Here is a 51,011-nt window from a genome sequence, read left to right as displayed (position 1 = left end):
CCGATCTCCCTTAGTCTTTTGGGGGAGAGTGACATTCCTGAATTGCTCATGGGTGACATTTTAGCTTTGCGGCTACACGCCGCGACGCTCATAATTGGAGTTATGTTAAATCTTGAATGATCGGTCCCTTCGAAACCATCCCCAGGGTCGACAGTCATGCATGATTTCACGGGTCAACGCCCATCGCTGAAGGATCTAGACGTTACCTAGGTTTTTCCAGCTTGAACGGACCGGCGCCGCCATGGATCAAATCCTTTGCGATCCGGTGGCCGGAGTGGACCGCCGCCTGGATGATCCCGGGAACGAGGCTGTCGCCGGCCAGGATGCCTTTGGCTGCTGACTGAGATTGCGTGAAGCTGTCAAAAAGCGTCTTGTTTGGACGCCGGGCCCCGACAAAGACCAGTGCGGCGGCGTCGAAGTGCCGTTCGCTGTCAACGGCATAGGCGTCTTCGACCGTCACAACGCCGTTGCGATAGCCGCTGAGCGTGCTGTTGACATGAATGGGAATGCCCAGCGACTTGAACCGCCCGACGATGCTGCGCTGCTCCAATGTATGGGCGGTCCAGGATGCAACGCTGGCCAGCGGCGTTACATAGCGCACCTCGCACCCTTTGGCGCGCAAAAGTTCCGCGAGGACGCTGGCCATATAATTATGCTCGTCGTCGTAAATGACGGCGGGGCCATCCGGCACCCTGCCCGCGATAATATCATCAGGCGTCAGCACAGTCGTGCCCTCGGCCCAGGTGACCGGATCAAAATTCGACCGCCCCACGCCATCGCCACGCCAGGACGCGCCGGTGGCAAAGACGATGTTGTCCGCGCCGAAATCTTGCAAGTCATCGGTGTCGAGCGGGCTGGAGGTGAAGATGTCGACATTGCCCATTTGTTGAAGGTTCCACAGGCGGTAATCAATCACCCGTCGATAGGCATGCATCCCCGGCAACCCACCTTCGAGCCGGGCACGGCCGCCAACCTCTTCGGCGGCATCGGCCAGCGTCACCTGATGCCCGGCCTTCGCGAGGGTCAGCGCACATTCCAACCCGGCCGGACCGGCCCCGATGATCAGGCTGTTTTCCTGTTTCTCGGCCTTGCCGACGATTTCGGGATGCCAATTGCGTTGCCATTCCTCGCCGATGGTGGGGTTCTGGGTGCAACGCAGCGGAACACCATAGGAATCCATGCTGACGCACACATTGCACCCGACGCATTCGCGAATTTCCTCGATCCGGTTTTCCTTGATCTTGTTCGGCAGAAACGGATCCGCGATCGAGGGCCGGGCACCGCCAATAAGATCAAGCTTCCCGGATTTGATCACCGACATCATCGTGTCCGGTGACGTGAACCTGCCGACACCGACAACCGGCTTGTCGGTAATGGTTTTGACGAACGAGGTAAATTCAAGCTGATAGCCCTGTTCGGTGAACCGCGATGTCGCCGAATCCGCGGACCAGCCCGAAATGTTCACGTCCCACAGATCGGGGAGGTTGGCGAGCATTTCGATCACCTCCCGGCCTTCTCCGTCAAAGGTCAGGGCATGTTTCGCGCCGGGTTCATGGACGCCGAACCGCAGGGCAACGGCCCGTTCCCCAGCCGCAACTTCAAGCGTGTCTTCAAGAACTTCGCGCAGCAGCCGCACCCGGTTTTCCAATGACCCGCCGTATTCGTCGCTGCGGAAATTGGTGCGGCGTGACAGGAAATTCGACAGCAGGGAAATATCGTGCGCAGCATAGACATAGAGGATGTCATAGCCGACATCCTTGGCATTCTGCGCGGCCATTTTGTGGGTGCGGCGAAATTCGCGGATGTCGGATTTGTCCATCGCACGGGCCTGCACCGGCAATTCGGCGCGCAGGATCGGCAGGTCGGATGGGCCGATCACCGGAACCCCGGTGACAAAGTTTCGCGCCCGCATGCCCCCATGTGCCAGTTCGATCGCCGCGAGGGCGCCATGTTGCTTGATGGCCTCAACCTGCTTTGCATGCTGATCCAGATAGACATCATCCCAGATCCGTTCGATCGGATGGTTTGCCATGTCGGAATCCTGGCTGACCTCGGTGATCTGGACCGCCACGGTGCCCCATCCGCCCTCTGCCTTCATCGCCCGAAGCGCGGTCGACCCTGCGGGGAGCGCGAAACCATGGCCCGTTGCATGCGGCGCGGCGAAGAAACGGTTCGGGGCTGTGACCGGCCCAATCTGGACGGGTTCGAACAAAAGATCGTAGTTCATGATTGGGCGCTTTCCGTTCTAGATGGATCAATATTATCACCGATGGGTATTATATTGGCTATCTTTCTGAGTTTTGTCAATCGACGCCCATGCATTTTCCCGCGCACTACCGTGATGGGGTCTGACCTGAGCGGCCTTTACGTCATGTTTGACCAACCGTATTTCGACCGCCTGAGCGGCGCGCGCAGGCCAAAACTGCACACCGTCAATATCGACGGGAGCAGCGCGAAAGACATAAAACCTTCAGAGACTTAAACCCAATCGACCGTCAGTCGCGCCGCCCGCATGAACGCCAAAACCGGCCACAACCCAAACGGCCATGGCGCACAGTGGAACTGGTCATGCTCGGTCAACTTTGGCCGGGATAAGGCCCATTCCGGGATCGGGGCGCAGATATATGCGCATCCGCACGGCGGGGCGTTACGCATGTCGCAGCCGGTGACAATGTCAGAAGCTGAAATCGCCAGAAAGCGTTGGAAACCTCAAGCCCGCCTTAAAGCCCGGTCAAAGCGGTCTCAAGGCGAGAGACCGCATCCTTCAGCAGCGGCAGCAGCTCGTTGCGGCGCGCGTCGGTCAGGTCATTTTTCGGGAGCGCGAGCGAGATCGACCCCGCCGGGTCCGTCGAATCCTGAAAGAACGGCATCGCAATGCTGGACACATCGTTTTCAAACGTGTTCCGAGTATGGGAATAGCCCTGCGCCTTGAATGTCGCGATCAGCTTTCGCAACTCGGTCTTTGAGGTCACTGTCGCCTCGGTCATCTTCTCGCGGGACAATGAAAGGACGGTATTGACGGTCTCCTCCCTTGCAAAGGCGAGGAATGCCAAGCCAGAGGCCGTCGCATGGAAATACAGGGTCTGAGAGGGGACGATATTCACAACGTGACCACGGTTCGGAAGCCGATGCGCAATTGTTGTCATCCCGAGCGAACCCGGAATGCTGATATGCGCGGTTTCATTGGTCATTTCGACCAGCCAATCGGCCACTTCCTGGGCGGCGCGGGCAATCGGAACTGTCGCTTCACGAATGCGGGCAAGCCGCAGAAAACCGTGCCCCAGACGATACTTGCGCGTTTCAGCCGCCTGTTCGATAAAGCCGTGCTTCGCCATTGCCACAAGCAAACGGCGCGTCGCGGCCTTGTCCAGCCCGGCCATTCTGGACAATTCGCTCAGGCCGATTTCCGTGTTCTCCATAGAGAACTGATCCAGAACCGAGAGAGCCTTGTCGACTGTTTTCATGTCATCCGTCCTGACGCTTGCGTGCAGGGCAGATTAGCATGAACACCTTTGTTGTCTATAGTGTACCACGCCATTGAACCGCCATACCGGCGGCGAAAACAATGTTTTGGTTTGGCGCGTCTCGTGACCCGATCATCTGTGCTCTATGACCCTGAATCAGCCGACGTTTCCGATTTTACGGCAAGGCGCGCGGCGAGGCACGCGATAAGTTCGCCAAACCGCCGCCGCACAGGCACGCGGCGGCCAACCGCATCGACCGCTGCGTGCCAGATCAGGATCGGGCGTGGGGGGCGCGCGGCTCAGACCTCAGCGGCCAGGGTGATCGCCTGTTCCAGCACGTCCGGGTCGCCGACATGATTGGCCAGGATCAGGACAAGCCGGGCGTTCAGCGCGTCACTCTCTGCCTTGGATTTGCCGTCATGGGCGGCCAGAAGCCGGGCATAGAAATCGTCCGGACGCGCGATATTGGGCGCTTTGTTCAGCGTGCTCATCGGTGTTTTCTCCTCAGGTCCGTGCGATTGCGGTCTTCAGTGCCGCCGTCACCTCTGCCGCGTCATAGCTGTCCCATCTGGCGGCCACATGCTGGTCGGGACGCATCAGATAGACGGCAGAACCGGCATCGCCCAGATAGCGATCAGCCAATTCCGGGTTGCCGGTCGCGGTCAGCGCAAGGCGGCGCAGCTCGATACCGTCAACGGTCAGCACCTCTGGCGCCTCCGCGTCGATGCACAGCAGTTGGAACCCGCTGCCAAGCATGTCGAGCAACCAGCCATCGCCAACCGGCGCATCGACCATCGGCGCGCCAACGCGGGTACGGTCGGGACCGCCCGCCAGCCTGTCAGCACCGTTCAGAGACAGCCCGTCATAGACACAAGGCACCGACAGCCGACCAGAGTTCACCAGCGGCCGTGCGAAGGCTGCCTTGCCCGCGAGGCCCAGCACCGCATCGCGGAAGATCTTGCTGATCTCGGACTTTGGGGTGATGAAATCGGTGGCGCGGGTGGAATTCAGGATGTTTTCGTCGGCACCATGGACCCGCTCCTCGGAATAGCTGTCAAGCAGCGCCTCGGGGGCCTTGCCCTGCACCACAAGCCCCAGTTTCCAGCCGAGGTTGTCGGCGTCCTGCATGCCGGAATTTGCCCCGCGCGCCCCGAAGGGCGAGACCTGATGCGCGGCATCGCCAGCAAAGAACACGCGATCATGGCGGAACCGCGCCATCCGCTTGCACTGAAAGGTATAGATCGAAGACCAGACAATTTCGTAGTCAACGGGGCCGAGGAAAGCGTCGAGCCGGCGGCGGATGTTTTCCTCTTTCATCTCTTCCTTGCGATCAATGTCCCAACCGATCTGGAAATCGACGCGCCAGACATCGTCAGGCTGTTTGTGCAGCAGCGTCGAGGCACCCTCGCCGTGGCTTGGTTCGAACCAGAACCAGCGTTCGGTCGGAAACTGGGTGTCGCCGGTCATGCGGATGTCGGCAATCAGGAAACTGTCCTGAAACACCTTGCCGGTGAAATCATGCCCCAGACGGGTGCGCAGCGGCGAATTGGCACCATCGCAGGCGACCAGCCAATCGGCCTCGATCTTGTAGGGTCCGTCTGGCGTCATCACCTCGAGCACGACATGATCCTCCTGCACCTCGATCCCGTCTACCCGGTTCTTGCCACGCAGTTGGATTGGCGCGCCTTCGGCCTGCAAATCGCGCAAGCGGTCGACCATGAACCGCTCGAAATATGGCTGTTGAAGGTTGATGAAGGCCGGATATTTATGGCCTTGTTCGGGCAACAGATTGAATTCAAACACCTTGTCGTCGCGGTGAAACACCTTGCCGAGGTTCCAAACGATCCCCTTTTCAACCATCGGAGCCGCACATCCATAGCGGTTGGCGATTTCCAGACTGCGCTTGGCGAAACAAATGGCGCGGCTGCCTTGGCCGATGCCTTCGTGGTCGTCAAGCACCAGCACAGGCACGCCCTGCTGGCCGAGGTCAAGCGCCGTTGCGATGCCGACCGGACCGCCGCCGACAATCACGACGGGGTGGCGCACGGCCTCTGATTTGTCCTGATCGGGCGACTTTTCATAGGGATAGATCTTGTGGGCCAGTGAATATCTGTCGTCGAACATATCTCTCGTCTCCTCCGTGAGAGGTGTGTTGCAGCGCCGCCGACCGGCTGTCAGCTCATGACAACCGGCGGGTCTTTTTGGGGGGTCAGCTTTGCAGCGCTTCCCACATCGCCACGTCGCGCTCTGCGGTCCAGATCCGGGGCGTGTCGATGCCGCGGGCCTCGTCATAGGCGCGGGCAACGTTGAACGGCAGGCAATGTTCGTAGATCGCGTAATCCTTGAACTTCGGATCACAGGCCTCGCGCACCGCGTCCCAGGCATCTTTGAGGCTGCCGCCCTTCGCCGCAACCTGTTTGGCCGGGAGATAGGTGGAATTGACGAAATCGCGGGTCGAGGCGATGGCGGAATCCACCGCGTCGCGACCGATCAGCGCGGCGCCACGTCCCGGTGCGATGCTTTGCGGGTCATAGGATTTGACCGCGTCCAGCGTGCCGCCCCAATCCTCAAAATGGCCATCACCGCAATAACAGGCCGAGTGATCCTCGACGATGTCACCGGTGAACATGGTCTGGGCATCGGGCACCCAGATCACGCTGTCACCGGCGGTATGGGCGCGACCGATCTGCTTGATCTCGACCTTGCGGTTGCCAAGATAGACGGTCATCTGATCGTTGAATGTGGTGGTGGGCCAGGTCAGGCCGGGGATGCTTTCGTGGCCTTCGAACAGGCGCGGAAAGCGTTGGAATTCGCTGTCCCAGTCTTCTTGCCCGCGTTCGACCACCATGGCGCGCGCCTTGTCGGACATGATGACCTGCTGCGCATCAAAGGCCGAAGCCCCCAGCACGCGAACGGCGTGATAATGGGTCAGCACCACATGGCTGATCGGTTTGTCGGTGACGGAGCGCACGCAATCAATCACCTTGTTTGCAAGGCGCGGCGTGGCCTGGGCCTCGACGATCATCACGCTGTCGTCGCCGATGATGACGCCGGAATTCGGATCGCCCTCAGCGGTAAAGGCATAGAGCCCTTCGCCAATCTCGGTAAAGGAAATTTCCTTTTCGGTCATGTCCCCTTGGGATGCGAACGCCTTGGCCATGTCAGTCTCCTTGGTCAACTGGTCGGTGGATGGGCCCGGGGCATGGCCCGGAGAATCGTTGCTGTCGAAACAGCTTTTTTATCGTTGCATTCGCAATGAATGTCAATATCGTTTCACTTGCAACGATTGTGCTTCTGGACTCTGGCCCGACTTGTGCAAGTGCTCTCTGACGCAGGGCCGGCAACGTTGCGCGGCCTGTATCAACCGGGCGCAGGATCAACGCCCGCCGGTCTTGATGGTTCCATCCGCAATCCAACGGTCAAAGATCTGCAAAACCGCATCGACAAAGGCCTGGTCGTTGATGTGACAGTCGAGTTCCGTGAACTGGATCGGATCGGTCATCTGCTGGCGCATCTCGTCGCAGAATTCGCCAAAGGCCTCGGGGTCATGTGCCTCCTGACCTTCGCGGTCCCATTCCTCGATCCCGCCATTGGTCAGGATGACATGGGCGGGCGTTTCAGACGCCTTGAGCCGCTTTGCGATCTCGCGCGCGGTTTCCCGGCGTTCTTCGGCATTGAGGGCGGAACATTTGATCAGGCGGTTGTGGGCGTGAAATGGACGGTCCCGGTATTGTTCAGGGATCTCTTGCCATCCGGCAAAGTCGATCAGATCCAGACAGCCGGGCGCCACGATCTGGGGAATGCCCGCCCTGCCGGCATTCATCATCCGGTCGTCGCCGCCATTGATCACCGATCCCGCCAGCAGATTGCCCAGTTCCGGCAGGGCGAAATCCATGACGCAGGCAAAACCACCGTCACGCGCAACGCTTTCATATGCCATCCCGCCCATGCCGGTTGCGTGAAAGATTGCGACCTCGAAACCGCGTTTCTCAAGCTCTGGCTTCAGCTTTTTCATGTATTTCAGACAGGACGAGCCGAGCGACGTCATCCCCACCATCGGGCGATCCTGTGTCGGCGGTTCAACCGCCCGCGCCGCGCCAAACACCGCGCCCGCCGCCTGGCTGAGCGACGATTTACAGACCGAGTTCAACCCATAGAGCCCGCCGGCCCAGAGGATCATCTGGATGTCTGCCGACAACCGTTGCGGTTCGATCAGCGGCGAAAACGACACGGTCGAGACCACATATTTCGGCACGCCAAGCGGCAGCCCCTGGCAGATATCCAGCGCAACATCGGTGCCCATCGTCCCCCCAAGCACCACGACGCCGTCAAACCTGCCTTCGGCGTGCAATTTGCGCGCCAGAAGACGCGCGCCTTTTGCCATGATCTGCATGGCGGTGTTTTCGTCGCCGCTGTCGATGGCCGCCTGGATCGAACTTCCGCCCGCTTCGGCCACATCATGTTTGGACAGGTCGGTCGGGTTTTCAGGATCCCCCAGAACCGAGATATCCATGCTGAGGGTGCCGCCGCCCATGGCGCGGACCCGTTCAACCATATATTCCAATTCGTCGTTCTTGGTGTCGTAGGTGCCCACCACCAGTATCGTTTTGTCAGACATGTGTTTCCTCCCTGTCGTGCCTGTCGCGCGGCATCAGCCGCGCATGATTTTGCCCCCGGGGTCGCCGCACGGCGCAAGCCGCGCATTGGTTGGGTACTGTTTTCCTGGGATCTGGACCTCGCTCCCGCCTTCTTCGATCCGGACCGTTGATGCCCCGTCGTGCCACGTCATCCCGACGGTGCCGCCGCAGATGATGACGGCGGCGGCCTGCTTCGGGATGGGCGTATGTATTCGACGCCCGTTTTCACGCCGCGGCCAAACCAAGATCGAGCGCCGCAAGAATCTGGTCGGCATCTTCTGCCGTCAGCACCAATGGCGGCGACAGGATCAGGTTGGGCCCGGACACCCGCACCATGACGCCGTTTGCATGGGTTGTGTCGAACACCCGTTTGATCCGGCCCGGTTCCAGCGGCTTTTTGGTGTCGCGGTCAGAGACCAGTTCGAGCGCATTCATCAGGCCCGCGCCGCCCCGCACATCGCCGACGATCCCGTGCTTGTCCTTCAGCCCCTGCAATCCCGCCATCACCTGCGCCCCGCGCGCGGCGGCATTGTCGTTGACCTTCAACCGCTGGGTTTCCTTGAGACAGGCAATCGCGGCGGCGGCCCCGACCGGATGACCGGAATAGGTATAGCCGCTGGCGATATTGGCTTTGCCGGTCTCGTCACCTTCGAAAGTTTCTGCGATGTGATCGGCGATCATGACCGCGCCAAAGGGGAAATAGCCGTTGGTGATCGCCTTGGCGGTCACGGAAAAGTCCGGCTTCACCCCCCAATGACGGCACCCCGACCATGACCCGGTGCGCCCAAAGGCGGTGATGACCTCATCCGCGATCAACAGGATGCCATTGCGGTCACAGATCTCGCGCACGCCGGGCATGAAGCTGGCATGCGGCGGGATGACCCCGCCCGCGCCCAGCACCGGCTCCATTATAAAGGCGGCAATCGTACCGGCGCCCTGAAACGCAATCTCGTCTTCCAGTGCCGAAAGGCAGAGTTGCGCCAGCCGCTCTGGATCGGTTTCGTTGAACGGGTTGCGATAGGTATAAGGCGCCGGAATGTGGAAACAGCCCGGCATCAGGGGTTCATATTGGGTGCGGAAGTTGGAATTCCCGTTGACCGAAGCCCCGCCCATATGCGTGCCATGATAGCCCTTTTTAAGGCTGAGGAACTTGGTGCGCCCCGCCTCGCCCCGGACCTTGTGATATTGGCGCGCCAGCCGCAGCGCGATTTCGACGCCGTCCGACCCACCAGAGGTAAAGAACGCGCGGCTCAGCCCATCGGGCGCAAAGAAGTCGCGCAGCATGTAGCTGAGTTCGATCGCAGCATCGTTCGAAGTGCCGCGAAAGGTCGAATAATAGGGCAGCTGCTCCAGCTGGGCGGCAATCGCCTCTTTCACCGGCGCGCAGGAATACCCGAGGTTCACGTTCCAAAGACCGCCCACCGCATCAATCGTCTCGTTGCCATCAATATCGACAATGCGAACGCCCTTGCCGCCGGTGATGATCTTGGGCGGGTTTTTCAGGCTGTCCGCCGGATGCGACATCGGGTGCCACATGTGCCGGGCATTGTTCTCTTTCAGAAAGTTTTCGTCCTTCATCGCTTAATCCTTTCATACAACCCAAGAAGGCGTTCCGCCTCGGCAAAACTCTTCGCCGGGTTCATTACGTCAAAATGCACAGTGGCCATGCCGACGGCCTTTGCGCCGTCGATGTTGCGGCGTTGATCATCCACAAACACACAGTCCTCGGCAGGCAAACCAAGGTCGGCGATCAAAGCACGATAGGCCGCGCCAGCCGGTTTCAGGGTCTTGGTATAAGTCGCGTCGTGGATGACATCGATGTCCGGCAGGAAGGACAGCTTTCCCCGGAACGCCGCGCCGTAGAACAGGTCAAGCTCGTTGGACAAGATGGCCGTCGGACATGCCGCCGATTTTACACGCGCCAGCGTTTGCAGAAATTCCGGGCGGATCACCTCATCCGGGACGTCGCCACGGGCCGCGATCAGAAGATCTGACATCTTTGTCCAGCTTTGGCCGATCAAGGCCCCGGTTTCCCGGGACCGCGTCAGCCAATAATCACGCTCTGAAATCTCGTCGGCCTGCATCGCAACCCAAAGAGGGTCTGTTTCCGGCGCAAACGGGCCCTGCCAGGTCAATTGACCGGGCATAAGACCAAGTGCGCGTTCGGTGTTGGCATGGGTTTCGAACAGGGTCTTGGAAATGACCCCGCCAAAGTCGAGAACGAGCGCCTTGGTCTTTTTTTCTTGCTGCATGGTCATCCTCTCTTTGACGCGGCGCAGACGCCCGCGCCGTGAATTGTGCCGGAAGTGATTCGAAGCGATCCCCCCGGCATCGGCGGGCGATTTGCACACACAGGATGCCCTTTCCCTATGGTCACGCGTCCCGACCCGCCAATGTACGAGGATTCAAATTCAGCAATTCCAATGGCTTGCATGTTTTCCCGTCGCCCCCTCCAAGCATGATCGTTTGTCATCATCGCCTCCCAAGGCCCGATCGACTGTTGCTCCTTGTTGACAGATGTTCATTTCTAGATCAACATATTTCACACCAATGGTGCGAATAACGCACCGATCACAGGGAGAGAGTGATGAAGAAGACCTTGATTGCAGGTGCTGCTGTGCTTGCGGCCATGCTGCCGGGAATCGCGGCGGCCGAGTATCCGGAGAAGCCTGTTGAATTCGTTGTCCCCTGGCCGCCGGGCGATGCCGAAGATGTTCTGACGCGCATGATCGCAGAGGATTTCCAGAACGCTTATGGTGTCCCCGCAGCGGTGGTGAACAAGCCCGGCGGCGGCGGCGGCCCCTTCCCCGGTGCGGTCGAGGTCGCAAAAGCGCCGGCGGATGGCTATACCGTGGGCTCTTTCATCCTGGCGGTGCCGGTCATCGGTCCCAACATCGGCATTCCCGAGCTGAACCCCAACCCGTTCGAGCCGCTTGGCGCCTTCATGACCTATCCCTTTGTGATCGTCGCGGGCAAGAATGCACCCTATTCAACAATCGACGAACTGGCCGCCCATGCCAAAGACAACGACGTGGTGCTCGGCCATTTCGGCGCGCCTCTGATCCCGACAAAGGTCACCTTTGCACTGGCAAAGCAAAAGGGCTTTTCCTTCGCCGCCGATGCCGCCTTTGACATCCTCGATTGCAATTCACTGGCCTCTGGTGATGTCGATGTGATGAACACCACACTGCAACTTGTGCTGCCCTGCCTTGATAACATCAACGTGCTGGCCTCGATCGGCGGCAAGCGGATCGGCCTGACCCCCGACACACCCACCGTGGGCGAGCTTGACCCCAGCCTGACGCTGGCGCTGTGGAATGGTCTGTTCGTGCACAAGGACACACCGGCGGACGTGCGCGAAAAGATTGTCGCGGTGGCCAAGGACACCATGGCATCGGACCGCGCCCAGGACTTCATGGCCAAGACCGGGGCGCTGGTCTACTGGCAGAACGCCGAAGAAACAGCCGCACAGATCGAAGCGGACACCGCGGCGCTCGCGAATATCAACGCAATGCTTGAGTGATCCTGTCACACACTGACAGGTTGGGGCGGGCTGTTACGGCCCGCCGGTCGAATTCGATCAGAGTTGCGGGAGAGGCAAATGATCAAGGCGCAGACATTACAGGATCTGTTCAAGCGGTACCGCCGACCGGGAGATTTGTTTTACAGTATAATATGTGTCGTGTTCAGCCTGTTTCTGGCGTTCAATCTGCGGGCCGAAACGACCTGGGTGGACAATACCAAACTGTTCGCGCAACCCGCATTCTGGCCCTATGTCGCCGTGGGCGCGATGACGGTTTTTTCTGCGCTGCACCTGGTGTCCAGTCTCGTTTCGCCAAAACTCGATGGCCGCTGGCAGGAGGTCGGGTTCTGGCTTCGCTCGGTCGAATACGCGGGCTGGTTAATGATCTACGTGATCACGGTGCCGCAACTTGGCTATCTGCCAACCACGGTGATTTTCGCCGTCGCCCTGTGCCTCAGGCTCGGCTACCGCAACGCGCGGTATCTCGCCTCTGCTGCGCTTTTCGCGGTCGTGGTGGTCGTGATCTTCAAATCACTGTTGCAGGTGAAGGTGCCGGGCGGGGCCATCTATGAGCTTCTGCCAACAGCGCTTCGTTCATTTTTTCTGACATATTTCTAGGGCTTGCTTATGGAAACCTTCTTTGCAGGCGTCGAACTCCTGATGCGTTGGGATGTTGCTTTGGCGCTTTTTATCGGCTCGGTCGGTGGCGTGATCATCGGCGCCATTCCGGGTGTCGGGGCCGCCGTGGCCATCGCCATTCTGCTGCCAGCCACCTTTTCGCTTGATCCTATCGTCGGCCTTACGATGCTTTTGGGGATCTATGGATCCTCGATGTATGGCGGCGCCCTGCCCGCCATTCTGATCAACACCCCCGGCACCGCGGTCAATGCCCTGACCACCTATGACGGCTATCCGATGACCAAACGCGGAGAGGCCCGCCGCGCGCTGGCGCTGGCCTATTCGGCCTCGTTCTGGGGCGGCATATTCGGCATTCTCTGCCTGATCTTCCTGTCGCCTGTGCTGGCGCTGGTGGCGCCGCATTTCGGCAGCCGGGAAATCTTTCTCGCTGCGCTTCTTGGCATCATACTTGTGGTGCTGGCTCATCGCGGTCAGGTCTTTGCCGCGGGTGGTTTGGCGGGGATTGGCATCCTGCTGCACACAGTTGGTCTCGACACCAAATACAACCAGCGCATGACATTCGAACAGACCTGGCTGACCGGCGGCTTTGATCTGATTGTTGTGGTGCTGGGTCTCTTTGCGCTGTCGCAGGCCTTTCTTTTGCTGACCGAAAAGGACAGCGCGCCGGATCCGCAGCCGGTCGATGGCTCCATGTTCGGCGCGATGAAGGAAATGTGGCTCTACAAGCGCGTGGCAACCGTCGCCAGCGGCTTTGGTGTTCTGATGGGCATGATCCCCGGCGTGGGCGAGTTCACTGCCCAGTTCATGTCCTACACCTATGCCCGCCGCACATCGAAGACACCTGATGATTTCGGCGATGGCGCGCCCGAAGGCCTGATCGCGTCAGAGGCCGCCAACAACGCCGTCCCCGCCGCCGCAATGATCCCGCTGCTTGCACTCGGCATCCCGGGCGAGGCGCTGACCGCAATGATGCTTTCGGTCTTTTATGTGCATAACGTCATCCCGGGCCCTCAGCTGTTCCAGACCCAGCTCGATTTCGTTTATGCGCTTTATATTGCGATGATCCTGCTGAATGTGATCGTGATCATCTTTTTGATCTTCTCGACCAACATGCTGACGAAAATCATCCAGGTGCCGACCCGTTTTCTGGGAATGGTCATCCTCATCCTCAGCTTCGTTGGCGTCTATTCGCTGCGCAACTCGGTTATCGACTGTGCGATTGCCTCGGGCTTTGGTGTGCTTGGTCTGGTGCTGAAACGTCTGAACCTGCCGATCGTGCCCATCGTGCTTGGCATGGTTCTGGGCGGGATCATGGAGGTCAAACTCCGCTCTGCAATGATCCGGGTGAAACAGCCACTGGACTTTGTTGACCGGCCCATCGCCGCGATCCTTGCCGTGATGATCGTGCTGGTGATCCTGATGCACATCCGCACCCTGCACAAAGAGCACAAGGCGCGGCTTTCCGAGGCCGAGATTGATCACGACCTCCATGACTCTCAGACAAGGTAACCTGACGTGACCGAACAAGCCCACATTGACGCGCTGCGCACCAAGGCCATCGCGCCCCGGAAACTGCTGATCGACGGCCAACTCTGCGATAGCGAAACCGGCCAAACCGACAACGTGATCTCGCCGCTCGACGGCTCTGTGCTGACCACCACCGCCGCTGGCACCAAGGGCGACACCGAACGCGCGATTGCCGCCGCGCGCCGGGCTTTCGACGACAAGCGTTGGCGCGGGATGCCGCCCGCGGCGCGCAAGAAAATCATGCTCCGCTGGGCCGATCTGATCGAGGCCGAGATGCTGGACCTTGCGGTGCTGGGCGTGCGCAACAATGGCACCGAAATCGGCATGGCGTTGAAGGCAGAGCCGGGATCGGCCATCGCCACCCTGCGGTTCTATGCCGAGGCCATCGACAAGGTCTATGGCGAGATCGCGCCAACCTCGCAGGATGTCCTTGGCCTGATCCACCGCGAACCGATTGGCGTGGTGGCCGCGATTATCCCGTGGAATTTCCCGCTGATGATTGGCGCATGGAAGTTGGGCCCGGCCCTTGCGGCGGGCAATTCGGTGGTGCTCAAACCCTCTGAAACCGCCGCTCTTTCGCTTTTGCGAATGGCGGAACTGGCGCTAGAGGCCGGGGTGCCGCCCGGTGTGCTTAACGTCGTGACCGGCGAGGGCAAGGTCGTGGGCGAGGCGCTGTCGCATTCCATGGATGTGGATGTGGTCGTTTTCACGGGATCGGGCGCGACCGGTCGCAGGCTTTTGCAGGCCTCAGCGGCGTCAAACATGAAGCGCTGCTATCTGGAACTGGGCGGCAAATCCGCCAATGTCGTGTTCGCCGATGCCAGGAACCTGACCGAGGCTGCCGCCGTCAGCGCCGCCGGGATCTTTCGCAATTCCGGTCAGGTTTGCGTGGCTGGTTCCCGGCTTCTGGTCGAGCGCTCGGTGCATGATGATTTCGTCGCGGAACTGGCACAGGCCGCCAAATCCATGCGCGTGGGCGACCCGCTTGATCTGGCAACACAGGCCGGGGCGATCAACAACGCGGCGCAGCTGTCCCAGAACCTATCCTTCGTCGAAACCGCCCAGACCGAAGGCGGAACGCTGTATCAAGGTGGCCAGCGCATCCACGCGGACACCGGCGGCTATTTCATGGAGCCGACAATCATCACCGACGTGGCCGCAGATCACAGCATCGCCCAGAAAGAGGTGTTTGGCCCGGTTCTGGCCGTCACTGCATTTGACGATGAGGACGAGGCCATTCGTCTGGCCAACAGCACCGATTATGGCCTTGCCGGTGGTGTGTGGACCTCGGATCTTTCGCGTGCACATCGCATGGTGCGCGAAATGCACACGGGCGTCGTGCATGTAAATACCTATGGCGGGCCGGACGTCACCGTGCCGATGGGCGGCGTAAAGCAATCCGGCAACGGGCATGACAAGTCGCTGCATGCGCTCGACAAATTCACCGATCTCAAGACCGCCTGGATAAAGCTCTAGCGCGCGTTAGCCCCGGCATTCAAAAGGTCGGCAGACAAAGGTTCTGCTGCCCGTCGAACGGGTCATCGCGCCAAAGAAGGCCGATCAAGCCAGGGGCCACTTGCCGTCAACGGCAAGTGCGAACCCCGTGGCCCGATGGCATATCACCCGGCACGGGTCAGGTTCTGGTCAGGCTCTGGCGTCGGACACCGGCGGCCTCAAGCTGCCAATCTTCGATGGTGACGGGCTGGGCGGTGTAGTTGAACCAGAACCGCTCATCCCCGCAATCGCGCCGACGCACGCCATCCGGCAGAACCATGGTTTCGACCCCCGCCGCCGTGCAGGCCTTGGCAAGCAGTCGTTGCAGGGCGCTCTCATCCAGCCAGGCGCCAAGATAGGTCACCTGCCCCTCTGTCATTGCCGCGACGGTGCCATCCACCGCACGTTCCGCAACCGCCGCACTGCCTTGCAACGCTTCGCGGTAAAGCTGCACATGCCCGCCGTCCGCCAGCGCAATCGGCATATCCGGGCGGAGGCTTTCGACATGCGCCACCGTCACATCCAGACCGGGAATATCCGGGGGCAAGGGCAGCGGAATCGCCATATCTTCATCGCGCGCGCCGCTGCGCGGGCCGATCAAAACCTGTGCATCCGCCGCAACCAGCGCCGATTTCAGCCCGTCCGACATATGCATCAGCCCCGGCGCTGCAATCACCTTGTAGCCTGCAAAATCCGTCGTGCCCGGTGGCAGGATGTCAACCGACAGGCCAAGCCCCCGCATGGCACGATAGGTATCGAACACCAGCCCGAAATAGCTGAGGCCGAGGCCATGTGGCTGGGTCGCCCATGCGAAATCCGCGTCATAATCAAAGATCAGCGCAACAGCGGCCTGCCCCTCTGGCACCTCTGGCGCGTCCTTCAGCTCGGCAAAGACCTGCCGCGCCTCATCCAGCCCCGGGGCCTCTACGTTGTCGGGGCGCAACAGGCCAGAGTGCATCTGCTCTTGGGCAAAAGGGGCCTGACGCCAGCGGAAATAACAGACCGCCTCGGCCCCATGGGCAAAGGCCTCCCACGACCAAAGCCGCACCATTCCCGGCAACGGCGCGGGGTTATAGGGCGCCCAATTGACCGGACCGGGCTGTTGCTCCATCACCCACCAGCGGGCCGGTTTGCCCGATGCGCTCGATACCCCCGGGGCACAACCGGCCACCGCACGATACAGATCGTGGTGAAACGCCTGAAAATCCGGGTCGCCCTGGCGGGCATAGGCACGCTGGCGCGCGGGGTCCGCACCAACCCGGTCTTCGAGAAAGCCCAGCGGATAACTGTCCCAGGTGGCAATATCGAGGTCCGCACCAACCTTGAAATGATCAAAGTCGGTGATCCGCCCCATGTAATTATGCGACAGCGGCGCAGAGGAATGCGCGCGAAGAATGTCGGTCTGAACCCGGTTGAAGGCCACGACCTGATCCGAACTGAACCGGCGAAAGGCCAGCACATGCGCCGGGTTTGGCTCGGTCACTGTCAGGTTGGGCAGGTCGATCTGGTCAAATCCGTCATATTCCATCGACCAGAACACATTGCCCCAGGCCGCGTTCAGCGCGCCGATGTCACCATCATTGCCGGGGCCGGGATATTGGCCACGCAACCAGGTGCGAAAGGCCGCGCGGGCAGCACCGCTGTAGGAAATTATGGTGTCGTGACAGCCATATTCATTGTCGGTCTGCCAGGCGGCGACATGTGGATTTTTGCCATAACGCTCGGCCAGTTTGGTGACAATCCGCGCGCATTCGGCTTTGTATTCTGCGTGGCTGAAGCAATAATGCCTGCGCGACCCGAATTTGCGCGGGCGTCCCTCGGCATCAACGGCCAGCATATCGGGATAGCGGTCAACCAACCAACGCGGCGGCGTGGCCGTGGGCGTGCCAAGCACAACCTTCAATCCCGCCGCGCCAAGGACGGTGATGGCATCATCGAGCCAGTCAAAATCATATTGACCCGGCTGCGGTTCCAGACGCGACCAGGCGAATTCGCCGATCCGCACCCAGGTCAGGCCGGCCTCGGCCATGCGGCGCGCGTCTTCTTCCCAGATGTCGCGCGTCCATTGTTCGGGGTAGTAACAGGTGCCAAGGGTCCGTTGCATCAGATATTCACGCGGTGTTCGGGCCGACCATTGCAGGCAAGCGAGGTTGAAAAAGTCTGGCCCTCCGCCGCAGACGGCGGAGTTTGGCCTTCGGTGGCAGAGGTGGCAATCAGGTTGTCATGGTCACAACCACCAAAGGCCGGGCAGGTCACCTGCTGTCGAGGCAAAACGATATGCATAGGCGCAGGCCCCTCAGGATCACACCGCGTCACTCGCGACGCCGCCGGCCAGGAAAACGCTCTGCCCGGCGAAGTCGTGAAATGTTGCGGTCCGGTTCATCAGTGGCTCTCTCGGGTCACCGGGCGGGTGTCTTTGCCAACCAGAAAATCAAGATCCGCCCCCTGATCCGCCTGCAAGACATGATCGACATACATCTTGGCATAACCACGGGTGTAATGCGGCTCTGGTGCAACCCATTCGGCCCGGCGCGCCGCCAGTTCTGTCTCTGAAATCAGCAGTTCCAGAACACCTGTGCTGGCAGAAATGCGGATGCGGTCGCCGGTCTGGACCAACGCCAATGGCCCCCCCGCCGTCGCCTCGGGCGAGACATGCAGGATGACGGTGCCAAAGGCCGTGCCCGACATCCGCGCGTCTGACACACGCACAATATCGCGCACGCCCTTTTTCACCAGCTTGGCCGGCACCGGCATGTCGCCCACTTCGGGCATTCCGGGATAACCCTTGGGACCACAATGTTTCAGCACCAGAATGGTGTTCTCATCCACCGGCAGATCGTCACGGTCGATATTGGCCTTCAGCTCTTCGATGGTCTCGAACACATAGGCCTCGGCCTCATGCTCCAGAAGGTGATCCGACGCCGCCGAGGGTTTGACGATCGCACCATTTGGCGCAAGGTTCCCGCGCAGCACGCGAAGCCCGGCGGCGGGTTTCAACGGCGTGTCATAGGCATAGATGACATCGCGGTTATAACACTCGGCCTCGTCATAATAGACCGAAATATCCTTGGACATCACGGTGTTGGCCGGGCGCAATTTCTGCTCCAGCTCTTTCAGCACCACGGGTACGCCACCCGCATAACAGAAATCTTCCATCAAATATTTGCCCGACGGCATACAATTGACAAGGAGCGGGATCTCACCGCCGATTTCGAAATCTTCCATTGTCAGGTCGATGCCGACCCGGCCCGCCAGCGCCAGAAGATGCACCACCGCATTGGTCGACCCCCCAAGCGCGGCATTGGCCAGAATGGCGTTTTCAAAGCTGGCTTTGGTCAGCACGTCCGACAGTTTCAGGTCTTCTTCGACCATTTCGACGATGCGTTTGCCGGTAAGATGCGCCAGCGCCATGCGCCGCGCATCAACCGCCGGCAACGAGCCATTCATCGGCAACGACAGGCCCATCGCCTCGGTCAATGACGACATGGTGGATGCGGTGCCCATGGTCATGCAGACGCCCTTGGAGCGGCTCATGCCGGATTCGGTTTCCATGAAATCCTTGAGCGTCATGTCACCGGCTTTGACGTCCATCGCGAACTTGCGCACATCGGTGCCAGAGCCCAGATCGCGGCCTTTCCATTTGCCGTTCAGCATCGGGCCGGAACTGACCACAATGGTCGGCAGATCGACCGATGCGGCGCCCATCAACTGGCCCGGCGTGGTCTTGTCGCAGCCGCCCAGAAGGACAACACCGTCCATGCCATAGGCGCGGATCGACTCCTCGACATCCATCGCCAGCAGGTTGCGAAACAGCATGGCGGTCGGCTTCATCTGGGTTTCGCCGAGGCTCATCACCGGGAATTCCACCGGAAATCCGCCCGCCTCCCAGACGCCACGTTTCACGCCCTCGGCCAATTCCCGCAGGCCAGAGTTGCACGGCGTCAGTTCAGACCAGGTGTTGCAAATGCCAATGACCGGACGGCCATCGAAAGCATGGTCTGGAAAGCCCTGATTTTTCATCCACGACCGACGGATAAATCCATCCTTGTCGAGCATTCCGTACCAGCCACGATTGCGTCGTTCCTTGGTCATATCAACGTTCCTTCAATCACCCACATGGAGTCCGGGAAAGACCAGGGCAAAGTCAGTCCGTGATTCATCAGATATCCGCCGCTCAGCACCAGAGGTTCCGATTTCAATGTTTGATCACCGCGCGACAGCGGCCCGGCATCGCCACGATTGAGCAACTCGATGCGGTATTTCGCATCCGGTGTCAGCCGGCTGAGCGTCAGCGGGCGCGGCGCGATCTGGCTCGACGTGGCGGCCTTGCCCGCGAACACCACAAATTTTGCACCACCTTCGGCCAGCTGCTGTTCGGCAATGACCGCCGGATCGGGGCTGTCGAGCCGCAGGATGTCGGCGCGGTACATCCAATCGCGGTTGGCCTTCCACCAGCCGGTGACCTCGCTCAGGACGCCAACCTCTTCTTCGGTAAGTTCGCGGGGGTCCATTTCGAACCCCATGTGCCGCTGCGCCGCGACCCAGGACCGAAACCGGATGTCCAGCGTGCGGCCCGACGTATGGCAGGTGCGCGGGCCAACGTGGCTGCCGGTGACGGCCATCGGCAGGAAAATCGCCGCATTGTGCTGCATCCGAAGCCGTTCCTGCGCGTCGTTGCTATCACTCAGCCAGACGCGATGCGTGCGCGACAGAATGCCAAAGTCGATCCGCGCCCCGCCAGAGGCGCAGCTTTCGATCTCGACATCGGGAAAAGCCGCGCGCAACCGATCAATCAGCATATACGACCCACGGGTCTGGGCGGCATCGGGTGTCGGCAGAACGCGGTTGTGGTCCCATTTGATGTATTCGATGGCATTGTCGCGCAGAACCTTGCTCATCCGATCGAACAGGAAATCCCGCACCTCTTCGAGCCCCATGTTCAGCGCCATCTGTTGACGGCCCATGATCTGGTCCTCGCCGCCCAACGCCCAATGCGGATTGGCGCGGAACACGTTGGAATCCGGGTTGATCATTTCCGGTTCAAACCAGATGCCAAAGGTCATGCCCAAGCCGTGGATATGTTCAATCAGCGGCGTCAGCCCATCGGGATATTTGCGCGGGTCCACTTCCCAATCGGAAAGCGCCCGTGTGTCGTCATCCCGATTTCCGAACCAACCGTCGTCCAGCACAAACCGTTCCGCCCCCAGTGCGGCGGCACGGCTGGCAATATCTTTGAGCGCGGGGAGGTTGTGATCAAAATAGATCGCCTCCCAGCAATTGTAATGCACCGGCCGCGGGCGGTCCGGTTGCGGCCATTGCACGATTTCATCGCGCAGGTGGCGCTGAAAGGCGACAGCGCAGCCATTGATACCGTCATCCGAGAACACGGCATAAAGCGGCGCGGTCTCGAATTTGGTTTTCGGATCACCCTCCATCCGGGCGGCCTGGCCGAACTGAATCTGGCGGCGGCCATCCGGCAATTCTTCGGCCACCATCCGGTGCCCGCCGGACCAACCGTAGTGAAAGGCATAGGCAAGGCCACGGGCATTGGTTGCCCCACGGCAGGGCACGATCAGGCCCGGAAAATGTTCATGTCCCGTGCGCCCGGTGCGATTTTCCCGATAGCGCATGCCCGGCGCCCAGGGCGTGCGGTTCAACTGAAACTCGCCACACCAGCGCCCGGAAACATCGATCATCTCATCCGATTGCTGCGGGCCGGGAAAGACCGGCGCGCTCAGCCAGTGCAGATGCACCGGGGCCTCGGATTCCAGCGTCGCCTGCGCCACGATCATATGGGTCCGGGGATTGATCGCAAAGCGCGCGGTATAGGTCAGCGCGTTGGAGACATCGGTGTATTTCAAGCTCAGGCTGTCAGCTGCAACCTCGGCATCGGCAAAGCAGAATTTCGGCAGCAGCGGCGTGCCATTTTCGGCCCGCACGATCAGCCCGGGTTGTCCGGGAAAGGTGCGCGTCGCCTCGGGACACAGCGACAGTTCCGGGTTGGCATCCAGCATGCCGCCAGTCACATCAATCGCATGTGCTTGATAAAGTGTAGTCAGGTCTTCGTCATCCGGCAGCCGCGACCCCCAGTAGACCACCTCGGCGAGGTGGTCTCTGTTGGATCCAAGCACCAGAGTTTGACGGCCGTCATCCAGTCGCCAGCATCGGATCATTTTACGGCACCCAAAGTCAGACCTGCGATAAAGTGTTTTTGCATCATGAAGAACATCGCCACCGGCGGCAGAGCCGCAACAACCGCACCGGCGCTCATCAGATGATAGGCCGCCCGGTATTGTGCGTTGAACGAAGTGATGCCAGCGGTCACAGGCTGGGATTCAGCCCCCTGCGTCAACACCACAGCCCAGAAATAATCGTTCCAGATGAAGGTGAAGATCAGCACCAGAAGGGCGGCAATCGCCGGTTTCATCAGCGGCAGCACGACATAGACAAAGATCTTCCACTCGGCCACGCCTTCGACTCGTGCGGCCTCGATCAGGGGGAATGGCAGACCCTTGATGAAGTTGCGCATGAACAGCGTACAGAACCCGGTTTGGAATGCGATGTGGAACAGCACCAATCCGGTCTTGGTATTGTACAGCCCAAGGTCCAGCGTCAGATCACGCACCGGCACCATCAGGATCTGGAACGGCACAAAGTTGCCCGCGACAAACAGAAAGAACAGCCAGAGGTTCGCTTTGAACTGATAGATGCCCAGGGCAAACCCCGCCATGCAGGACAGCGCCACCGCGCCAATGGCCGTGGGCACGGTGATCAGGATCGAATTCAACAGATAGCGCGGCATGTCGGAGTCAAAGAACACCTTGCCGTAGTTTTCGAACCCGCCGAACACCGACGGCAGGTTCCAGTAATCACCGGTGGTGAAATCTGCCGCCGGCTTGATCGAAAAAAGCGCCACAGCGATCAACGGCAACAGCCAGAAGATCAAGGCCACGGGCAGCAGCGCCTGATAGCCGATCTGCACATTGCGAGAGGATTTTTCAATTGGTTTCGGAAACATCTCAGTGTCCCTTCTCTTCTTTGTACATCGAATAAAGGAAGTACGCGATGAAGCAGAGCATGATCAGGAACAGCACCACAGCAATGGCCGCGCCATAGCCCATGCGGAACCCGTATTCGGAAAGTGCGACTTCGAACATATAGAAGCTGAGCACGCGGCTTTCGCCGAACGGCCCGCCATTGGTCATGATCGAAATGAGGTCGAAAGACCGCAGCGCGCCAACGATGGTCACCACAAAGGCGATGAAGGTCGCGGGTTTGAGTTGCGGCACAATCACATACCACAGCATTTTCCAGCCCTTGGCACCGTCCAGCCGCGCCGCTTCGACCTGTTCGGGGTCAACGGCGTTCAATCCGGTAAGGTACAGGATCATGCAATATGCGGTCTGTGGCCAGAGACCGGCGGCGATGATGCCATAGGTAACATAGGTCGGATCGCCCAACACGTTGATCGGCCCAAGGCCAACAAAGCCCAGAATGGCATTCAGCAAGCCAAAGGTCGGGTCATAAAACCAGCTGAACACCAGCCCGACAACAACCTGGCTGATCACAAACGGAAAGAAGAACAGCGATTTGTAGATCCGAATGCCGGTTACGGTCTGGTTCAGAAACAATGCGATGAACAGACCCGCGGGAATCGCCAGCAGATAAAGCAACAACCAGATCAGGTTGTTGCGCAGCGACGTCCAGAACGCCGGGTCGTCCAACAGTTCGCGGTAATTGTCGAGCCCGACAAATTCCTTTTCGCCCAAACCATCCCAGGCCACGGTCGACACGGTAAAGCTTTGGAAGATGGGGATGATCACGTAGACCATGAAAAACAGAATGGCCGGAAGCAAGAAGAGCCAGGGCGTGATCGCGATCTCGTTACGTTTGTACCAAGATCGCCGGGGGGGCTCGTATTCGGTCTGGGGAAGCGCGGGCGTGGTCATCGTGAACCTCGTTTCTATGTGCACGGACAGTGGATCGGAGCGGGTGTCGGCACGTAGAACGCGGGGCTTTAGCAAGCCGGTTCACGGCCGCTGCACAATCGTGCCCGGTGCGCGCCTATCTGAATTTTGGGACGGTGTGGCGGATCGGGGGCGGACATGTTGCCCGCCCCCAACACATTACTTGTAGATGCGTTCGCGCGATTTTTCCAAACGCTTCAGGATGGCATCCAGATTGTCAGGGCGCACCATGAACTCTTGCAGACCTTCCATGCCGACCTTGGCCATTTCCGCCGGGAAGTCGCGGTCAAAGAACTGTGCAACACCGCCCGGGGAATTGGACGACAGCATCGCAAAGCCTTCGTTCAGGAATTTGTCGTCGTCGACCTTGGACATCGCATTGGTTGGCAGCTGTCCCAGCGCGTCACCGGCGTTGATTTCGGTCTGCACATTGGTCGAGACCATGTAACGCAGGAACGCACGTGCGTTATCCTTGTTCTGGGCACCCGACGGGATGTGGAACGTGTCGGTTGGCGCATCTTCGGCCAAAGGCACATCGGGGTTGATGACCGGGAACTGATAGAAATCCAGCTGGTCATCGCTCAGCCCTGCTTCGCGCAGCGGCGCCACGGCAAAGTTGCCGATCAGATAAGATGCGGCATCGCCCTGGGTCATGAACGGCAGCGCCTCTTGCCAGCTGTAGGACTGGTGGTTTTCCAGGAAACCGCCCATATCAATCAGCTCGCGCCAGTTGGCAAATGTCTGACGTACGCGGTCGTCTTCCCAGCTGACTTCGCCGGCAGCAAGCTGCATGTGGAAGTCAAAGCCGTTGGTGCGCATGTTCAGATAGTCAAACCAGCCGCCCGCGGTCCAAAGAAACTTGGTGCCGATGGCATAACAAGCACGGCCGGATTCGACGATCTTGGCACAGTTTGCTTTTTCTTCTTCCCAGGTGGCAGGCTCGCTCAGACCCAGTTCGTCAAAGATGTCTTTGCGATAGTAGATGCCCCATTGGTAATAGGTATAAGGCACACCCCATTGCTTGCCGTCGATGGTCATCGCACCTTTGGTGGATGCCAGGTTTTCGCCGATTTCGGGTTCCGCCCACAGATCGCTGACGTCCTCGAACAGGCCGGCCTCGACATAGGGTTTCATCCGGTTTGCCGCGTACCAGGTGGCGACATCCGGCGCATTGGCGCTCAGGAAGTTGCGGATCTGGGTCTTGTACGCGTCGCGGTCAATGATCGTGGTTTCAATGTTCAGATCGGGGTGCATTGCCTGAAAATCGGCAATCGCGGATTCCATCGTTGCGCGCGGCGCCGGGTTCGATGTGTCCAAAAAGATATTCAGATCACCGGTCAGCGCCTGCGCCGATGCGCCCCCGGCCAAGAAGGCGGCGGCGGAGAGCGTCGCGAGCGATGCCTTGATTGTTTTATTCATAGTGTCCTCCCTGACACGTTCCAAATAGTGAAATGCTAGTTTGCATATTGCAATATCATCACAAATCCCTTAGGTGTGTCAATACAAACATTGCTCAAAAAGCCCGCAGCAAAGCGAGATCAAGACCATGAATTCAGCGCCCACGGGAAGCGGCACAGTCAAGAAAGCATTGGTCGTTCTGGAGCTGGTTGCGTCCTTTGAACGGCCCGTCAAATTCCCCGAAGTGCTTGAAAAATCCGAATTCCCCCGCGGAACGCTTTATCGGTTGCTGAAAACTTTGGCAGATGAGCAAATGCTCGCCTTTAATCCGGAAGACCAAACCTATTATCTTGGGATGCGTTTGATTCGTCTGGCGCATACCGCGTGGAAGAATGCCTCGCTGGCGCCGATCGCCAGACCCTTCATCGAATCGCTGGCGGCAGAGGTCAACGAAACCGTGCACCTGGCACAGATCGACAGCGGACAGGTTTTGTTCATCGACAAGATCAGATCCGCCGACCGAACAGAGACCCTGGCCAAAGCCGGAAAGGTCGCCCCCGCCTATTGCACCGGCGTCGGTAAGGCGATGTTGGCATTCATGGGACACAAGCGGCTGGAGCTTGCCCTGCATCAACAGGCCTATTTCAAATACACGCCGACGACACATGCCTCGCCCGACACGCTGATCCCCGAGCTGGAAGAAATCCGTGGCGATGGCATTGCCTATGACCGCGAAGAGCACGAGCAAGGCACGATTTCCATTGCCGCGCCCATCCTGTCGAACAATGGCCGTGTGCTGGGCGCGGTGTCGATCGCGACCTCTACCGTTCATCACTCGCTGGAATCGCTTCAGGATTTCCGCGACGCGCTATTGAAAACAACCAAAGAAATCGGAGCCGAGGCCACGTCGTGGCAATTTCCGTCATGAATACCTTAAGCAAAGGAAAACAAATATGTCCGGTGTAACGCTTCAAAACGTCATTAAACGCTATGGAGATGTTCAGGTGATCCACGGGGTCGACCTGGAGATTGAGCACGGCGAATTCTGTGTTTTTGTCGGACCTTCGGGCTGTGGCAAGTCCACGCTTTTGCGGATGGTTGCCGGGCTTGAGGAAACCACCGAGGGCAAGATGACCATCGGCCCGCGCGATGTGACAACCATGGACCCGGCAGAGCGCGGCGTGGCAATGGTGTTCCAGACCTATGCGCTTTATCCGCATATGACGGTCAAGGACAACATGGGGTTCGGTCTGAAAATGAACGGCCACCCCAAGGCCGAGATCGAGGAAAAGGTCGCCGAAGCCACCCGCATTCTGAAGCTTGAAGAATACCTCAACCGCAAGCCTGCGGCCCTGTCCGGCGGCCAGCGTCAGCGTGTTTCGATTGGCCGTGCCATTGTGCGCGGGCCAGAGGTGTTCCTGTTCGACGAGCCCCTGTCCAACCTTGATGCCGAGTTGCGGGTTGAAATGCGCGTCGAAATTGCGCGTCTGCACAAGGAAATCGGCGCCACAATGATCTATGTCACCCATGATCAGGTCGAGGCGATGACCCTCGCTGACAAGATCGTGGTGCTGCGCAAGGGCCATATCGAACAGGTCGGCGCGCCGCTTGAACTTTACCGCGACCCCGACAATAAATTCGTCGCTGGCTTTATCGGTTCGCCCGCGATGAATTTCCTTGACGGTGTGGTGCAGGGCGGTCGCGTGCATGTTCCGGGTTTGGGCAACAGCTTTGATGTGCCGGTGACATTGCCGCCCGAAGGCACCGAAGTCACCCTGGGCATTCGCCCCGAACATATCGAGGTTGATCCAGCGGGCGACACCCACGATGTCGACCTGACCGAGGCGCTTGGCGGCACGTCCTATGCCTATCTGGTTTCGGCGACTGGCGAAAAGATCGTCGTCGAAGAACACGGCGACGACCGGTCGCAAGAGGGCATTCGCGTCGGCATCAAATTCCCCGCCTCGCGGGTCATGCTGTTTGATCGCAAATCAGAAAACCGCATTCGCTGACAGTTTGGGCGCGGCAATCTCCTGCCCCGCGCCCAAACTGTGCCCAAACTGCGCCCAAACCGCTGATTTGGAACAGAAACAGGCCGGGCCTATAGGCGCCGGCCGAACAGTTCCAGCACGCAGTCCCAACTGCGCTCTGCGGCGGCTGCGTCAAAGCAGTACCGCTCTGGAAAGGTCCAGCCGTGCGCCGCGTCAAAATATTCAACCCGGCCCGGCGTTGATGACGCGGCCAGGGTCTGTTCTATGCTGGCCTGATGCGCGGGCGGACAGGTCGGATCGTCCTTGGCAAATCCAAAGAACAGCTCTGCCTCGACCTCGCCGATCAGCTTTTCCATCGAATGCGGCGTCGCGTTGATCAGCCGACCGCCATGCAGCGATGCAGCGGCGCGCACATCGCGCTTGTTATGCGCTGCACTGGCAATCGCGTGCCGTCCGCCCATGCAATATCCCACGGTGCCAAAGGCCGGCACCTGCACCTTCGTCAGCTGGGTGACCTGTTGGATCAAACTGGCGGTGTCGGCGGCGGTCATCTCTGTGGTCAGAGCGTCGTTCAGGGCCGCCGCGTCGGCCGGTGCGCCATCCCCCGGCTGGATGGTGGGCTGAAAGCACGGGTTGCCCTGACGATAGAACAAACCGGGCAGAAACACCGCATACCCCGCCGCCGCATACCGGCGACACATCTGTCGAAGCTCGTCGCGGAACCCAAAGATATCCATAAAGAAAATGATTCCGGGACAGGTGCCTGTCTCGGTCGGGGTAAAGACCTCGACCGGCATGTCCCCGTCGGCTGTTTTCACATGTTTTACGGCGTCGTGCATTGTGGCCTCTCCTTGATCCAGTCGCCCAAGCCCCCTCAGACCGGTGCGGGCGTGAACGGAATGTCGCGGGTCTTGTAAATCGCATCGGGCCCGCCGTTCAGGTCGATCACCGCCTGTTGGTCCGCAAACGCCTGTCGTGTCACCGCATCAGGATCACAGATCGCCCGCAACTCGCCCTCCAGTTCCGCAAGGATCGCGGCACATTCCGGGTCACTTGCCCTGTCGTGCACCTCGTCCCGGTCATCGGCCAGGTTGAACAATTGCGCCGCCGCGCCTGAGAAATAGACATATTTCCAATCCCCCTTGCGGATCATGAACACCCCCGTCGGGGCCCCCGCCGCATGGTATTGCACCAGGACCGCACGGTCCGGCAGCGCATGGCGGGCAATCTCGAACAGCGACTGCCCCTGATAGGTCGCGGCCTGCGTTTCCAGCCCGACAGCCCGCAACGCGGTGGGGGCCACATCAATCAAGGACACAGGCGTTTGCGCCACATGGTTTTGCGGCACCCCCGGCCCCGCCAGGATCATGGGCACAGCGGCGGAATCGTCATACATCACCGACTTGCCCCAATGGCCGTGATTGCCAAGATTGTCCCCATGATCAGAGCTGTAGAGGATGCCGGTGTTCTTGGCAAAGGGGCTATCCTCCAGCGTTTTCAGAACCGTACCGATCAGGGCGTCCAGCATCGTGACCATGCCGAAATAGGCGCGCAGGGCCCGGGCCCGGGATTCATCGTCGAAATGCCGGTCATAATCCATGAAGGTGCGGATCTGGACCATGGTCGGATGATCCGACGGCGCGGCACACAGACCTTGCGACAGTTCCTCCAGCGAATACCCGGCATAGAGGTCGTAATATTCCTGCGGTGCGATCAGCGGAAAATGCGGCATGACGAAACTGACGAAAAGCGTAAAGGGGCGGTCATCGCCACGGGCGGCACGCGCCTCTATCCACTCTCGCGCCTGTGCGGCAATCGCGCGATCATAGGCCTGATAGCTGCTTTCGCCCGGTCCGGCATCGGCCGCCAGTTTCGAGGTGTCCTTGCGGCTGTTGGTGCTCTGTCTGGCGACAATCGCCTTCAGATCGCCCTTGCCGTCGACGACGTGCAGCGGCAACAGCTCCTCGGTAAAACCATAGTCGTCGCCGCCGCGAAAATGCAGTTTGCCGATCGAGGCAACATCGACGCCATTGTCGCGCATGACGTGATGCCAGCTTTGCTGCGCGCCGGTGTAAGGCGTCGCATTGTCCCATGACCGCGTCTGATGCGGGTGCATCCCGGTCGCCAGCGCGGTGCGCGACGGCACGCAAATCGGGCTGTTGCAATAGGCGGATTGAAACCGGGTGCCCCCCGCGGCCAACCGATCAAGGTTTGGCGTCTGGACAATCGGATGCCCGTAACAGCCGGTGATACTGGCGTTATGTTCATCGGACAGAAGAAACAGAAAATTTTTCATGGCGTTGGTTCCATTTTCGGGCAGGTCGCGGGCATCCGGGTCGGGTTTGGTGGTGGCATGGCGCAATCAGCCATCTTTGACCGGGTCCGCACGACAGGACATCAACCGCTCTGGCATGCGGGTGATCGTGTCGGTCGGATCGCCGGCCCTGCCCATATCGGTCAGGCTGCCCAAAACCGCTTTTGACACATCCGCCCGCGCACCAAGACGCTCTGCGATGCGGACAAAATTGGCGGCATCCTTGCTGGCGGTGACAAAAGAGATGGTTTTTTCATAATTGTCGTTCAGCACACGCGCGCTCAGATCGTGCAGCTTGCTTGAATTGGCCATGCTGCTTTGCATCACCTCGACCAGCGTTTTCAGATCAATACCCGACGACATCGCCACCGAAAACGCCTCTGACAGTATGGTGTGGTTGGCCAATGTGACGGCGTTGTTGATCGCCTTGATTTCATGGGCGGACCCCAGCCCGCCTGCATGGATCTGCTTGGCCGAAAAGGCCGCCAAAACCGGGGTGCAGCGGGCGATGACCTCGGCCGGGCCGCCGACGATCAGCGTCACGGTCCCCTCCCACGCGGCCTTGCCCCCCAACAACATCGGCGCATCCATAAGCTGATGCCCGGCGGCCGATGCGCGGCCACCGATGGTGCGGGCCAGGGCGGGATCGGTGGACGAACAATCAATGAAATCCGTAGGGATATCAGCCAGCGACAACAGCCCCTCGTCCCCCAGATAGACCTGCTCCACCGCCGTTTGCGTCGGCAGGCATGTGATGACAGTCCGGCAATCCGCCACCAGACGGGACAGATCGGCCGCCGGTTTCACACCATAGGGTGCCAGATCGGCCACCGCCTGTGGCTGTGTGTCCAGCGCGTGCACCGTGAACCCCGCCTGCGCCAGATTTCTGGCAATGCCGCGCCCCATGATGCCGACACCAATCAGCCCGATGTTTTGATCCTTGGGGGTGTCGGACCGGGGTTGGGCGGCGGGCTCCGGCATAATGTCACTCTTTTGCATGGGGAACCTCAGTCGAAGGAAACGTGGGTGAAGGTACGGCGCATGGGGTGGCTAGGCACGGACCGCGGCCTGCGACTTGCGCTTCCAGAAGGAATACAACAGCGACGCAATGGCCAGCGCCAGAAAGATGGCCGAGATCGGGCGCGTAACGAAATCTTCCAGCCCGCCAAACGACATCAAGCGCCGGTAATTGTCTTCGATCAGCGGCCCCAGAAGAAAACCGATGATGAAAGGCGCCAACGGAAACCCCCCGCGATCCAGCAGAAACCCGACAAGCCCGAACACCAGCATTACACCAAGGTCAAAGGTCAGATTGTTGCCGGAAAAGACACCGGCCACACAGAGCGCAAAGATGATTGGTGACAGAATGCGGTTCGGAATCCGCGTCACCTTGGCAATATAGCGGCCAAAGGCCAGGAGAAAGATCATCATCAGCACGCTGCTGGCAAACAGCGAGAAGTAGATCGAATACACCAGACCCGAGTTGTTTTCGAACAGCATCGGCCCCGTGTCGACCCCGTGGATCATCAGCGCGCCCAACAGAATGGCCGTCGGTGGATCGCCCGGAATGCCCAAGGTCAGCGCGATGATCAGCGCCCCGCCAATGGCGGCATTGTTGGCGGCCTCTGATGCGATAATGCCGGGCACATGGCCGGTGCCAAACTTCTCTGGCGTTTTAGAGGCATTGCGCGCCTGCGCATAAGACACAAGACCAGCGACCCCGCTGCCCAGGCTGGGAATGACCCCGATGATCGTGCCAATCAGGCTGGAGCGGATGTAATTGGTGGTGTTTCCGACAATGTCGCCAAGCGGCGGATAGATCGGCCCGGAGTCCAAATGTGCCTGTGACGGGCGTTGGCTGTCAGAGGTGGTTTTCATCAGTTGGGACACCGCGAACATGCCGATCAGCATCGGCATCAGGCCGATACCGCTTTGCAGGTTGGTGTTGCCGAAATCAAATCGGGATATGCCGTCAACGGTCGACACGCCGAATGTCGCGATCAACATCCCCAGCAGCGCGGTGAACAGCCCCCGCGACAGCGTCTTGCCCGATACGGCAATCACGGCGGTCAGACCAAAAATCGCGACCGCCACAATTTCGGAGAAAAAGAACTTTACCGCAAAATCGGCCAGTGTCGGCGCAAACAGCACCAGACAGACGCCACTGATCACCGTACCGGCAAAGGATGCGACAACCGCATTGCCGATGGCCTGACCGGCGCGGCCCTGTTGCGCCATCGGGAACCCATCGGCCACCGTCGCAACCGCCGCCGGCGTGCCCGGCATGCGAATAAGGATCGCGGTCAACGCCCCCGCCGAAATGCCGCCGACATAGACCGCGACCATCATCGCAATCCCCTGATCCGGCGGCAGCGAATAGGACACCGGGATCAACAGGGCCAGCGCCATCGTGGCCGTCAGCCCCGGAATGGCGCCGACAACGATCCCCCCCACAACGCTTAGCCCGATCACAAGCAACATCATGGGCGAGGTGACAAGCGCAAGCGCCTCTAAAATAGCAGAATCTCCTGGCATCTCATGGTCTCCGAAGGCTAAAAAAGCTGCCCGCTGGGCAATTGGGTTTCCAGGAGAACCTGAAAGACAAGGTAGATGGCCGCCGTGCCCGCCGCCGCGGCAAAAAGGGCCTCACCGATCCGCCGCCGCGAGGTGTTTGCGCCAACGGCCAGATAGCCGAATGCAATGAACACCGGCGTCACGATCAGAAATCCAAGTATGGGCAGAGCCAGGACATAAAGCGCGGCCGCGCCAAACGCGAAGAAATGGCGAAACCCGATCGCCCCGGCGGATGCGCCGTCTGGATCCGGTTTGATGACCAGAAATACCGAGACCGCCAGCAACCCCGCGCACAACAGCCGGGGCCAAAATGTCGGCCCCACCACATCGCCCCATTCCGGTGTCTCGATACCGAATGAGGAAAAGATCAATCCCAAGGAAAAGGCAATGCCAACCAGGCCCACCCAACGATCGTAGTTGCTCATATTCACATGTTCCCGAAAACCCGGCGCGTCACAAGGATCTGACCGCCCCAAAGGCCACCCGAAGGGGCAGCCAAAGAAGGCGGCCAGCGATTTATTTCTCTTTCAACGAGGCACCGATGTCGGACATCGCAGCTTCTGTTTCGCGGATGTAATCCGTCAATCCATCCGCTTCGCGGTAGGACCAAGTGACACCGAGAGAATACATTTTCTTGGCAAATTCAGGGTCTTCGCCCGCTTCCTTCACAGCCGAGCAGAAGGTGTCAATGACGCTTTCCGGCGTTTCGGGCGGCACGACGAAAGCCAGGGAGTTGGCCATTGCCACATCGGTGCCGATCTCTTCGCCGACCGTTGGCACATCGGGCAGAAAATCCAAACGTTCATCATGCATGACTGCGACGATCTTGACCTGATTGCCGCGATGCGCCCCCATAAGCCCGGCAACCGGCGCGATGGTTGCCGGCACGTGCCCACCGATGACCGACGCAAGCTTGGCCGCGCCGTCCCCGACGTTGACAAGTCGAAGGTCGGCACCGGATTCGTTGATATAGGCCTGTCCGGCAAATTGCGCCAATGTCCCAAGCCCGATCGCCATTCCGACGTCGCCGGGGCTGTCGCTGGCCTGCGCGTTCAGCGCGCCCAATGTTTCAAGATCGCCGCCATCGCCGCGCACGGCAAGGCCCAGCACAAGCTTGGCAATCATGCAGGCGGGCACGTAATCGCCGATCTGTGGCCGGCTTTGCCCCAGCGCCATCGCAACCGGCAGATTGTCGGCATACATGCCGATTGTATACCCATCGGGCTTGGCCTTCATCGCCTGGATCAGGCCAACGGAACCGCCGGCGCCGTTCACATTGGTAATGACAACATCTTCGCCCAAGGCGGACTCAAGGTATTCGGCCAGCGACCGCACAATTGCGGTTGTCGATCCACCAACCCCAAACGGAATGATGATCTTCACCGGCTTTTCGGGGTATTCGGCCTGCGCCTGCGCGCCAAGACCGACAACTGCGGCTGCCAATGCGGCGGTAAATGTGGATCGCATTCTATTCCTCCCAATAGTTTTCAAGTAAACTAACAACCTTGTAGTTTGCTTATACAAATAAATCAACATGTAAAAATTCTTCAACCTGACGCGCCCTATTGCCTAGAGCGGCAGAAAGCTGAGTTTGCGCGTATCGCGACGAAAATCACCCAAATCCATGACATTATGGCGGTTTAAGGCGAGTTCATCGTTGTGGATCATGAAATTTTTACCTGAACCGGGATCAAGACTTGTAAGAATATGGAAAAACCTGTATTTTTCGATGGACGCGGGCAAACCTCCGGCTGGACACTGCCGCGCATCGCAACAGGTGTAGGCAACAGATGGGCGCACAGGGTATGACAGCAAACCGCGGATCTCTTAGCGATACGGTCTATGAGGCCCTGCACGAGCTGATCACCACAGGTGCATTTGCCGAAAATTCCCGCCTGCCCAGCGAAAATGACCTTGCCCTGGAATACAAGGTGTCGCGCCCCGTTTTGCGCCAGGCGCTCAGCCGTTTGCGCAACGAGGGGCTGGTCGAATCCCGGCAGGGATCGGGGTCTTTTGTGTCCAGACGGGCGACCGGCTCTATATCCTTTGGGCCGCTCAAAGATATTCAAGACGTGCGAAAATGTATGGATTTTCGCCGCGGGATTGAGTGTGAGGCCGCCGCACAGGCCGCAATGCACGGCACGGAAAGCAGCTTTGCAGAGCTTCACCGCACCCTGCAAAACCTGAAGGCCGCCAAAGTGGGCATGCAGGAAGGGCTGGAAGAAGATTTCGCCTTTCATCTGGCCATCGCGCAGGCCACGGGCAATCGTTTCTTTGTGATCACAATCGAAGCGATGAAACCGCAGGTGCTTTTCAGCATCAACCTGATCCGATCGCTCTCGTCCATGTCGGCGGCCCGCCACCGTGCGGATTCCGTGCAGGAACACGTACAAATTTACGAAGCAATTGCCGCGCGCGATCCCGAAAAGGCGCGCAATACCATGTCCGTCGCCCTGCAAAAGGGGATCGAGCGGGTTTTCGGGGCCAGCGGCACGCAATAGCCGGTCCGCCCGACCTGTATTCACAACATCAAAGCGAGGATTTCATGAAATTGGTCAAGAACCAGTTCGTCCACGGTATTGCCGCGGGAAACGCACAATGCGGCCTGTGGATTTCAATGTGCAGCCCCGTCGCGGCAGAGATTTCCGCTTGGGCCGGCTTCGACTGGGCATTGATAGACATGGAACATTCCGCAAATGATTATCTTAGCGTTATGAGCCAGTTACACGTTTTTGCCTCCAGCCCCACGGTCGCGCTGGTCCGGCCAGAAGCCAATGACCCGGTGGCGGTGAAACGTCTTCTGGATCTGGGGGTTCAGGGCCTGTTGTTTCCCATGGTGCAATCCGTCGAAGAAGCCAAAAGCGCCGTCGCCGCCACCCGCTATCCCCCGCATGGCATCAGGGGCGTGTCAGGTTCGACCCGCGCGAACAAATTCGGGCGCGTCGAGGATTATGCCGCGCGGGTCGAAACGGAAACGGCGGTTCTTTTACAACTTGAAACCCGCGAGGCGCTTGGAAAGGCGCTGGAAATCGCTGCGGTGGACGGGGTGGATGGTATCTTTTTCGGACCCGCTGACATCGCCGCCGATATGGGCCTTTTGGGGCGACCGCTGGACGATGCGGTCTGGGCCGAAATCTTGCCCGTCGCCAAAGCATTGATGGAAAAAGGTATTCCGGTCGGCACATTGGTCACCGATCCCGATTTTGCCGCCAAATTGATCGGGGAAGGATTCACATTCGTTGCCTGTGGCACAGATACCGGATTATTGGCCCAGGCGACCAGCGCCCTTGCAGAGCGGGTCAAACCCCGCCGCTAAATGACAACGCGACAGGGGCCAAACACCGCCCCTGTCGCGCTTTTCAGTATATATTTTGCAACCATACGGGCGTTGTAAATGCCCGCGCCGTCAATAGATGTCGGGTTCGCCCGCAGCGGCCCCAAAATCTCGTGACAGGAAATCGAAATCACAGCCTTCGTTCGCCTGATTGACATGTTGGGCGAACATCCAGCCATATCCGCGCTGAAAATTCGGCGCAGGGGGCTGCCATTCGGCCTTGCGCCGGGCCATTTCCTCGGCACTTATCATCAGGTCAAGTTGGCGGTTTTCCATGTCAAAATGGATCATATCGCCGGTCTGGACCAAGGCCAAAGGCCCGCCCACAAAGGATTCCGGCGCAACATGCAGAATACATGCGCCATAAGACGTGCCCGACATGCGCGCATCGGAAATCCGCAACATGTCGCGGTGTCCCTGTTTTACAAGTTTGTTGGGAATCGGCAGCATTCCCCATTCAGGAAAGCCCGGCCCGCCCAATGGCCCGGCATTGCGCAAAATCATGACATGATCCGGCGTCACATCCAGATCGTCGTCTTCCACCGCCGCCTTCATCTCGGGATAGGAGTCAAACACCAGCGCCGGCCCGGTGTGCTTGTAAAATTTCGGATCACAGGCCGCGGGTTTGATCACGGCACCGTCCGGGGCAAGATTGCCCCGCACCACCGCGATTGAACCTTCGGGATAGACGGCGGTATCCACCGTGCGGATCACATCGTCGTTGTACACCCGGGCCTCTTGCAGAGTATCGCCAAGTGATTGACCAGTAACGGTTTTCGCCTCAAGATCCAGCTTGCTTGTCAGCCGCGACATCAGCCCGGGCAACCCGCCGGCATAATAGAAATCCTCCATCAGATAGCCTTTGCCCGATGGGCGCACATTTGCAATTACCGGAATCTCGCGGCCCAGACGGTCGAAATCATCAAGCGAAAGCGCGATCCCCGCACGATGCGCCATGGCCAACACATGCACCACCGCATTGGTCGAACATCCCATCGCCATCGCGACGATAATCGCGTTGCGGATAGAGGAATCATCCAGAACCGCGGCAGGCGTGGTGTCGGACCACACCATTTCGGTGATCATGCGACCTGTTTGGGTCGACATCCGCTTGTGCCCTGAATCTGCTGCAGGAATTGACGATGCGCCCGGCAGGCAAAGGCCCATCGCATCCACAATCGCCGTCATGGTCGACGCCGTTCCCATGGTCATGCAATGCCCGTACGACCGGGCGATCCCGCCTTCGACACCGGCCCATTCCTTTTCACTGACCTTACCGGCGCGACGGTCATCCCAAAACTTCCAGGCATCCGACCCGGACCCAAGAACCTTGCCCGCATGATGCCCGCGCAACATCGGCCCGGCTGGCAGGAAAATCATCGGAATACCCGCCGTCAGGGCCCCCATGACAAGCCCGGGGGTGGATTTGTCACATCCGCCCATAAGGACAACACCGTCCAGAGGATGCGAGCGGATTGTCTCTTCCACCTCCATCGCCAGAAGGTTGCGATACAGCATCGAGGTGGGTTTGGTAAATGTCTCGTCAACGGAAATCGTAGGGATTTCAACAGGTAAGCCACCGGCCTGCAACACGCCCTTGCGAACATCATCGGCCCGGTCGCGAAAATGCATATGGCATGGGTTCATCTGTGACCAGGTGTTCAAAATGCCGATAATCGGCTTGTCCTGCCAATCCTCCTGATCCAGCCCCATTTGAAGCAGCCGCGACCGATGCCCAAAGGACCGCAAATCATCACGGTTAAGCCAGCGGGCGCTGCGCAATGTATCAGCGGGTTTTTTGGGGGTGTCGCGCATTCCGAAGTTCTCCATGTATCTCTTGCGGCAACTTGTCAGACGAATATCATGTCTTGTAAACACAATCTGAAAACCACACCCCTGACCGCTCAAAACGCATAAGGCCGCCCGTGGAAGGGCGGCCTTGCTCAATCTGTCGTGGGTCAGGTGGCCGCCCTCAGGGCGAGATCGCCACCTGAAAGGCCACCGAGCCTGTCGCGCCCGGCGCATGGGTGCCGGTACATTCCCAGCGCAACGACCCCGCATAGCCGGCGGTGTTGCTGGCTGGTTCCGCCAGCGTGCACACCACATCCGCACCCACATTCACCGGGCTGGGAACGGCCCCGGCCAGCGATGTATAGGGCGGCGTACGATCATGGATCACGATCTCGGCTGCGGGAAGATTGCCGGGGTTTTCCAGATAGATGCGGTATTCCAGCACATCGCCCAGAGTGGCCCCGTTGCTGACGCCTTCGGGCGTGCCTTGGGTGATGTTGCGCACGGTCTTGCGCAGTTGCAGACGCCCATCCGATCCTTCGACACGCACCACATCGGAGTTGCGAAGCTGTTCCGTCAGACCGGTGACCCCGTAACTCGTATCCGCCACCAGATCAAAGGCGATGGAGGATCCCGGCGCCGCCGCGGCCGAGGCCGTGACCCGCGCCACAAGACAGATGCGCATGCCCGCTGTCACGGCAACCGGCCCGCTTACCGCTGTCACCGGGGTGCCATCACAGGCGGTGTCATAAAACAACGCCACCGCAAACAGCCCCGGCGCGGTCTGCCCGATCACCGCTGTCGAGAATTGCACCGTCCCCTGGGCATCCGCAATATAATCGTGGCGCAGCGCGACAACCTGGCCGGCACGGGTGGCCGCCTGTTGGCTTTCGCTCAGCCGCGCGCCTTTGATCAAACCGAAGCGCAGATCGGTATAATCGGCGCCCTGCCCCGGCTGGAAGCTATAGCTGCCGTCCAGCGGATCCGCATTGACAAGACCCGGGGGGCTGCGCGGATCTTCCGACACCACCCAATAGCCTGTCGATGGGGTCACGGTCACAGTGACCTGATCGCTGAAACCTTCTGGCAGGGTCAGCGACCACGCCCCATCAGCGGCCACAACCGGGCTGCCGACCAGCGTGCCGGTGCTGTCAAAGATCTCGATCTTTGCCGCGCCGGTGCCGGGTTCATTTGCGTCCTGCACCCCGTCATAGGCCGTGCCGGTGCCGCCAACGCCGCCATGGTCAAGGAACACCACACCCGAAAGCGTCGCGCCGGTGCCGTCAAGCACCACGGTGGCGCTGGCCTCGTCGTCATCGGCCACCCCGTCGCCCAGATCATCGGTCAGCGCGCCAGTGGCGGGGTCGCTGTCGGGATCGGCCTGATCCGAGGCGATGATTTCGGCGGCATTGGTGTGATCGCCGGCGGCGCTCATGGTGACACGAATGGTCAGCGTTTCGGTCGCGCCATTGGCCACGTCACCCACCACCCAGACACCAGTGCCGCTGTCATAGCTGTCGCCCTGGGCGGCAGCATCATCAGAGACATAGGTGAAACCGCTGGGGATCAGATCGCGGACCTGCACACCCGTCGCCGGAGCGGGGCCATCATTGGTCACGCGCAGCACAAAGTCGACATCGCTCCCAACCATGGCCAGCCCGATGGGCGTACCGCTGCTGTCAAAGGCCGCTTTGGTCAGGGACAGATCGGCCTGGGGCGTGCCTACGCGAAAGCCAAAGTCCTGATCGCTGGTTTCGACCCCTTGGGTGACTGTGACCCCGGTGATCGGGTTCGTGGTCGAAACGACATGACCTGCGGGAATATCGGGATCGGCCTGATCGACCTCGATCCGCCAGGTCCGCGTCGCATCCACCTGGGCAAAGACATATGATCCATCCGCAGCGGTTTCGGCACTGCCGGAAAAGATGTCGTCCGAGATGTCGGCGGGCGTGCCGTTGTCATCATAAAGCTGCACAGTGATCCCCGCCGGAAGGGTGGGTTCGCCTGTGTCACGCGTGCCATTGTCGTTGTTGTCCTCATAGAGCGTGCCGGCAATCGACCCTTCGACAAAGACGGTCGAGACAAACGGCCCCGGCGCCCGACAAGAGGCCCCATCGTTGCCCTGATAGGTCAGATCCGAAACCGGGCCCTCCACCTCGATGAAAGAGAAGCTGGCCGGGCGGTTGCCTTCTTCGCCGACTTCGACGGCAAAGACCTGCCGCGATTGGTTGTCAAAGGCATAGAGAAAGCCCGAGCCATCAAACCACACCGAATCTGAATCGATCGAGAAGATGCCCGCAGGCAAAGGCACATTGCCCACCAGGTTGATCGACGTCGATCCGGGCGTTCCGCCCAGCGGATCAAAGGTATAGACGTCCCGGTTGGGGTCGATGAAATACATCAGCCCGTCGCGCGGATTATAGGCGATGTCGCGGCCATAGATGGTGTTCTGGCCGGTCTCCAAAACCCCCAGGTTCACCGGGTTTGACGGGTCCGAGATATCAAGCAGCTGATAGCGCCCGAAATTGCCCCCGACCATATAGACCATGACCCCGTTTGGCAGGATGTCAGAGCTGGCATCGGGGCTTTCGAGGCCCAGGGAAGACAGGTCCGCGACCTCGCGCACCTGACCGCCGGCATTGATCCGCATAAGACTGCGCGGGCTTTGCCGCACCCCATAGATATAGCCGTCCAGCTCGTTAAAGCCCCAACCGGTGACAAGATAATTGCCGGTGTAGTCAGGCGGCAGCAGATCTTGCGACAGGGTATAGGTTCCGCCGGATTCAGTGATCAGCAATTCGGACAGGGTCGGCACGTTCGAAGATGTTTCCGTTGCGATCATGTAAAACGTGTCGGAACATTGCAGCGGGCCGCTGGGGTTCGACAGGGTCACGCGATAATCCTCGACCTCGCCGTCAAAGTTCAAACCATCAAACGGGTCAGAGGTCAGCGCGCTTGAGGTCGACCACCGCACGCGGGCATAGGTGAACCCGCTGGTGATTGTGGTCGGCACGGCGATGTCCAGGCTGATCTGGTTGTTGAAACTGCCGTCGGTGTCACCAACCCCGCCATCGCGGTAATCGGTGGCCACCTGTTCGGACGGCTCGAATGTGCCGCTTTGGTCCCAGTCGATCCAGACCTGAAGGTTGGTGATACCGGACACAACAGGAATCCCCAGCGGCAGTTGCAGACTAAGCGTTTCGTGGGTTTGAACCGTCAGCGGCACGGTGGTTCCGGCCTCCAGTACGGGAAAGGTTGCGATGCTGTCCTCGTCGTCAAACCCGGCAAGGTCATCGGCATCGGCCAGCACGCTGTTTTGCGGATCGGTTTCCGTATCGGGCAGGCCCGAGCCAAGATAGATTGAGGGCACCACGACATGGCGCGGGTCGCCATAGCTGGCCGGGGCGTCGCCCCGGTCGACCAGGTCCGCCGCCGCGATGATCAACGAATAATCCTCGACCTCGCCGTCGATGGCGAAACCGGCGACCGGCGTGCCAATCAGGCTGGAATACCGAAACCGGGCATAGGTGGTCGATGTGGTGGCGTCCGATGGCACAGCCACGTCAATCTGGATCACGCCATCCCCGGCGACATTATCCGCGCCGGTGCCGTCATCCTGAAAATCCGATGCAATGCGTTCATCCAAGGTATCCTCGAACAGCCCGTCACCGTTGAAATCGAGCCAGGCCTGAAGATACCCGGCACCCACAACAGGCACGTCAACCGTACTGATCACACCCTGGGTCAGCACCGGAAAGATCACCGCATCTTCGTCATCAGTGCCAAGAAGGTCATCCGCCGTGGCGGTGGCGTCAGATTGGCTGATCGCCTCGATATCGGGCGGAATCGCCCCCAGATACAACGATGTCCCAAGCGCCACACCATGCGACGCGGGCAGATAGGTGACCGGCGCATCGCCAAAGTCGACGCCCAGCCCGTCAAACACCGCCACCCGGACCTTGGCCCGGTCGCATTGGGTCGGATCGACGGAATCGCAGAGCTCATATTCGATTTCATAGACACCGGCCGGCACATTTGGCGGCACAATCACCCGTCCTGCGTCGGCCCCTGCGGTTTCCAACACCGGCACGGGGTCGCCTGCGGTTTGGGAAATCGCGGGCGTCAGCACTTCGATTGTGGCGGTCGGAAAGGTTGCGGGCAATCCGTTGATCGTGTCGTTTGACAACACTTCCCCCGCCGTGCCCCCCAAAAGGGTGTTCAGCGGCGAAGCGGTGTAATCGTCATCCTGTGCCACCACGCTGGGCGAGACATTGGTGACCGCACACAACAGAATCGAAGACCCGCGCGATGCCGAATTGGTCGAGCTGCCGGTATAGCCGTGAATGAACTCGGCCTCGACAAAGGTGTTGTATTCATAGGTGGCGTAGTTGTCGAAGTTGGATTCGTTGGGTTCGTCCAGCCAATTGGTGGGGTCGCCCGTCTTGGCCGGGTCCATGGAAATGGCCTGGCCGCTTGATGGGAACCCCGCCAGGGGCGCCGTGTTGAAATGCGAAATCGCATCCGGCGCCAGCAATGGGCCAACCACATCCGAACTGTCATCATTGGTGCCGCGGCTGTCCACGTCCGTCTGTTGGATGATCACGCCATTGATGCGGCTTTGTTCGACCGCAATACCGTTTGGATTGGCTGCCGTGGCCGAACCGTCCTGAACCAACCGCAGGCGGTAATTCAAAAAGCCATCATCCACCGGCACCATCCGCGCCTCAAGCGAGGTTCCGACATTGACGTTGATCGCGTCATTGATCGAAGTCAGCTGAAACACCACATCCACATCGTTGCCGTTGATATCATTGGTGACATTATCAAACACAAAGATATCCGAGGTCGTCAGTGCGCCCGCGCTGCCCGATCCGGCCAATTGTGTCCGGGGTTGGGAAAAGACCGATTGCGGCGTACAGGTCTGGGGACCGGTGTTGTTGCTCAGGACGTTGGTGACAATGCTGGCGTTTTCCGGGTTCGATTGCAGCCGGGACACAAAGGGCTGGCCAATGCTGCCCACGCCGGCAGTGGCGGTGCTGTCGATGGCGCCGGTCAGGACATCGGCGGCGGTGACGGTATAGCTGGCAGTACAGGTGACCGTGCCCCCCGGCGCCAGCGGCGCGTCGATTGACGGACAGGTGACCGTGCCAACCAGATCGTCTTCGATCACCACATCCTGGCCGGTGTTGAACGGCAGTTCACCATTGTTGGTGACCGTATAAACGAATGTGATCGACTCGCCCTGAAGCGCCGTCGGCGGTGTTGTATTGCGGGCAAGTGTTATGCTTTGATCGGTGGTAAACACCACCTCGCCAAACAGGCCGATCCCGCGCGCACCAGGGTTGTTTGAGGTCGACGACGGATAATCGCGCACCTCGCCGATGCTTTCATCGTACCAGATTTCGATGGCCGATGTGTTGTCGGGATAGATTGCCCGAACCGTGCCGTTGTTGTTGTTGTTCGAGGTCGGCGACGTCACAAAAGGCGAGTCAATGAAAAGACATTGCGCTTCGTTTGCCAGCAATGGGCCGGTGCTGCCAGAACCGGCACCGGGGCCGACCACCACCGTTGGCGAGCTGCCAATGGTGGTCATGGTCGGATTTCCGTTGTCCCCAAACGCGGTGACAAAGTCGCAGCGGTCGCCGGAATTGTTGTTATCCGTTGAATCAATATCGAGAATGTCGATCTCGAGGTTGTCGACCGCAACCGCAATACCACCAGAGCTGGCCTCGACGCGGGCCGTGACCCTGCTTTCACCGCGCCGCGTTTCGCCCCTTCTGGCATCCGAAACGATAACCAGCGATTCGACATTGCCACCGAAAAATCCCAGATCATCCGGCGTATCGTGAATTCTCGTGCCATCGAAGAAGCTTTGCGTCAGACCGGAGATTTCGATCGTGGTATCAATTTCGAACCCGTATTGGTCGCGCAGGGTCCTGACCAGGGGCCCCTGCGTTCCTTCGGGCCAATCAAATGTGCTCCAATCAATGCCGAAATCGCCTGCCTGCGCCTCATAGGCGAAAGCAGACGTCAAAACCGCCGTAGCAAGTGCCAAACAGGCACCTCGGCGCTTGGACAACGATATAATCAATGAACCAACCTCGCTCTGGTAATTTGAACTGGGTTGCGTGACCGGCTGTGGTAACGCGAACGACCTGCGTAGAAAATTGCACGGTCACGGCGGCGAAACCCCGGTTATGACAGACAGTTTCGATCCCCCGAAGGTTATGCCGCTATGCTTTGGCATATCCCGCCCCGCCGCCCCCCCGCCGCCGTCCCTGTCGCAACGAAGCCGCACACCGCCCTATGCCAACGCATAGGTCACCAACCTTTATCATTGCATTTCCATGCTTTGGCGGTCTGTTCCGACATCCAGAGGCACGGCATCGTAAGGAAGAATTTCAAGCGATCCACGCTTTTGCCAAGGAGGTTATGACATGGCCGATGAATTCCAAACCGACGCATTCCTGGAAGAATCCGAAAAGGCGCCCCTGATGAATGGTCTCGTCTGCATTTTCCTGATTGGTTTTAGCGCCTTTGGCTATTTTGTGGCCACCGGAGTGGGATATGTCACAGCCTACTTTCTGGCATCTGCCATCAGTGCGGTGGGGCCTTTCGTACCGATTGCCCTGTTGTATCTGCGCCGCCAGTGCCGCCCGTTGTTGCAACTGATCCCCCAAAGCCAACCCGCCAGGTCGCAAATCAACCACTCCCGGATCGGTACGCTTCGCTAACGAAAAATCGCTGCTGAAAAGAGTTCTGCGCCGTTTAAAAAGTGTCTTGCCGGTTTGTTCCGGCCACAACGGACATCAAAACCCGTCGTGTTTAACAATGTGGCGCAGGCTTGCGTTTGGCTCACCTTGGGGCAACCCATCATATGGGCCAAACGCAGGTTGCGTTTGTCTACGCCCCCACTGCAGCATTGGTGTTCCTAGGGGGTTTTGCGCGGTGCGCCGGTGGTTTCCCGTTTCACCAGAACCGGCGAAACCTCGGACACGGTGGATGGCATCTCGGGATCGCGGATGCGGTCAAGCAGAACCTGCGCCAGCTTGCTGCCAAGTTTATGGGGTGACACCGCCATTGTCGTCAGGGGCGGCGTTGCAACAGCGGCATCCTGAATGTCATCAAATCCGATGATCGAGACATCGACGCCCGGCGTCTGCCCGGAGCGCAGCAACGCCAGACTTGCACCAATCGCCACCATATCCCCATTGCACACCACCGCCGTGATGTCCGGGTGATCCCGGCGCAGGGCTTGCATCGCCTCCAGCCCGGCAAGCTTGTTGTCTTCACAGCTCCAGATCAGATCCGGCCCCAACCCGCGCGCGGCGGTCACCTGACGATATCCGGCAACCCGTTCGCGGCGCACCGGGGTTTTGTGCGAACCACCCAGATAGGCGATGCGCCGGTGCCCCAGATCCGCAAGATAGGTCGTGGCCGTGGCCGTCGCCTCGGCGTTTCGGATGCCGACATGATCGAAATCGCGCCGCACATGCCGCAGGAAGGTCACCGTTGGAATCGCCTGTGCCGCCAGCAGATCAAAAGCCTCATCCGGGGTTTCAATCGCCGGAACCCAGAGCAACCCACCCCGCCCGTGGCGGATGAACGCCTCAAGCTGGCGGGACTGACGTTCGGCATCATCCCGCGTGTCGACGATCGACACCAAATAACCCGCGGCCTCAAGCTGGTCGACCGCGCCGCTGACGACCTCGGCATTGAACGGGTTGATCAACTGGTTGATAACAAACCCGATTTCCCGGTTTTCGCCGGACCGCATCGCCGCCGCGCGGGCATCGGGGATATAGCGCAGCTTCTTGGCCGCCTGCAGCACCTTTTGCCGGGTCTTTTCCGAAATGCGCCCGGTGCCGCGCAACACCTGGCTTACGGTCGGAATCGAAACGCCGGCCTCTTTTGCCACGGTGCTGAGGGTTGGTTTGCCTGACAAATTCCCGGCGCCCTTTGATATAACCATTTGGCAGAATCTGCGCGATTTCGGCCCGAAAAACAATGATCTTGTAGGCCGGTCTGGATTTTTCCCACCAAAGCCCCCTGTTCACCCGCTCAATTTTCGTTGACAGAAGATATATCGTTATATCATATTTAGGCATCGGGTGAGAGATTCGGTGACCGCGCGCCCCGCGCCAAACCGCTGTCTTGCCCCCGCAGACCGAAACGCATCCAGTGCGGGATTGGTCAACTTTGTACGGGTGCCGACAGGGAGGTCGGCCCCGAATTTCAGTTCTGGGAGGAACCATGACCCTATTTCACAAAATCGCCGGCGCTGCGTCCGGTATTGCGATCACCTGTGCCGGCGTTGCCGCACAGGCCGATATTCTTTTCTGGTCAACCCAGGCCAACCCGGTCGAAGAAAGCCAGGCCATGCGCGAACAGGTGCTGGCCGGATTTGACGACGCTGTTGATTATCAATCGAACGAGGTCGGCGCCTGGCTGACCCGGTTCAATGCGGAACTTCAGGCCAACTCCGGCTCCATCGGCCTGCTGGGCGCGCTGCATGGCAATTTCTCGGCGATGAACCCCGACGATCTTGTGGATGTCGGCGACCTTGGCATGATGTCCGCAAGCGGCACGTTTAACGATCTGGCCAAAATCGGCACCGATCAGATGCAATACATGCCCTGGATGCAGGCCAGCTATATCATGGCCGCGAACAAGGACGCGTTGCAGTATTTGCCCGAAGGGGCCGACATCGACGCGCTCAGCTATGACGAGCTGATTGCATGGGCCGCAAATGCCCATGAGGCGGCCGGCGAGCCGAAATTCGGCTTTCCCGCAGGCCCCAAGGGTCTGAAACACCGCTTTTTTCAGGGCTATCTCTATCCGTCTTACACCAATGGCGTTGTCCGCACCTTTGCCTCCGACGAAGCGGTGACCGCATGGGAAAAATTCCGCGAACTTTGGGAACATACCAACCCCGGTTCGACCAATTTCTCGTTCATGCAGGAACAGCTTCTGTCGGGGGATGCCTGGATCGTGTTCGATCACACCTCTCGCCTGGCTCAGGCCTTTAATGAACGGCCCGACGATTTCGTCGCCTTCCCGGCCCCTGCCGGTCCTGCCGGTCGTGGCTTCATGCCGGTTCTGGCCGGGATCGCAATCCCGCGCACCACACCGGACATGGAGGCCTCAAAGGCGCTGGTGGAATACATGCTGAAACCGGAAACCCAGATCGCGACCCTGCGCGCGACCAACTTCTTCCCGGTTGTGGATGTTGAATTGCCGGGCGATCTGCCGCCATCGGTACAGGCCGCCGGGGCTGCCGTGGCCAAGATGAGCGGCTCTGCCGATGCAAACCCGGGCCTTCTGCCCGCCGGTCTTGGCGAAAAGGGCGGTGATTTCAACCGTGTCTTCGTCGATGCGTTTGAACGGATCATTCTGGCCCGCCAGGACATCCGCACCGTGCTGGACGATCAGAAAACCACATTGATCGAGATCATGAATGAAACCGGCGCGCCCTGCTGGGCCCCGGATGCACCCTCCGAAGGTGCCTGCCCGGTCGAATAGGGTCCTCCCGCCCTCGACCTGTTCGGACTGATCCCTGTCGGTCCGAACACCCCCCCCCATTCCTCGCCTTTTTCGTCCCTTTGTTGGCGTGCCCGCGCCAGATAGGAGTGCCGCCATGAACGCACGGATATTGCCGTACGTCCTGATTCTGCCTGTCACGTTGTTCCTATGTGTGTTCTTTCTCTATCCCTTTGTGCTGGTAGCGAAACAGGCCTTCAGCACCGGGGCCGGCTTCACCATGGAGAACTTTCGCGAAGTCACCACATATTGGAAATTTCCGATCTCGATGCGCAACACGTTGCTGTTGGCCGCTGCCGTTGTCCCGATCCAGCTGGCGCTGTCGCTGTTGATGGCAACCATGGTGACGCGGATGCAAAGGGGGCGCGATCTGGTGCTCTATATCTGGACCATTCCGCTGGGCATTTCCGATCTGGCGGCTGGGCTGATATGGTTGGCGATCTTTGAACAATCGGGGTTTCTCAACACGATGATGAACGGGCTCGGCGTGGTCGACAAGCCGGTGAATTTCCTGTCCTATCAACACCCCGGCGTTGTGTTCCTGGCCATTGCCCTGGCCGAAATTTGGCGGGCGACCGCGATCATGCTTGTGATCCTCGTGGCGGGTATCGGTTTGATCCCAAAGGAATATTACGAAGCCGCCGAGGTGTTTGGCGCATCGCCCTGGAAACGGTTTTTGCGCATCACCCTGCCGATGCTGCGGCCATCTTTGCAAACCGCGCTGGTGCTGCGGGTGATCCTGGCATTCGAAATTTTCGCCGTGGTCGCCGCCCTTGGGGGCACGCTCTTCCCGGTTCTGATGGGCGAAACCTATGCCTATCAATTTGACCTGCTCAACAGTGGGGCTGCGGCCGCGATGGCGCTTATCATCCTTGCCATTTCGATCGGCTTTACCCTGATCATCCTGCGCGTCCTGCGCGTTCCGAAAGGAGCTTCGATATGAGCCAAGCCTCGATGGCCGCATCTGTGCCGGACCCGCAACCAGACCCCGACGCGACACCGGCGACCAACACCCGCAGCGCAGGCAGGTTTCTCTATGTCTCGGGCGTTGTTCTGCTCTGTGCCTGGGTGATTGTCCCGATCTATTTCCTGATGATCAACACCCTGTCATCGCCGGAAACGGTCAACAGCTTTCCCAAACCGTTCTTTCCCGAATTTGATTTGGGCAGCCTGACCTTCTTTGCCGGATTTGCCGGGATGCTGTCGGCGCTCAAGAACTCGGTTCTGGTGGCGGGGATGACGATGGTCATGTCAATCGTTATCGGCGCGCCGGCAGGCTATGCCTTGTCGCGGTTCGAATTCCGCGGCAAGGGCACCTTTCGGCTGCTGATCCTGCTGACGCGGGCCTTTCCCTTGCCCTTGCTGGCCCTGCCGCTGGCGGTGATGTTCATTCGCACCGGATTGGATGACACGGCGCTGGGCCTTGCGCTGGTGCATACCACGCTGGCCATTCCGTTTTCGGTCCTGATCACCTTTTCGCTGTTTTCCGGCATCCCGATAGAGCTGGAAGAAGCGGCCTGGACCCTGGGCTGTACCCGGCTCACCGCCTTTCAGAAGGTTGTGTTGCCGCTGATCCTGCCCGGCATCACCGCCAGCGCGATCTTTGCCTTTGTGATTTCCTGGAACGAGGTGTTTGCCGCGGCGGTTCTGACCATCGAAAACCGCACCCTGACGGCCTTCTTGTTGCAGAACCTCGACACCTCGCCGCTGCATCTCAAATTTGCCGGTGGCTTCATCCTCGTTGTGCCTGCGCTGATCTTTATCTTTGCGGTGCGCAAATACCTCTTCGCCATGTGGGGCATCGCCAACCGATGATCCGCGACCCCGGCCACGTGAACACCGGAATTGATGGGCCAGGCGCCCGATCAACACCCGGCGACCAGACAAAGGAACCAGAAAATGGCTGAAATTCAGATCAAGAATGTCGCCAAGACCTTTGGCGCCTATCAGGCGCTACACGACATCAACCTGACCATTGCAGATCAGGAATTCATGGTGCTTCTCGGGGCGTCGGGCTGTGGCAAATCCACGTTGCTGCGGATCATCGCCGGGTTGGAAACCGCCACCTCGGGCGAGGTTTGGATTGGCGGGCGGCGCATTGACCATCTGTCGCCAAAAGACCGTGGAATCGCGATGGTGTTTCAGAACTATGCGGTGTTTCCGCATCTGACGGTGTTTGAAAACATCGGTTTTGGTCTGCGGATGCAGAAATTGCCAAATGACGAGGTCACGCGCCGGGTCGAACGCACCGCATCGCTGATGCATATTGACCAGCTGTTGAAACGCTATTCCGGTGAATTGTCCGGCGGCCAGCGTCAGCGAGTTGCCGTGGCCCGCGCCTTGGCGATGGAACCGGATGTGATCCTGATGGATGAACCGCTGTCGAACCTGGATGCGCTGTTGCGGATGGAAATGCGCGCCGAGCTCAAGGGCGTTTTGGCCGAAAGCAAGACCACGGCAATCTATGTGACCCATGATCAGGTCGAAGCCATGAGCATGGCCGACCGGATCAGCGTCATGCATCAGGGCCGGATCGTTCAGGCGGCCTCGCCAATCGAGGTCTATCGCAATCCCTCGGCCGAATTCGTGGCCAGCTTCATCGGCAACCCGCCGATGAACTTTCTAAGGGCCAAACCGGCCGGCGCCGGAAAATGGACCGTGGCGGGTCAGCTGTTCGATGGCCCAACCGCCGACAAGCCAGAGCTGCAATTTGCCATCCGCCCCGAGGATATGCAGCCCGCCGCCGAGGGCCTGAAAGCCACCGCAAAAGTGGTGGAACCGCTGGGCGCGCATCTGTTGGTTACCTGCGAAATCGACGGATCGCTGTTCCGCGCCGTGCTGGACAGTGACATGACCGTCCGCCCCGGCGAGGTGCTCACCCTTGCTCCGCAATCGAACCGCGTCCGCTGGTTCGATCCTGAAACAACCCTTGCGGTTGCCTGAGGCTCTTTGATGACAAATGAACTGATTGAACACGCGAAGCAGGTGCTTCGCGACAATGATCGTGGCACCTATACTGTGCCGACGCATGGGCTTTATCCGTTTCAGTGGAACTGGGACAGTGCGCTGAGCGCGCTGGGATTTGCCCATTTCGACGAGGCCCGCGCCTGGACCGAGATCGCCACACTCTTTGAACATCAATGGGATGACGGCATGGTGCCGCACATCATCTTTCATCAGATGGACGAAGGGTATTTTCCGGGGCCTGAGGTCTGGGGCACCCAGCAGCCCACACCGACCTCCGGGATTACCCAGCCCCCGGTGACGGGATTTGCCGCGCGACGGATTTTCGAACGGGCCCGCGACAAGACACTGGCAACCGAACGCGCGCGTGCCTTGCTGCCGCGCATCCATGCCTGGCATCAATGGTTCTTTCGCTGCCGTGACCCCCAGGGCACCGGGCTGGTCGCCATCATTCACCCCTGGGAATCCGGCCGTGACAATTCGGTCGACTGGGACAAGGCGTTTGAACGTGTCCCGACCGAGGGGGTACAGCCCTTTACCCGGCGCGACACCACCCATGCCAATCCGGCGCACCGCCCGACCGACGAACAATACAAACGCTACATCTGGCTGGTGCAGCGCTTCCGCGAGCTGGGCTGGGACAATGACCAGCTTCATGATGCTTCGCCCTTTCAGGTGGTGGATCCCGGCTTCAACGCAATCCTGATCCGGTCCTGCGCCGATCTGGCCGCACTTGCCCAACAACTGGACGAGCCAGAGATCGCCGCACAAGCCCAGGCCATGGCAGATCGCGGCAGCGCGGCGATGGAAACGCTCTGGTGTGGTGCACGCGGCCAGTATCTGTGCCTTGATCGCACCATTGACCGCCTGATCGACAGCCCGTCGATTGCCGGCATTCTGGCGGCTTTTGCGCCGCTCCCGCCCGAAAGGACCGCCGCATTGTCGGCCCGGATCGCGACATTGGCCGAAACCTGCGGCTATCTCGTGCCCAGCCACGATCCGACCACGCCCGAATTTGACGGATTGCGCTATTGGCGTGGGCCGGTCTGGCTTATCGTCAATTACATGATCGCCGACGGGTTGGAACGCGCCGGACAAATGGATATGGTCAGCCGCATCATGGCCGACTGTGTTCGGTTGATTCATCAAAGCGGCTTTGCCGAATATTACGACCCGATCACCGCAGAACCCTGCGGTGGCGCGCATTTTACCTGGACTGCTGCAATGGTGATTGAAATTCTTGAAACCCACGAGGTCGCAGCATGAAACGCTCCCGTATCAATGATATTATTCAGAACGCCGACGACATGATGCGTCAATTCGGGTTTGTTCTGCCGCCTTTTGCCTATTGGACCCCGGAAGAGTTCAAGGCAAACAAGGACAAGGCCCGCAATGTGATCGACGCGCGCAATGGGTGGGACATCACGGATTACGGCGATGGCGATTTCGACAAGATGGGCCTGTTCCTGTTTACCCTGCGCAATGGGCGGCTGGCCGATCTGCAACGCGGTGGCGGCATGTGTTATGCCGAAAAGCTGCTGATTTCGCGTCAGGATCAGCTTAGCCCGATGCACACCCATGTGATCAAGGCCGAGGACATCATCAACCGCGGCGGCGCCACTTTGGTGGTAGAGCTATTCGGATCGGACGATCAGGGCAAATTTGCCGAGGATCGCGGCGGCACCGTGTTCTGCGACGGTATTCAGCGCGATTATGCCCCGGGTGAAAAGCTGCAATTGGCACCGGGGGAAAGCGTCACGCTGATGCCCGGTGACTGGCATGCGTTCTGGGGTGAGGGCGGCGATGTTCTGATTGGTGAAGTGTCGACCGTGAACGACGACGAAACCGACAATA

The 51,011-nt window shown here is 59.6% G+C and carries 39 protein-coding genes (1 of these 39 running past the window's edge); 15 read left to right on the top strand and 24 right to left on the bottom strand.

Annotated elements, in window-relative coordinates; all coding sequences use genetic code 11:
* Positions 1-202 precede the first annotated feature (202 nt).
* The 8 genes from Q4577_RS13275 to Q4577_RS13240 form a co-directional block, all read right to left on the bottom strand.
* The gene (locus Q4577_RS13275) at positions 203-2,227 is read right to left on the bottom strand and encodes an FAD-dependent oxidoreductase (RefSeq protein WP_303469702.1); all 2,025 of its coding nucleotides are present in this window, start codon (positions 2,225-2,227) and stop codon (positions 203-205) included.
* A gap of 493 nt (positions 2,228-2,720) precedes the next feature.
* The gene (locus tag Q4577_RS13270; protein ID WP_244690584.1) at positions 2,721-3,464 is read right to left on the bottom strand and encodes an IclR family transcriptional regulator; all 744 of its coding nucleotides are present in this window, start codon (positions 3,462-3,464) and stop codon (positions 2,721-2,723) included.
* A gap of 299 nt (positions 3,465-3,763) precedes the next feature.
* On the bottom strand, positions 3,764-3,955 hold the full coding sequence (locus tag Q4577_RS13265; RefSeq protein ID WP_303469701.1) for a DUF2783 domain-containing protein: 192 nt from the start codon (positions 3,953-3,955) through the stop codon (positions 3,764-3,766).
* Positions 3,956-3,968: 13 nt separating this feature from the next.
* Positions 3,969-5,588: an FAD-dependent oxidoreductase gene (locus Q4577_RS13260; protein ID WP_303469700.1), complete on the bottom strand. Its 1,620-nt coding sequence runs from the start codon at positions 5,586-5,588 to the stop codon at positions 3,969-3,971.
* Positions 5,589-5,673: 85 nt separating this feature from the next.
* Positions 5,674-6,624, bottom strand: a complete 951-nt coding sequence (locus Q4577_RS13255; protein ID WP_244690578.1) for an MBL fold metallo-hydrolase — start codon at positions 6,622-6,624, stop codon at positions 5,674-5,676.
* A gap of 216 nt (positions 6,625-6,840) precedes the next feature.
* Positions 6,841-8,082, bottom strand: a complete 1,242-nt coding sequence (locus tag Q4577_RS13250; protein WP_303469698.1) for a Tm-1-like ATP-binding domain-containing protein — start codon at positions 8,080-8,082, stop codon at positions 6,841-6,843.
* 244 nt (positions 8,083-8,326) lie between these two features.
* Positions 8,327-9,679, bottom strand: a complete 1,353-nt coding sequence (locus Q4577_RS13245) for an aspartate aminotransferase family protein (RefSeq protein ID WP_303469697.1) — start codon at positions 9,677-9,679, stop codon at positions 8,327-8,329.
* Positions 9,676-10,353, bottom strand: coding sequence for an HAD-IA family hydrolase (locus Q4577_RS13240; RefSeq protein ID WP_303469696.1), 678 nt, complete (start codon positions 10,351-10,353; stop codon positions 9,676-9,678). The genes Q4577_RS13245 and Q4577_RS13240 overlap by 4 nt, the downstream gene beginning before the upstream one ends.
* 335 nt (positions 10,354-10,688) lie before the next feature.
* Between Q4577_RS13240 and Q4577_RS13235 the strand changes: the two genes are divergently transcribed.
* The 4 genes from Q4577_RS13235 (at position 10,689) to Q4577_RS13220 (ending at position 15,266) form a co-directional block, all read left to right on the top strand.
* Positions 10,689-11,624, top strand: coding sequence for a tripartite tricarboxylate transporter substrate binding protein (locus tag Q4577_RS13235; RefSeq protein ID WP_303469695.1), 936 nt, complete (start codon positions 10,689-10,691; stop codon positions 11,622-11,624).
* Between the two features lie 78 nt (positions 11,625-11,702).
* On the top strand, positions 11,703-12,242 hold the full coding sequence (locus tag Q4577_RS13230) for a tripartite tricarboxylate transporter TctB family protein (RefSeq protein ID WP_303469694.1): 540 nt from the start codon (positions 11,703-11,705) through the stop codon (positions 12,240-12,242).
* A gap of 9 nt (positions 12,243-12,251) precedes the next feature.
* Entirely contained in the window at positions 12,252-13,772 is a 1,521-nt protein-coding gene (locus Q4577_RS13225) for a tripartite tricarboxylate transporter permease (protein ID WP_303469693.1), read from the top strand.
* Between the two features lie 6 nt (positions 13,773-13,778).
* Positions 13,779-15,266, top strand: coding sequence for an aldehyde dehydrogenase family protein (locus tag Q4577_RS13220; protein ID WP_303469692.1), 1,488 nt, complete (start codon positions 13,779-13,781; stop codon positions 15,264-15,266).
* Between the two features lie 157 nt (positions 15,267-15,423).
* On the opposite strand, the gene Q4577_RS13215 is transcribed toward Q4577_RS13220, so the two are convergent.
* The 7 genes from Q4577_RS13215 to Q4577_RS13190 all read right to left on the bottom strand — a co-directional run bounded on the left by Q4577_RS13215 (position 15,424) and on the right by Q4577_RS13190 (position 24,670).
* Positions 15,424-17,388, bottom strand: coding sequence for a beta-galactosidase (locus Q4577_RS13215; protein ID WP_303469691.1), 1,965 nt, complete (start codon positions 17,386-17,388; stop codon positions 15,424-15,426).
* The gene (locus Q4577_RS23735; protein ID WP_368397811.1) at positions 17,388-17,600 is read right to left on the bottom strand and encodes a hypothetical protein; all 213 of its coding nucleotides are present in this window, start codon (positions 17,598-17,600) and stop codon (positions 17,388-17,390) included. Before Q4577_RS23735 ends, Q4577_RS13215 begins: the two co-directional genes overlap by 1 nt.
* 66 nt (positions 17,601-17,666) lie before the next feature.
* The gene (locus tag Q4577_RS13210; protein ID WP_303469690.1) at positions 17,667-19,376 is read right to left on the bottom strand and encodes an IlvD/Edd family dehydratase; all 1,710 of its coding nucleotides are present in this window, start codon (positions 19,374-19,376) and stop codon (positions 17,667-17,669) included.
* Positions 19,373-21,457 carry an alpha-galactosidase gene (locus Q4577_RS13205; protein ID WP_303469689.1) on the bottom strand — a complete coding sequence of 695 codons (2,085 nt, stop codon included), beginning with the start codon at positions 21,455-21,457 and terminating at the stop codon, positions 19,373-19,375. The genes Q4577_RS13210 and Q4577_RS13205 overlap by 4 nt, the downstream gene beginning before the upstream one ends.
* Positions 21,454-22,302, bottom strand: coding sequence for a carbohydrate ABC transporter permease (locus Q4577_RS13200; protein WP_244690558.1), 849 nt, complete (start codon positions 22,300-22,302; stop codon positions 21,454-21,456). The genes Q4577_RS13205 and Q4577_RS13200 overlap by 4 nt, the downstream gene beginning before the upstream one ends.
* Before the next feature lies 1 nt (position 22,303).
* Complete coding sequence (locus Q4577_RS13195) at positions 22,304-23,233, bottom strand: carbohydrate ABC transporter permease (RefSeq protein WP_244690557.1); 930 nt, start codon at positions 23,231-23,233, stop codon at positions 22,304-22,306.
* A 177-nt stretch (positions 23,234-23,410) separates the two neighbouring features.
* Positions 23,411-24,670 (bottom strand): ABC transporter substrate-binding protein, encoded by a 1,260-nt coding sequence (locus Q4577_RS13190; protein ID WP_303469688.1) that lies wholly within the window; start codon positions 24,668-24,670, stop codon positions 23,411-23,413.
* Between the two features lie 127 nt (positions 24,671-24,797).
* On the opposite strand from Q4577_RS13190, the gene Q4577_RS13185 reads away from it, so the two are divergent.
* Positions 24,798-25,577 (top strand): IclR family transcriptional regulator, encoded by a 780-nt coding sequence (locus tag Q4577_RS13185; RefSeq protein WP_244690553.1) that lies wholly within the window; start codon positions 24,798-24,800, stop codon positions 25,575-25,577.
* A gap of 25 nt (positions 25,578-25,602) precedes the next feature.
* Positions 25,603-26,661, top strand: a complete 1,059-nt coding sequence (locus tag Q4577_RS13180; protein WP_303469687.1) for an ABC transporter ATP-binding protein — start codon at positions 25,603-25,605, stop codon at positions 26,659-26,661.
* A gap of 89 nt (positions 26,662-26,750) precedes the next feature.
* Here Q4577_RS13180 and Q4577_RS13175 read toward each other — a convergent pair whose 3' ends face one another.
* The 6 genes from Q4577_RS13175 to Q4577_RS13150 all read right to left on the bottom strand — a co-directional run bounded on the left by Q4577_RS13175 (position 26,751) and on the right by Q4577_RS13150 (position 32,995).
* Positions 26,751-27,479 carry a dienelactone hydrolase family protein gene (locus Q4577_RS13175; RefSeq protein WP_303469686.1) on the bottom strand — a complete coding sequence of 243 codons (729 nt, stop codon included), beginning with the start codon at positions 27,477-27,479 and terminating at the stop codon, positions 26,751-26,753.
* Positions 27,480-27,514: 35 nt separating this feature from the next.
* Complete coding sequence (locus tag Q4577_RS13170; RefSeq protein WP_303469685.1) at positions 27,515-29,002, bottom strand: sulfatase-like hydrolase/transferase; 1,488 nt, start codon at positions 29,000-29,002, stop codon at positions 27,515-27,517.
* The gene (locus Q4577_RS13165) at positions 29,003-29,935 is read right to left on the bottom strand and encodes an NAD(P)-dependent oxidoreductase (protein WP_303469684.1); all 933 of its coding nucleotides are present in this window, start codon (positions 29,933-29,935) and stop codon (positions 29,003-29,005) included. It lies immediately after the preceding gene.
* 69 nt (positions 29,936-30,004) lie between these two features.
* On the bottom strand, positions 30,005-31,489 hold the full coding sequence (locus Q4577_RS13160) for a tripartite tricarboxylate transporter permease (protein ID WP_244690544.1): 1,485 nt from the start codon (positions 31,487-31,489) through the stop codon (positions 30,005-30,007).
* Positions 31,490-31,506: 17 nt separating this feature from the next.
* The gene (locus Q4577_RS13155; protein WP_303469683.1) at positions 31,507-31,953 is read right to left on the bottom strand and encodes a tripartite tricarboxylate transporter TctB family protein; all 447 of its coding nucleotides are present in this window, start codon (positions 31,951-31,953) and stop codon (positions 31,507-31,509) included.
* A gap of 91 nt (positions 31,954-32,044) precedes the next feature.
* Positions 32,045-32,995, bottom strand: coding sequence for a tripartite tricarboxylate transporter substrate binding protein (locus Q4577_RS13150; protein WP_303469682.1), 951 nt, complete (start codon positions 32,993-32,995; stop codon positions 32,045-32,047).
* Between the two features lie 338 nt (positions 32,996-33,333).
* Between Q4577_RS13150 and Q4577_RS13145 the strand changes: the two genes are divergently transcribed.
* A complete protein-coding gene (locus tag Q4577_RS13145; RefSeq protein ID WP_244690537.1) occupies positions 33,334-34,029 on the top strand; it encodes a FadR/GntR family transcriptional regulator in 696 nt (231 codons plus the stop codon).
* Positions 34,030-34,073: 44 nt separating this feature from the next.
* The gene (locus Q4577_RS13140) at positions 34,074-34,844 is read left to right on the top strand and encodes an HpcH/HpaI aldolase/citrate lyase family protein (protein WP_303469681.1); all 771 of its coding nucleotides are present in this window, start codon (positions 34,074-34,076) and stop codon (positions 34,842-34,844) included.
* Between the two features lie 90 nt (positions 34,845-34,934).
* Here Q4577_RS13140 and araD read toward each other — a convergent pair whose 3' ends face one another.
* Together araD and Q4577_RS13130 are read right to left on the bottom strand one after the other, a co-directional pair.
* A complete protein-coding gene (gene araD / locus Q4577_RS13135; RefSeq protein ID WP_303469680.1) occupies positions 34,935-36,677 on the bottom strand; it encodes an L-arabinonate dehydratase in 1,743 nt (580 codons plus the stop codon).
* Positions 36,678-36,834: 157 nt separating this feature from the next.
* A complete protein-coding gene (locus Q4577_RS13130) occupies positions 36,835-42,708 on the bottom strand; it encodes a GEVED domain-containing protein (protein WP_303469679.1) in 5,874 nt (1,957 codons plus the stop codon).
* Between the two features lie 382 nt (positions 42,709-43,090).
* On the opposite strand from Q4577_RS13130, the gene Q4577_RS13125 reads away from it, so the two are divergent.
* On the top strand, positions 43,091-43,387 hold the full coding sequence (locus Q4577_RS13125; protein ID WP_303469678.1) for a hypothetical protein: 297 nt from the start codon (positions 43,091-43,093) through the stop codon (positions 43,385-43,387).
* A 197-nt stretch (positions 43,388-43,584) separates the two neighbouring features.
* Here the strand turns inward: Q4577_RS13125 and Q4577_RS13120 are convergent, their stop codons facing one another.
* Positions 43,585-44,598: a LacI family DNA-binding transcriptional regulator gene (locus Q4577_RS13120; RefSeq protein WP_303469677.1), complete on the bottom strand. Its 1,014-nt coding sequence runs from the start codon at positions 44,596-44,598 to the stop codon at positions 43,585-43,587.
* A 308-nt stretch (positions 44,599-44,906) separates the two neighbouring features.
* On the opposite strand from Q4577_RS13120, the gene Q4577_RS13115 reads away from it, so the two are divergent.
* The 6 genes from Q4577_RS13115 to Q4577_RS13090 all read left to right on the top strand — a co-directional run.
* Complete coding sequence (locus tag Q4577_RS13115; protein WP_303469676.1) at positions 44,907-46,175, top strand: ABC transporter substrate-binding protein; 1,269 nt, start codon at positions 44,907-44,909, stop codon at positions 46,173-46,175.
* A 115-nt stretch (positions 46,176-46,290) separates the two neighbouring features.
* Positions 46,291-47,136, top strand: coding sequence for a carbohydrate ABC transporter permease (locus tag Q4577_RS13110; RefSeq protein WP_303469674.1), 846 nt, complete (start codon positions 46,291-46,293; stop codon positions 47,134-47,136).
* A complete protein-coding gene (locus Q4577_RS13105) occupies positions 47,133-48,008 on the top strand; it encodes a carbohydrate ABC transporter permease (RefSeq protein WP_244690522.1) in 876 nt (291 codons plus the stop codon). Before Q4577_RS13110 ends, Q4577_RS13105 begins: the two co-directional genes overlap by 4 nt.
* Before the next feature lie 84 nt (positions 48,009-48,092).
* Positions 48,093-49,136 carry an ABC transporter ATP-binding protein gene (locus Q4577_RS13100; RefSeq protein ID WP_244690520.1) on the top strand — a complete coding sequence of 348 codons (1,044 nt, stop codon included), beginning with the start codon at positions 48,093-48,095 and terminating at the stop codon, positions 49,134-49,136.
* 9 nt (positions 49,137-49,145) lie between these two features.
* The gene (locus Q4577_RS13095; protein ID WP_303469672.1) at positions 49,146-50,423 is read left to right on the top strand and encodes an amylo-alpha-1,6-glucosidase; all 1,278 of its coding nucleotides are present in this window, start codon (positions 49,146-49,148) and stop codon (positions 50,421-50,423) included.
* Positions 50,420-51,011: the 5' portion of a D-lyxose/D-mannose family sugar isomerase gene (locus tag Q4577_RS13090; RefSeq protein ID WP_244690516.1), read on the top strand. 95 nt of this gene lie beyond the right edge of the window; only the first 592 of its 687 coding nucleotides appear in the window; its start codon is at positions 50,420-50,422; its stop codon lies beyond the right edge, outside the window. Before Q4577_RS13095 ends, Q4577_RS13090 begins: the two co-directional genes overlap by 4 nt.

It is taken from the genome of Marinovum sp. 2_MG-2023, assembly GCF_030548265.1.
Lineage (GTDB): Bacteria > Pseudomonadota > Alphaproteobacteria > Rhodobacterales > Rhodobacteraceae > Marinovum.
Note: the sequence above shows the minus strand (reverse complement) of the source record. Positions and strands in the feature narration are given on the sequence as shown.

Excerpts from the sequence above, each read along its gene's own strand:
- Q4577_RS13210 (WP_303469690.1), bottom strand. The coding sequence starts at position 19,376 with ATGACCAAGGAACGACGCAATCGTGGCTGGTACGGAATGCTCGACAAG.
- Q4577_RS13250 (WP_303469698.1), bottom strand. The coding sequence starts at position 8,082 with ATGTCTGACAAAACGATACTGGTGGTGGGCACCTACGACACCAAGAAC.
- Q4577_RS13190 (WP_303469688.1), bottom strand. The coding sequence starts at position 24,670 with ATGAATAAAACAATCAAGGCATCGCTCGCGACGCTCTCCGCCGCCGCC.
- Q4577_RS13185 (WP_244690553.1), top strand. The coding sequence starts at position 24,798 with ATGAATTCAGCGCCCACGGGAAGCGGCACAGTCAAGAAAGCATTGGTC.
- Q4577_RS13195 (WP_244690557.1), bottom strand. The coding sequence starts at position 23,233 with ATGACCACGCCCGCGCTTCCCCAGACCGAATACGAGCCCCCCCGGCGA.
- Q4577_RS13175 (WP_303469686.1), bottom strand. The coding sequence starts at position 27,479 with ATGCACGACGCCGTAAAACATGTGAAAACAGCCGACGGGGACATGCCG.
- Q4577_RS13215 (WP_303469691.1), bottom strand. The coding sequence starts at position 17,388 with ATGCAACGGACCCTTGGCACCTGTTACTACCCCGAACAATGGACGCGC.
- Q4577_RS13140 (WP_303469681.1), top strand. The coding sequence starts at position 34,074 with ATGAAATTGGTCAAGAACCAGTTCGTCCACGGTATTGCCGCGGGAAAC.
- Q4577_RS13265 (WP_303469701.1), bottom strand. The coding sequence starts at position 3,955 with ATGAGCACGCTGAACAAAGCGCCCAATATCGCGCGTCCGGACGATTTC.
- Q4577_RS13125 (WP_303469678.1), top strand. The coding sequence starts at position 43,091 with ATGGCCGATGAATTCCAAACCGACGCATTCCTGGAAGAATCCGAAAAG.
- Q4577_RS13100 (WP_244690520.1), top strand. The coding sequence starts at position 48,093 with ATGGCTGAAATTCAGATCAAGAATGTCGCCAAGACCTTTGGCGCCTAT.
- araD (WP_303469680.1), bottom strand. The coding sequence starts at position 36,677 with ATGCGCGACACCCCCAAAAAACCCGCTGATACATTGCGCAGCGCCCGC.
- Q4577_RS13235 (WP_303469695.1), top strand. The coding sequence starts at position 10,689 with ATGAAGAAGACCTTGATTGCAGGTGCTGCTGTGCTTGCGGCCATGCTG.
- Q4577_RS13275 (WP_303469702.1), bottom strand. The coding sequence starts at position 2,227 with ATGAACTACGATCTTTTGTTCGAACCCGTCCAGATTGGGCCGGTCACA.
- Q4577_RS13110 (WP_303469674.1), top strand. The coding sequence starts at position 46,291 with ATGAACGCACGGATATTGCCGTACGTCCTGATTCTGCCTGTCACGTTG.
- Q4577_RS13200 (WP_244690558.1), bottom strand. The coding sequence starts at position 22,302 with ATGTTTCCGAAACCAATTGAAAAATCCTCTCGCAATGTGCAGATCGGC.
- Q4577_RS13230 (WP_303469694.1), top strand. The coding sequence starts at position 11,703 with ATGATCAAGGCGCAGACATTACAGGATCTGTTCAAGCGGTACCGCCGA.
- Q4577_RS13095 (WP_303469672.1), top strand. The coding sequence starts at position 49,146 with ATGACAAATGAACTGATTGAACACGCGAAGCAGGTGCTTCGCGACAAT.
- Q4577_RS13205 (WP_303469689.1), bottom strand. The coding sequence starts at position 21,457 with ATGATCCGATGCTGGCGACTGGATGACGGCCGTCAAACTCTGGTGCTT.
- Q4577_RS13150 (WP_303469682.1), bottom strand. The coding sequence starts at position 32,995 with ATGCGATCCACATTTACCGCCGCATTGGCAGCCGCAGTTGTCGGTCTT.
- Q4577_RS13225 (WP_303469693.1), top strand. The coding sequence starts at position 12,252 with ATGGAAACCTTCTTTGCAGGCGTCGAACTCCTGATGCGTTGGGATGTT.
- Q4577_RS13115 (WP_303469676.1), top strand. The coding sequence starts at position 44,907 with ATGACCCTATTTCACAAAATCGCCGGCGCTGCGTCCGGTATTGCGATC.
- Q4577_RS13145 (WP_244690537.1), top strand. The coding sequence starts at position 33,334 with ATGACAGCAAACCGCGGATCTCTTAGCGATACGGTCTATGAGGCCCTG.
- Q4577_RS13165 (WP_303469684.1), bottom strand. The coding sequence starts at position 29,935 with ATGCCGGAGCCCGCCGCCCAACCCCGGTCCGACACCCCCAAGGATCAA.
- Q4577_RS13155 (WP_303469683.1), bottom strand. The coding sequence starts at position 31,953 with ATGAGCAACTACGATCGTTGGGTGGGCCTGGTTGGCATTGCCTTTTCC.
- Q4577_RS13245 (WP_303469697.1), bottom strand. The coding sequence starts at position 9,679 with ATGAAGGACGAAAACTTTCTGAAAGAGAACAATGCCCGGCACATGTGG.
- Q4577_RS13180 (WP_303469687.1), top strand. The coding sequence starts at position 25,603 with ATGTCCGGTGTAACGCTTCAAAACGTCATTAAACGCTATGGAGATGTT.
- Q4577_RS13105 (WP_244690522.1), top strand. The coding sequence starts at position 47,133 with ATGAGCCAAGCCTCGATGGCCGCATCTGTGCCGGACCCGCAACCAGAC.
- Q4577_RS13255 (WP_244690578.1), bottom strand. The coding sequence starts at position 6,624 with ATGGCCAAGGCGTTCGCATCCCAAGGGGACATGACCGAAAAGGAAATT.
- Q4577_RS13260 (WP_303469700.1), bottom strand. The coding sequence starts at position 5,588 with ATGTTCGACGACAGATATTCACTGGCCCACAAGATCTATCCCTATGAA.
- Q4577_RS13160 (WP_244690544.1), bottom strand. The coding sequence starts at position 31,489 with ATGCCAGGAGATTCTGCTATTTTAGAGGCGCTTGCGCTTGTCACCTCG.
- Q4577_RS13240 (WP_303469696.1), bottom strand. The coding sequence starts at position 10,353 with ATGCAGCAAGAAAAAAAGACCAAGGCGCTCGTTCTCGACTTTGGCGGG.
- Q4577_RS13270 (WP_244690584.1), bottom strand. The coding sequence starts at position 3,464 with ATGAAAACAGTCGACAAGGCTCTCTCGGTTCTGGATCAGTTCTCTATG.